51 protein-coding genes, 3 pseudogenes and 2 riboswitches are annotated in these 57,292 nt (G+C 57.7%); of the genes and pseudogenes, 24 read left to right on the plus strand and 30 right to left on the minus strand.

The features are described 5' to 3' along the window. A partial coding sequence (locus BM395_RS19180; protein WP_141124104.1) for a transposase occupies nt 1-207 on the plus strand: 207 nt, incomplete at its 5' end. 135 nt (nt 208-342) lie between these two features. Here the strand turns inward: BM395_RS19180 and BM395_RS19185 are convergent. The 7 genes and pseudogenes from BM395_RS19185 to BM395_RS19215 form a co-directional block, all read right to left on the minus strand. Next, nucleotides 343-759, minus strand: a complete 417-nt coding sequence (locus BM395_RS19185) for a hypothetical protein (protein ID WP_090514962.1) — start codon at nt 757-759, stop codon at nt 343-345. 76 nt (nt 760-835) lie between these two features. After that, nucleotides 836-1,093: pseudogene (locus tag BM395_RS19190) on the minus strand (tyrosine-type recombinase/integrase); the annotation flags it as partial. Between the two features lie 342 nt (nt 1,094-1,435). Further along, a complete protein-coding gene (locus BM395_RS19195) occupies nt 1,436-2,155 on the minus strand; it encodes a hypothetical protein (RefSeq protein ID WP_090514964.1) in 720 nt (239 codons plus the stop codon). Between the two features lie 405 nt (nt 2,156-2,560). Then, complete coding sequence (locus BM395_RS23675) at nt 2,561-2,698, minus strand: YhfG family protein (protein WP_090515073.1); 138 nt, start codon at nt 2,696-2,698, stop codon at nt 2,561-2,563. A gap of 121 nt (nt 2,699-2,819) precedes the next feature. Continuing rightward, nucleotides 2,820-3,143, minus strand: coding sequence for an excalibur calcium-binding domain-containing protein (locus BM395_RS19205; RefSeq protein ID WP_090514966.1), 324 nt, complete (start codon nt 3,141-3,143; stop codon nt 2,820-2,822). Between the two features lie 204 nt (nt 3,144-3,347). Then, entirely contained in the window at nt 3,348-3,758 is a 411-nt protein-coding gene (gene uraH, locus BM395_RS19210) for a hydroxyisourate hydrolase (protein WP_090514968.1), read from the minus strand. A gap of 14 nt (nt 3,759-3,772) precedes the next feature. Further along, the gene (locus BM395_RS19215) at nt 3,773-4,273 is read right to left on the minus strand and encodes a GlcG/HbpS family heme-binding protein (RefSeq protein WP_090514970.1); all 501 of its coding nucleotides are present in this window, start codon (nt 4,271-4,273) and stop codon (nt 3,773-3,775) included. A gap of 147 nt (nt 4,274-4,420) precedes the next feature. Between BM395_RS19215 and BM395_RS19220 the strand changes: the two genes are divergently transcribed. Continuing rightward, nucleotides 4,421-5,098 carry a heavy metal response regulator transcription factor gene (locus BM395_RS19220; protein WP_090514972.1) on the plus strand — a complete coding sequence of 226 codons (678 nt, stop codon included), beginning with the start codon at nt 4,421-4,423 and terminating at the stop codon, nt 5,096-5,098. Next, a complete protein-coding gene (locus tag BM395_RS19225) occupies nt 5,089-6,486 on the plus strand; it encodes a heavy metal sensor histidine kinase (protein ID WP_090514974.1) in 1,398 nt (465 codons plus the stop codon). Before BM395_RS19220 ends, BM395_RS19225 begins: the two co-directional genes overlap by 10 nt. Here BM395_RS19225 and BM395_RS19230 read toward each other — a convergent pair. From BM395_RS19230 to ehuR, 3 genes are all read right to left on the minus strand, one after another. Beyond that, nucleotides 6,452-7,729, minus strand: a complete 1,278-nt coding sequence (locus BM395_RS19230; RefSeq protein WP_069902149.1) for a TRAP transporter large permease — start codon at nt 7,727-7,729, stop codon at nt 6,452-6,454. The genes BM395_RS19225 and BM395_RS19230 overlap by 35 nt on opposite strands. Before the next feature lie 16 nt (nt 7,730-7,745). After that, nucleotides 7,746-8,282: a TRAP transporter small permease gene (locus BM395_RS19235; protein WP_090514976.1), complete on the minus strand. Its 537-nt coding sequence runs from the start codon at nt 8,280-8,282 to the stop codon at nt 7,746-7,748. Nucleotides 8,283-8,429: 147 nt separating this feature from the next. Further along, nucleotides 8,430-9,833 carry a MocR-like ectoine utilization transcription factor EhuR gene (gene ehuR / locus BM395_RS19240; protein ID WP_090514978.1) on the minus strand — a complete coding sequence of 468 codons (1,404 nt, stop codon included), beginning with the start codon at nt 9,831-9,833 and terminating at the stop codon, nt 8,430-8,432. A gap of 269 nt (nt 9,834-10,102) precedes the next feature. On the opposite strand from ehuR, the gene doeA reads away from it, so the two are divergent. From doeA to BM395_RS19285, 9 genes are all read left to right on the plus strand, one after another. After that, nucleotides 10,103-11,290, plus strand: coding sequence for an ectoine hydrolase DoeA (gene doeA / locus BM395_RS19245; RefSeq protein WP_090514980.1), 1,188 nt, complete (start codon nt 10,103-10,105; stop codon nt 11,288-11,290). Nucleotides 11,291-11,306: 16 nt separating this feature from the next. Continuing rightward, nucleotides 11,307-12,365, plus strand: a complete 1,059-nt coding sequence (doeB, locus tag BM395_RS19250; protein WP_090514982.1) for a N(2)-acetyl-L-2,4-diaminobutanoate deacetylase DoeB — start codon at nt 11,307-11,309, stop codon at nt 12,363-12,365. A gap of 39 nt (nt 12,366-12,404) precedes the next feature. Next, nucleotides 12,405-13,439: a TRAP transporter substrate-binding protein gene (locus BM395_RS19255; protein WP_069902027.1), complete on the plus strand. Its 1,035-nt coding sequence runs from the start codon at nt 12,405-12,407 to the stop codon at nt 13,437-13,439. Nucleotides 13,440-13,518: 79 nt separating this feature from the next. Continuing rightward, complete coding sequence (locus BM395_RS19260; RefSeq protein WP_090514984.1) at nt 13,519-13,995, plus strand: Lrp/AsnC family transcriptional regulator; 477 nt, start codon at nt 13,519-13,521, stop codon at nt 13,993-13,995. Nucleotides 13,996-14,192: 197 nt separating this feature from the next. Then, the gene (locus BM395_RS19265; RefSeq protein WP_244529019.1) at nt 14,193-15,665 is read left to right on the plus strand and encodes an NAD-dependent succinate-semialdehyde dehydrogenase; all 1,473 of its coding nucleotides are present in this window, start codon (nt 14,193-14,195) and stop codon (nt 15,663-15,665) included. A 54-nt stretch (nt 15,666-15,719) separates the two neighbouring features. After that, on the plus strand, nt 15,720-17,126 hold the full coding sequence (locus BM395_RS19270) for an aspartate aminotransferase family protein (RefSeq protein ID WP_090514988.1): 1,407 nt from the start codon (nt 15,720-15,722) through the stop codon (nt 17,124-17,126). Between the two features lie 66 nt (nt 17,127-17,192). Next, complete coding sequence (gene eutB, locus BM395_RS19275; RefSeq protein WP_090514990.1) at nt 17,193-18,188, plus strand: hydroxyectoine utilization dehydratase EutB; 996 nt, start codon at nt 17,193-17,195, stop codon at nt 18,186-18,188. Next, complete coding sequence (locus BM395_RS19280; RefSeq protein WP_069902022.1) at nt 18,175-19,119, plus strand: cyclodeaminase; 945 nt, start codon at nt 18,175-18,177, stop codon at nt 19,117-19,119. The genes eutB and BM395_RS19280 overlap by 14 nt, the downstream gene beginning before the upstream one ends. A gap of 1 nt (nt 19,120) precedes the next feature. Further along, entirely contained in the window at nt 19,121-19,918 is a 798-nt protein-coding gene (locus BM395_RS19285) for a maleate cis-trans isomerase family protein (RefSeq protein WP_090514992.1), read from the plus strand. 26 nt (nt 19,919-19,944) lie between these two features. Here the strand turns inward: BM395_RS19285 and BM395_RS19290 are convergent, their stop codons facing one another. Together BM395_RS19290 and BM395_RS19295 are read right to left on the minus strand one after the other, a co-directional pair. After that, nucleotides 19,945-21,465 (minus strand): 3-hydroxyacyl-CoA dehydrogenase, encoded by a 1,521-nt coding sequence (locus tag BM395_RS19290; RefSeq protein ID WP_090515075.1) that lies wholly within the window; start codon nt 21,463-21,465, stop codon nt 19,945-19,947. A gap of 2 nt (nt 21,466-21,467) precedes the next feature. After that, entirely contained in the window at nt 21,468-22,238 is a 771-nt protein-coding gene (locus BM395_RS19295; RefSeq protein ID WP_090514994.1) for an enoyl-CoA hydratase, read from the minus strand. A 283-nt stretch (nt 22,239-22,521) separates the two neighbouring features. Between BM395_RS19295 and BM395_RS19300 the strand changes: the two genes are divergently transcribed. From BM395_RS19300 to BM395_RS19315, 4 genes are all read left to right on the plus strand, one after another. Then, nucleotides 22,522-23,340 carry an IclR family transcriptional regulator gene (locus tag BM395_RS19300; protein WP_090514996.1) on the plus strand — a complete coding sequence of 273 codons (819 nt, stop codon included), beginning with the start codon at nt 22,522-22,524 and terminating at the stop codon, nt 23,338-23,340. Nucleotides 23,341-23,350: 10 nt separating this feature from the next. Continuing rightward, nucleotides 23,351-24,508: an acyl-CoA dehydrogenase family protein gene (locus BM395_RS19305; protein WP_090514998.1), complete on the plus strand. Its 1,158-nt coding sequence runs from the start codon at nt 23,351-23,353 to the stop codon at nt 24,506-24,508. Nucleotide 24,509: 1 nt separating this feature from the next. Then, nucleotides 24,510-26,045, plus strand: a complete 1,536-nt coding sequence (locus tag BM395_RS19310; protein WP_090515000.1) for a class I adenylate-forming enzyme family protein — start codon at nt 24,510-24,512, stop codon at nt 26,043-26,045. Between the two features lie 238 nt (nt 26,046-26,283). Continuing rightward, the gene (locus BM395_RS19315; protein ID WP_090515003.1) at nt 26,284-27,126 is read left to right on the plus strand and encodes an SDR family NAD(P)-dependent oxidoreductase; all 843 of its coding nucleotides are present in this window, start codon (nt 26,284-26,286) and stop codon (nt 27,124-27,126) included. Between the two features lie 17 nt (nt 27,127-27,143). Here BM395_RS19315 and BM395_RS19320 read toward each other — a convergent pair whose 3' ends face one another. Continuing rightward, entirely contained in the window at nt 27,144-27,740 is a 597-nt protein-coding gene (locus BM395_RS19320; protein WP_090515006.1) for a TetR/AcrR family transcriptional regulator, read from the minus strand. Between the two features lie 154 nt (nt 27,741-27,894). On the opposite strand from BM395_RS19320, the gene BM395_RS19325 reads away from it, so the two are divergent. Further along, nucleotides 27,895-29,385 (plus strand): flavin-containing monooxygenase, encoded by a 1,491-nt coding sequence (locus BM395_RS19325; RefSeq protein WP_090515008.1) that lies wholly within the window; start codon nt 27,895-27,897, stop codon nt 29,383-29,385. 59 nt (nt 29,386-29,444) lie between these two features. Continuing rightward, nucleotides 29,445-30,896, plus strand: a complete 1,452-nt coding sequence (locus BM395_RS19330; protein WP_090515077.1) for an aldehyde dehydrogenase family protein — start codon at nt 29,445-29,447, stop codon at nt 30,894-30,896. 166 nt (nt 30,897-31,062) lie between these two features. On the opposite strand, the pseudogene BM395_RS23895 reads toward BM395_RS19330, so the two are convergent. The 4 genes and pseudogenes from BM395_RS23895 to BM395_RS19345 form a co-directional block, all read right to left on the minus strand. Continuing rightward, nucleotides 31,063-31,251 (minus strand): annotated as a pseudogene (locus BM395_RS23895) (response regulator transcription factor); the annotation flags it as partial. A gap of 144 nt (nt 31,252-31,395) precedes the next feature. Next, nucleotides 31,396-33,681 (minus strand): annotated as a pseudogene (locus tag BM395_RS19335) (winged helix-turn-helix domain-containing protein); the annotation flags it as partial. Between the two features lie 119 nt (nt 33,682-33,800). Next, complete coding sequence (locus tag BM395_RS19340; RefSeq protein WP_090515012.1) at nt 33,801-35,168, minus strand: DUF1329 domain-containing protein; 1,368 nt, start codon at nt 35,166-35,168, stop codon at nt 33,801-33,803. Nucleotides 35,169-35,194: 26 nt separating this feature from the next. Continuing rightward, nucleotides 35,195-37,000: a DUF1302 domain-containing protein gene (locus BM395_RS19345; RefSeq protein WP_090515014.1), complete on the minus strand. Its 1,806-nt coding sequence runs from the start codon at nt 36,998-37,000 to the stop codon at nt 35,195-35,197. A 668-nt stretch (nt 37,001-37,668) separates the two neighbouring features. On the opposite strand from BM395_RS19345, the gene BM395_RS19350 reads away from it, so the two are divergent. From BM395_RS19350 to BM395_RS19375, 6 genes are all read left to right on the plus strand, one after another. Beyond that, on the plus strand, nt 37,669-38,439 hold the full coding sequence (locus BM395_RS19350) for a sulfite exporter TauE/SafE family protein (RefSeq protein ID WP_090515016.1): 771 nt from the start codon (nt 37,669-37,671) through the stop codon (nt 38,437-38,439). Between the two features lie 95 nt (nt 38,440-38,534). Then, nucleotides 38,535-38,777 carry an exodeoxyribonuclease VII small subunit gene (locus BM395_RS19355; protein WP_069902009.1) on the plus strand — a complete coding sequence of 81 codons (243 nt, stop codon included), beginning with the start codon at nt 38,535-38,537 and terminating at the stop codon, nt 38,775-38,777. Further along, nucleotides 38,774-39,661: a (2E,6E)-farnesyl diphosphate synthase gene (gene ispA / locus BM395_RS19360; RefSeq protein ID WP_090515018.1), complete on the plus strand. Its 888-nt coding sequence runs from the start codon at nt 38,774-38,776 to the stop codon at nt 39,659-39,661. The genes BM395_RS19355 and ispA overlap by 4 nt, the downstream gene beginning before the upstream one ends. A gap of 103 nt (nt 39,662-39,764) precedes the next feature. Further along, nucleotides 39,765-43,046: an acetyl-CoA carboxylase family protein gene (locus BM395_RS19365; protein WP_090515021.1), complete on the plus strand. Its 3,282-nt coding sequence runs from the start codon at nt 39,765-39,767 to the stop codon at nt 43,044-43,046. Nucleotides 43,047-43,172: 126 nt separating this feature from the next. After that, nucleotides 43,173-45,074 (plus strand): 1-deoxy-D-xylulose-5-phosphate synthase, encoded by a 1,902-nt coding sequence (gene dxs, locus BM395_RS19370; protein ID WP_069902006.1) that lies wholly within the window; start codon nt 43,173-43,175, stop codon nt 45,072-45,074. A 48-nt stretch (nt 45,075-45,122) separates the two neighbouring features. Further along, nucleotides 45,123-45,353: riboswitch (cobalamin riboswitch) on the plus strand. A 91-nt stretch (nt 45,354-45,444) separates the two neighbouring features. Then, entirely contained in the window at nt 45,445-47,325 is a 1,881-nt protein-coding gene (locus tag BM395_RS19375) for a TonB-dependent receptor domain-containing protein (protein ID WP_090515024.1), read from the plus strand. 49 nt (nt 47,326-47,374) lie between these two features. On the opposite strand, the gene BM395_RS19380 is transcribed toward BM395_RS19375, so the two are convergent. From BM395_RS19380 to nrdR, 13 genes are all read right to left on the minus strand, one after another. Continuing rightward, nucleotides 47,375-48,175: a cobalamin-binding protein gene (locus BM395_RS19380; protein WP_090515026.1), complete on the minus strand. Its 801-nt coding sequence runs from the start codon at nt 48,173-48,175 to the stop codon at nt 47,375-47,377. Continuing rightward, nucleotides 48,175-48,591, minus strand: coding sequence for an MFS transporter (locus tag BM395_RS19385; RefSeq protein ID WP_069902003.1), 417 nt, complete (start codon nt 48,589-48,591; stop codon nt 48,175-48,177). The genes BM395_RS19380 and BM395_RS19385 overlap by 1 nt, the downstream gene beginning before the upstream one ends. Beyond that, on the minus strand, nt 48,588-49,208 hold the full coding sequence (gene ribA, locus BM395_RS19390) for a GTP cyclohydrolase II (protein WP_090515028.1): 621 nt from the start codon (nt 49,206-49,208) through the stop codon (nt 48,588-48,590). Before ribA ends, BM395_RS19385 begins: the two co-directional genes overlap by 4 nt. 148 nt (nt 49,209-49,356) lie before the next feature. Next, nucleotides 49,357-50,004: a retropepsin-like aspartic protease family protein gene (locus tag BM395_RS19395; protein ID WP_069902001.1), complete on the minus strand. Its 648-nt coding sequence runs from the start codon at nt 50,002-50,004 to the stop codon at nt 49,357-49,359. An 18-nt stretch (nt 50,005-50,022) separates the two neighbouring features. Continuing rightward, nucleotides 50,023-50,754, minus strand: a complete 732-nt coding sequence (locus BM395_RS19400) for a substrate-binding periplasmic protein (protein ID WP_239655532.1) — start codon at nt 50,752-50,754, stop codon at nt 50,023-50,025. A gap of 1 nt (nt 50,755) precedes the next feature. Continuing rightward, nucleotides 50,756-51,268 carry a phosphatidylglycerophosphatase A family protein gene (locus BM395_RS19405; protein WP_069902000.1) on the minus strand — a complete coding sequence of 171 codons (513 nt, stop codon included), beginning with the start codon at nt 51,266-51,268 and terminating at the stop codon, nt 50,756-50,758. Continuing rightward, on the minus strand, nt 51,261-52,229 hold the full coding sequence (gene thiL / locus BM395_RS19410) for a thiamine-phosphate kinase (RefSeq protein ID WP_090515031.1): 969 nt from the start codon (nt 52,227-52,229) through the stop codon (nt 51,261-51,263). The genes BM395_RS19405 and thiL overlap by 8 nt, the downstream gene beginning before the upstream one ends. Nucleotides 52,230-52,369: 140 nt before the next feature. Continuing rightward, the gene (nusB, locus tag BM395_RS19415) at nt 52,370-52,852 is read right to left on the minus strand and encodes a transcription antitermination factor NusB (protein ID WP_069901998.1); all 483 of its coding nucleotides are present in this window, start codon (nt 52,850-52,852) and stop codon (nt 52,370-52,372) included. Continuing rightward, entirely contained in the window at nt 52,849-53,325 is a 477-nt protein-coding gene (gene ribH / locus BM395_RS19420; protein ID WP_090515033.1) for a 6,7-dimethyl-8-ribityllumazine synthase, read from the minus strand. The genes nusB and ribH overlap by 4 nt, the downstream gene beginning before the upstream one ends. Nucleotides 53,326-53,417: 92 nt before the next feature. Further along, nucleotides 53,418-54,512, minus strand: coding sequence for a bifunctional 3,4-dihydroxy-2-butanone-4-phosphate synthase/GTP cyclohydrolase II (gene ribBA, locus BM395_RS19425; protein ID WP_069901996.1), 1,095 nt, complete (start codon nt 54,510-54,512; stop codon nt 53,418-53,420). A 30-nt stretch (nt 54,513-54,542) separates the two neighbouring features. Continuing rightward, entirely contained in the window at nt 54,543-55,199 is a 657-nt protein-coding gene (locus BM395_RS19430) for a riboflavin synthase (protein ID WP_069901995.1), read from the minus strand. A gap of 182 nt (nt 55,200-55,381) precedes the next feature. Further along, nucleotides 55,382-55,544: riboswitch (FMN riboswitch) on the minus strand. Between the two features lie 93 nt (nt 55,545-55,637). Further along, complete coding sequence (gene ribD, locus BM395_RS19435; RefSeq protein WP_069901994.1) at nt 55,638-56,762, minus strand: bifunctional diaminohydroxyphosphoribosylaminopyrimidine deaminase/5-amino-6-(5-phosphoribosylamino)uracil reductase RibD; 1,125 nt, start codon at nt 56,760-56,762, stop codon at nt 55,638-55,640. A 2-nt stretch (nt 56,763-56,764) separates the two neighbouring features. After that, nucleotides 56,765-57,229 carry a transcriptional regulator NrdR gene (nrdR, locus tag BM395_RS19440; RefSeq protein WP_069901993.1) on the minus strand — a complete coding sequence of 155 codons (465 nt, stop codon included), beginning with the start codon at nt 57,227-57,229 and terminating at the stop codon, nt 56,765-56,767. Between the last annotated feature and the right edge of the window lie 63 nt (nt 57,230-57,292).

Genomic DNA, 57,292 nt, shown 5'->3' on the forward strand with positions numbered 1-57,292 from the left:
AAGCGCAGGATCGAGAAAGCCAAGGCCCAGGTGCGTGCAAAGGTCGAGCATCCGTTCCGGGTGATCAAGCGCCAGTTCGGTTATGTGAAAACGCGCTTCCGTGGCCTGGCGAAGAACACCGCACAACTGGTGACTCTGTTCGCGCTGTCGAATCTGTGGATGGCACGCCGACATTTGCTGGCGAATGCAGGAGAGGTGCGCCTGTAATGTTGGAAATGGCAGCTGCGAGGTTATCGCGGCGGCCAGAAACACCCAAATGAGCGGGTGATCTGATCGTTTTTGATCGATTTGCCGCTTTTAAAATCAGCAGAGGGTGAAGTCAGCCAGAAATGCATGGCTACTTCAGACCATCCCTAGCTCAGCTTGAAGCTTCAACAATTGCAGCTTTGCTATTTCCAGCTGAACCTTCTGTGTTTCATCAATGACCTTTTGAAGCCCGGTTTGCCAAAGGTAAAAGCCGTAGAAGGCTATACACACAGCCAGCCCTATCAGTATCCCCAAGGATTTATTAAAGAAATCCTTGTTAGCCTTAGAAACCTCTAAGAGCTTACCTAGAGCTTCAATTTTCACCTGGACAGAGGGCGTAGGCTCCTTTTGCTCCTTTAAAGTCTCAACCTCAACAAGCGTTGAGAAAACCGTCTCATTAGTGGATTGGCTGACGTATATAACCGCACCACAAGAAAAAATGATAAGCAGCAAGCCAAAAAGCGCGTAAAACTTATAAATATTGTCTGTAGGCAATGGAATTCTGCTTTGCATAGCTGGCCTTAAAGTTGATCTTGGTATGAACCCAGTATGAAGCGAATAAGCCATAGATAACAATTAGCCACTTGGATCAAGCTGAGAAGCCAGTTTGGGCTAACGGAGAGAGCCTAAGCGCTGATTCAAGATGATCCGGCGAAAGATGTGCATAACGCATGGTCATGGTGATCGATGAATGCCCCAGAATTCGCTGCAGCCCGAGAATCTCCCCTCCACCCATCATGTAATGACTGGCGAACGTGTGACGCAGGATGTGGGTTAGCTGCCCTGGTGCTTGAAAGCCGCTACGCTCATAGGCACTGCGAAAAGCAGGCCTGCATGAAGGGGACAGTTTGTCATCGCCGGCATCGAAACTTGAGCGGCTTGACTTCACTTCTTTTGAGGAACTGCATGGATAGGTACTGACAACTATCAGTGCAGTGAATATGCTTGCTCTTGAAAATTAGTTCCGTGCGCGCAAAATTTCAGCACCATCTAAGCGATCACAAATTGCAGAAAGATCAGAGTATCTGGTATATCCGCTGGGATTGCTCGATGTTTATCTGCCGGATATTCGCTAGCGATTGAGTATCAGTCCGTACGACTAGCCTTGTTGACTCAGCAAATACCGTCGAGAGTTACCGCATTTCATGCACCCAGAACAGAACTACTTGTCAATCATGAAGTTCCTTAGTCACCAAGCGCCTTTAACATCATTATCAGCGACAACAACGTATGTAATCAGCCCGTCAGATGTAACATCATCAATTCGAATACGAACACCACGAATGACAAATTCCTTGCCTTTTCGGAGGTCATGAACGTATTCAATTTGCCCGGCTCTTTCCCCGTTTCTAGTTAGGTCATCAATGGTGAAGCGAAGAACTTGTGGCTGGTTTTTATCCAGACCGATGTATTGTAATTCCCATTTCCTCATACCAGCGAAAGTATACCCGGCAGTACGAATGGATTTCGCTTGACCTGGATTGGACAGGCTCCATGTACGCCCTTGTCTGCTGCCTGCAACTTGTAAGACAGCATGATCGACGCTTAGCGTTGGAACTGCAGCAGGCACTAAAACCAGTGTTAAAGCGGGATGAAACGCATCGTTTACAAGGTATTTCTCATTTGATACAGGATTGATATACCGCGCCACCCAATTTGAATTACGAGTTGCCGACCTATATCCGTCAAACTTAAGCTCCTCTGTCGTCTCGTAGTTTTCATAACAAGGACAGACAGAATTTCTCAAGAGCACCTCCCCCATGCTCTTGGTTTGGACAGCACCTACCAACGTATCGACGTCAAAAAGCGCAGCATCCTTAAGATTTAGATCTAGATGCGTACAACCCGCCGCACTTAGAAAACACATGATCGTCAAGGCACTTCGAACATTAATCCGCACGCGACGCATTCCTTTCTCTTTTTGAGTTAAAGACGACTACTTCTTATCGAGTAGACATTAGCCCACACCAAGCTGGCGAGGCAAACAGCTTCACCGACCTTGAGCGTCTTTTCGAGCACTTAAATCAGTCAGGATTGAAAGTAAAGTCTAAAACTAAACTCATCCAACCAATGGCAAGTAGCTGTTGTACAGTCTAGGAGCTAGGTAAAATAAAGCATCAATCATATGGAATCACGGGAGGGCGTTAGACAACATTGCGCCTGAATTTCTATTGATGAAATAGAGAAGCGTACCTAGGGAGCACGGATGAAGACCGGATCACATCTCAGATGCAAGTGATTGATGAGGTTTCAAAAAACGCTCGTTTTCCGAGTTATCAACAGGGCGCTTGCCCTGTCCCGTCTTTATCAGGCATTAATCTGACTTGTTGCGGTAGGTGCTTAGAACAGATTCACGGGTTGGAAGCTTTCGCACAGCATCGGCCTGCGTTACTTGAAAGCCTTCCAAGCGGAGACTGGCAACATAGTTGGACTGACGAGCTTTAAGAGGCAACTCAAGAAAGCCACAACTTCGGGCACCGGAACCGCCATCATCTGCAACCGCACGAATACACCCACTAACTTCAACGACCCATCCCTGAACAAGCATTAACTCACCTCCGCACGCCGCGTCTTTAACGACACCACTGCTGCTCACACGGCACTCCATCGTAATTGCCATCCATTTTTGTACCGGGGCAATTTTTCAGGAAGTAGGTTGCTTCTTCGCATGAGCGCATCTGTGAGCAATGCGTTCGTCCATCACAGCTGTAGGCGGACGCGTTGGAGGTTGTCGATGTGGGCAGTAGAGATGTCGAGGAGCGTGCGTTGGTTATTACAGGATTGCTCAGCACGCTGCCGTCAGCGCCGATGTTGCTGATGATCGGGCTATCCGATGGTTTCAGGTAGTAGTGCCAAACAGCGAAGCCAATAATCAGCGCAATGATCAGATTTTTCATTCCCTAGACTCGAGTATCCAATTTTTTGCCGAACTCTAACGCTGCACTATTGTTACGGCAATCAAATAACCAGCAAGCCACGGCCTGTATCCGCAGGCTCGATTCAGCAAATCACCCTAAAATTACCCTGCCCAGATGCAAAACGGCCCGCCTTGCGGCGAGCCATTTATCGTTTCTTCAGCAACCTGCTTAACAGCCTCGCGACTAGTTACCGCGATAGGTCGAGAAACCGTAAGGGCTGAGCAAGAGTGGGATGTGGTAATGCGGGACGGTGCCATCCACTTCGAAGATCACCGGCACTTCCGGGAAGAAGCTTTTGATGTTGTGTGCAGTGAACCATTCGCCGGTCTTGAAGGTAACGCGGTAGGTTCCTTTCTCCAGCGCTTTGTCTTGTGGATAAAACTCGGTGATGCGGCCTTGCTCATTGGTTTTGGCGCTGTTGAGCAAGTCCCACTGCTTGCCATCCTTCTTCTCCAGCGTAACGCTTACATCAGGCGATGGCAGGCCATCTTGCAGGTTGAGCACGTGAACGCTCAGCGGATTACTGGCAGCCAGAGCGACGGATGACAAGCCACTGAAGATGATGCCGACGGCGAGGGTTTTAAGCATTTTCATGGTGTAACTCCTGATTAGTTAGCGGAAGGTAAAACGTGGGCAATGGCCTTGAGCGCGCAGCCTTCGTCGATCTCGGCGCCGCCTGCTCCGGCAACGCCAATGGCGCCGATTACCTGATCGCCTACGCGTAGCGGCACGCCGCCGCCGAGCAACAACAGTTCGTCGAGGGTGTTGAGGTTTTCAGCTTCTGGATTGCTCCGAGCGCGCTCAGACAGAACCCGGCTTGAGGTCTTGGTCGAAAGCGAGGTGAAGGCCTTGCGCTGAGCCGCGATGGTGTTGTGCGGGCCAACATTGTCATCACGTTGCAAGGCGACCAGATTACCGCCGCGATCCACCACAGCGGCGACAGCGGTACGGTTATCGGCGTGGCAGGCAGCCATTGTGGCGCTGAGCAAATCATTGGCCAGCACCAGCGTAACGTCCTGGCGCTCGGCTACTTGGGCAGTGCCGGCAAATACACTGGCGCTGCCAATGGCAAGGCCAAGCAGGCTGAGTTGGGCGGCGCGAAGTAACATGATGAACCTCCTGAAATAAGCGATAGCGAGCGATTTCAGGCAAGTCTGCACAAGCGCCAGCAACAAACCGATTGCGCGTGCATTACCAATTTGTAATGAGCCAAGGGCGCAATTTGGCATAGCCTATGGGCACGCTCTGGAGGAAACATGCGCATCCTGATTGTTGAGGACGAAGTAAAAACGGCGGACTACCTGCACAAGGGGCTGACCGAATCCGGCTACACCGTTGAAGTTGCACGCAATGGCCTGGACGGTCAGCACCTGATCAGTGAGTACGTATTCGATCTGGTTATTCTCGACGTCATGCTGCCCGGCGTGGATGGCTGGCAACTGCTGCAGATTCTTCGCCGCAAACAGCAAACACCGGTGCTGTTCCTCACCGCACGCGACTCGGTAGAGGACCGGGTCAAAGGCCTTGAGCTGGGGGCTGATGATTATCTGGTTAAGCCCTTCTCGTATGCCGAGTTACTCGCCCGTGTGCGCACACTGCTCAGGCGCGGCCCGCCCCGCGAGGTGGAAGAGTTTCTGGTCGCGGATCTGCACCTCGACTTGCTGCGCCGCAAGGTCACCCGCCAGGGCGAGCGTATAACCCTGACCAATAAGGAGTTCGCGCTGCTGCACTTGCTGCTCAGCCGCGAAGGAGAGGTGCTGTCGCGCGCGCAGATTGCCTCGCAGGTTTGGCAGATGAATTTTGACAGCGACACCAATGTGGTGGATGTCGCTATTCGCCGTCTACGCGCCAAGATTGACGACCCCTACCCGCTCAAACTGATTCACACGGTTCGCGGCATGGGTTATTTGCTTGAGGTGCAAACATGCAGTTGATGCCACGCTCGTTGAGCCTGCGCATGGCGCTGATGTTTGCGCTGGTGAGCGCACTGTTATTGGGCGCGTTCGGCTTTTATCTGTTTCAATCGCTGCAGCGTGAAATCGTCTGGCGCGATGATCAGGCTTTGCTCGGCAGGCTGGAGCGTATGCAGGCGCTGATTGACGACAGCCAAAGCATCGAGTCATTGAGGGCGCGCCCACAACTATACGAAAACATGCTTGGCAATCGCGACAACATGCTCTGGATTATTGATGAGCAAGGCCGCTTGCAGATTGAAATAAACCCGACTGGCGTCAAGCTACCCGCGCTACAACCTGCGGCTCAGGCACAACTGCGCGACAGTCCGCTTAACTCCCATGTTCGCCTCGCCTGGCTGGACGCAGAGCGTAGCGGGCGCAAGCTGACACTGGTAGCCGGCAAGCTGTTGAACGAGCGCGAACAAATGCTCGATGCCTACAAAATGAAGCTCTGGCTGTCGCTCGGCGTCGGCTCGTTATTGGCCTTTCTGCTTGGCTGGCTAGTGAGCCAACGCGGCCTGCGCCCGGTGCGTGAACTGGCGGCCAGTGCCTCGGCGATAGACGTGCAACATCTGCATTTGCGCCTCAACGACTACCGTGACGTCAGTGAACTTGAAGCGCTCAGCGGCGCACTCAACAACATGCTCGGCCGCCTTGAAGATGGCTTCGCCCAGCTTTCGCGCTTCTCTGAAGACCTCGCCCACGAAATGCGCACACCGCTGAGTAATCTGATGGGGCAAACCCAGCAAACCCTCAGACACAGCCGTTCAGTCGAGGCCTATCAAGACCTGCTGGTGTCCAATCAGGAAGAGTACGAACGGCTGTCGAGAATGATCGACAGCATGCTGTTTCTGGCGCGTACCGAGCAGGTCAACGCGGCCATTACGCGTGAGCCAATCGACCTGTTCGAGCAAGCCGAATTACTTTGCGAATACTTTGAAGGCATGGCCGAAGAACGCGGTATGCGCTTGCTCAATCACGCGCAAGGCGCACTGTTCGCAGACACCGGCCTACTGCGCCGTGCGCTGGCAAATTTGCTGGCCAATGCGCTGCGTTACGCACCTGCCGAGAGTGACGTCACCCTAAGCAGCGAGGTTACGGCCGAACAGGTGCAGATTTCTGTGCACAACACCGGCTCCGCCATAGCCCCCGAACATTTAATCCATTTATTCGAGCGTTTTTATCGCTGCGATCCATCGCGTAACGAGCCGGGCGACTCGGGCGGTTTGGGCCTGGCCATCGTCCGCTCAATAATGCAACTGCACGGCGGCAGCGTCGCCGTCACGAGTGATGATTCGGGCACCCGCTTCAGCCTGATATTCCCCGCGTCGATCAACGGAAAGCCAAGTCACGCAGGAACAAGGTAATCGGCGGGAACATGATCAGCAGCACCGACATCAGCAGCAAAATGGCAAAGAACGGCAAGCTACCGCGTATCACCTCGAAATAAGGCCGACGGAACACGGCAATTGCGGTGAAGATATCGCAGCCGAACGGCGGTGTTGCCGACCCGATAGCGGCCTGCAACGTGATGATGGTGCCCACCAGCACCGGGTCCAAACCAGACACACGCACAGCCGGTGCAAAAATTGGCACCAGAATAAGCATGACCACGATGGGGTCGACAAACATGCAGCCGATGAAGAATGCGATGGAAATGATGATCAGCAATTCAGTCGGCGAAGCGCTCATGATGCCGATGCCACTCAGAATCTGCTGAGGGATCTGCGCGAACGAAATCACCCAGGAAAATGCAGAGCCCGCCGCCACCAGGATAAATACCACGGCGGTAATCAAACCGGTCGACAGCGCAATAGATGAAAGCTCGCTGAGTTTCACCCGGCGAAAAATTACAACTTCCAGAATCAGCGCGTACAACACCGACACCGCCGCTGCTTCTGTCGGGCTGAATACACCTGTGTAAATCCCGCCAATGGTCAGAACCGGCAGCAGCAGCGGCAAGATGGCGCGGCGACAAGTGACCAGGCGCTGCGTCCAACTGAACTTCTCACCCGATGGAATACCGGTAATGCGCGCAAAGATGTAGCAATAGCCGCACAGCAAAAACATCAGCAGCAGACCGGGGCCGATACCGGCGATAAACAACTCGGCAACCGAGGTGCCCGACACCACACCATAAATAATCATGCCGATGCTCGGCGGGATCAGCAGCGCGATGTCCGATGCGTTGATGATCAGCGCCATGGCAAAACTGTCTTTATAACCCTGCTGCAACATCTTTGGCCGCATGATGCTGCCAACCCCAACCACGGTGGCTTGGGTGGAGCCCGACAGCGCGCCAAACAGGGCGCAACTCAATGCAGTTGTGACAGCCATGCCGCCGCGTACATGCCCGACAAACGCCATGGCCACATCCAGCAAACGATTGGCTGTGGCGCCACGCGTAATAATGTCTGCCGCCAGAATGAACATCGGCACGGCGACCAAAGCAGCGGGACGAATGCCGGCAATCATCTGTTGGATGATGAACTCCGGGCCCATGGTAAAAAACATCGTGAAGCCGGCAGCCGATGCTGCGAGCAAAGTTGTCATCATGGGAAAGCCCGACAACAGCAGAACCAGCATGATGATCAATAGCGTGGTAGTCATGTCCATGGGTGCGCGCTCAGGGTTGTACGGGAATGGTGGCGTCATCAAGACGCTCAGGTGCTGCGCGCAAACCAAGTAGCACTTGCAGCTGGATGAAGGCGTGGCGAATAAACTGCAGCCCGGTCATGCCCAGACCCAGCGGAATCACCAGATAGATATAGTGCAGCGGCACCTGCAGAGCGGAGGACGAGCGACCGACTTTGGCCGCGGACTCCACGTAGCCGACGGCTGCCCAGGCGAGCCAGAGCATCAGGGCCGCAGTAACGCCATTGATTACCAGCATTGCCAGCGCCGCAGACCTGCCCTTTAGCTGCTCAGTGAGCGCGCTCATGCAAATGTGTCGGCCATGCCTGGCGGCATAGCTGCAGCCAACAAAGGTGACAAAGATGATGAGGAATTGGTTGAGCTCTTCAGAAAAGTAGATGCTCTGATTAAACAGGTAGCGTCCGAAAACATTACCAACTGAATTCAGCGCCATGAGCAGAATACCGCTCGCGAGGATGAAAGCCTCGAGCTTCTCCAGCACCCAATCCAACTTTCGCAGCCAAGACATAGCTACCTCCGGTCCACCTTCGTATGGGCGGACACTGTTCTTGTAGTGGAGGCTAGACCTTATCGCTGGCAAAAAATCATGTCAATTATTTATTTGAATCATTACATATGCACGCAAAACAGGCATATGTAATGATTCTGCCCCACTTTAGAACACAAAGTGCATGGGTGGCGGCATTTCCGCCATCAACCCACTCAACGTCGCTAAGCCTGCCTGCACCCTTGAGCGGCTTTGCTCCGCGCCCAAGCTGACTCGAACGTTTTGATTACCCCGGTCTGCGGTGGCCAGAAAAGGCTCCGCGGGGAAAATCATTACGCCTTCCTGACGCGCACGGCGGGCAAATTTTTCCGGCGTCCAATGCTCAGGCAGCTCGGCCCAGAGGTGCATGCCATTGGGGTGGGCCTTGAATCTGCAGCCGCTCAATTGCTCCCGCGCCATTAGCTGGCGAGCCGCCAGTTCCTGCTGCTGGAAGCTGATCATGCGGTCCAGCGTGCCGTCCTGCATCCACCAACTGGCGATCTCGAACGGCATCAGCGTTGCCATCCAGGTGGTACTGCGCAGCCGGCCAATCGCTTGCTGTACAAGGTGCGGCGGAGTCACCAGATAGCCTGCCCGCATGCCCGGCAGCGTGATCTTGCTCAGGCTGGTGGCGTAGAAACTGCGCTCGGGAATCAAGGCCGATAACGGCGGTAGCCGGTTTGGTTGCAACGCACCGTAAACATCGTCTTCCACCACAGTCAGATCGTACTTCCGCGCCACATCGGCAATGGCCTGACGCCGCTCAAGACTCATGGTGTCTGAGTTCGGATTGTTCATGGTCGGCGTGCAGAACAGCACGCGCGCGCCGCCCTGCTTGCAGGCCGCCTCAACGGCTTCCGGCAACAAGCCCTGATCATCCGTGGCCAGGCCTTTGAGATTGAAATGCAGGGTATGCGCCAGGGCCATCAGCAACATGCAGGTTTCACGCTCACACAGCACGGTATCGCCGGGCTTGAGCACGGTTGCCATGGCGATGGTCAGCGCATGGGCGGCGCCATTGCAGAACAGCATGTTGTCCGGATCGGCAGGCATTTTCTGTTGTTGCCCCATCCAGTTGCAGACCACTTCGCGATGCTGGGTCAGGCCTTGTGTGGGATGAAATGAGGTAATGAAATCATCACGGCCTTCACGGGCCAACCGTTCAAGGCTTTCGCGGTAGAGCTTGACGTGACGCTGGGTACACACCGGGTGCGCGGTAGACAAATCGATACCGCGACTGGGGTCTTCATGTTCATCCGTGGAGAGGTAATCCGACTCGTGACTGACATGCCGGCTGCGCACAAAAGTACCGCTGCCGACCTGCCCGTAAATGGCGCCCTGCTTCTCTGCGTGGGCATAGGCATTGCTCACGGTTTGCACACTGACACCGAGGGTTTCCGCCAGCTCGCGATGGGTCGGCAGCTTGCTGCCCGGCAGCAGCGCTCCCGTATTGATGGCCTCAGTGAGCGCATTACCGATTGCCAGGTATTTGGGCTGCCCTGTGCGCATGAACGGCTTAAGGTCAATTGTCATAGAACAATAAATTCCTTGACGATGATTGTAATGATCATAATATGAAACCCGAAACGTATTGACCTGCATTTGTCACGATCACTTTAGCAGGTTTCAGTACAATTTCTCCACCAGCCACAAATCGGCTACTCGACGATTTGCCAAGGACCGGAGGATTCGTATTCAGCCGCTCAGGGCCTTTTACGAATCGCAGCAGTGGCGTCCGCCGGGCATCACCAGCGGGCACAACGAGACCTGAACGCGAAAGCGTTCGTTATTGAGATGCTGTCATGAGTGAAGTCGTTTTGAATTTCAGCCGTGCAGAATACGCCCAGCGCCTGAGCAAGGTGCGCGCTGCGATGGCAACCCGCGGAATCACCACTCTTATCGTTCACGACCCCTCCAACATGGCCTGGCTCACCGGCTATGACGGCTGGTCGTTCTATACCCCGCAGTGCGTCGTGGTCGGCCAGGACGGAAATCCGCTGTGGTTCGGTCGCGGGATTGATGCCAACGGCGCGCGCCGCACGGTGTATATGCCGCAAGAGGACATCAGTTCTTACAGCGATAAATACGTGATGAACCCGCCGCATCACGCGCTCGACTATCTGTGCACGGAAATCCTGCCATCGCGCGGCTGGACAACCGGCAATATCGGCGTCGAGATGGACAACTATTACTACAGCGCGGCCTCTCACCAAGCGATGCAACGCGGCTTGCCGCAAGCACAACTGGTTGACACGACTGGCCTGGTGAACTGGTGCAGGGCGATAAAATCCGACCAGGAAATCGAGTACATGCAAGTCGCCGCGCGCATTGTCGAGAACATGCACCGCGCCATTTTCGAGATGATAGAACCCGGCTTGCCGAAGAATATTCTGGTGGGCGAAATCTACCGGGTGGCCTGTGTCGGGCATGACGGCAAATTTGGCGACTATCCGGCAATCGTACCGATGCTGCCTTCTGGCAAAGACGCTTCGGCACCGCATCTGACATGGGACGACCGCCCGTTCAAAAAGGGCGAAGGCACCTTCTTCGAAATCGCCGGCTGCCACAAACGCTACCACTGCCCGCTATCGCGCACGGTCTATCTCGGCGAGCCTTCAGCCGCGTTTCTCAAAGCCGAAGAGGCCATTAATGCCGGGCTTGAGGCCGGGCTTTCAGTCGCCAAACCGGGCAATACCTGCGGCGATATCGCCCGCGAACTCAACAGCACACTGCGCCGCTATGGCTACGATCGTGGCGATAACCGCTGCGGCTATCCAATCGGGCTGAGTTATCCGCCGGACTGGGGCGAGCGCACCATGAGCTTGCGTGAAAGCGACACCACGGTGTTGCAGCCCGGCATGACGTTCCACTTTATGCCGGGTCTCTGGCTCGACGACTGGGGCCTGGAAACGACTGAAAGCATTGTGATAACCGAAACCGGCGCTGACACGCTTTGTGATTATTCGCGTCAACTGTTTGTGAAGGCCTGAGATGAGTACGGCAGCGATGAATATAACCCCCGAAGCAGAACTGCAGGCCGTCAGCCATTCAGGCTTGGTTGAGGCACCGGCAACGACCATGAGCGTGACCGTCGATTTCGAACGCGACGGTGTTCAGCACGGTTTCATGAAGCTGCCCTACTCCCACGACCTGTCGGCGTGGGGCTGCATCATGATCCCGATCAGCGTGATCAAAAACGGAGATGGCCCAACCGCGCTGCTGACTGGCGGTAACCATGGCGACGAATATGAGGGCATCACCTCGCTGCTCAAACTCGCCAGTGAACTGCGCGCCGAAGATGTTCAGGGCCGGGTCATTATTGTGCCGGCCATGAATTATCCGGCGGTACAGAACGGCAGTCGCACCTCGCCAATCGACAAAGGCAACATGAACCGTTCATTCCCCGGTCATCCTTACGGCAGCATGACCGAGCGTATTGCCGATTACTTTCAGCGCCACCTGATTCCGCTGTGCGACTATGCGCTGGACATCCACTCGGGCGGCAAGACCCTCGACATATTGCCCTTTGCCGCAGCGCACCGCCTGCAAGATCCGCAACAAGAAGCCAAGTGCATTGAAGGTGCTAAGGTTTTCGGTACGGCCGCGAGCATGATCCTTTTCGAGCTTGATGCCGCCTCGTTGTACGACACCGCAGTAGAAGCCCAAGGCAAGGTCTTTGTCACGACCGAGCTTGGCGGTGGCGGCACCAGCACCCCGCAAACCATGCTGTTGGCAGACCGTGGTGTGCGCAACTTTCTCAAGTTCGCCGGCATAACCAAAGGCGAACTTGAGCCTGCGGATGAGCCCGCACTGCAACTCGATATGCCCGATGCCACGTGCTACGTACAGAGCGTGCATCACGGCATTCTCGAACTCGCATTGAGTGTCGGCGACCGGGTGCAAAAAGGTGATCTGGTGGCACGCGTGCACACCTTTGAGCGCACCGGCACCCCGGCGGTCGAGTACCTCGCCGAGCGTGATGGCTTGCTCGTTGCAAGACGCTTCCCGGCCTTAGTAGACATAGGCGACACCCTGGCGGTGATTGCCGACGTAGTGGAAAACTGACTTACCCCTGCACTTAAAAAAATAAATGGAGACTGCACCATGAAAAAGTTCAGCACACTGAAAAAGGCAGCACTGGCGGCGGCGATGGGAGTACTCCTGGCGGGACAAGCCAGCCTGGCAGCAGCAGAGGAGTGGAAGTTCGCGCTCGAAGAAATCAGCGGCAGCGTGCAAGACGCCTACGCCCAGAAGTTCAAACAACTGGTAGAAGAGAAAAGCGACGGCAAGATCAAGGTCACGGTTTATCCGTACGGCGCCTTGGGCGAGTCCGAAGACCTGACCGAACTGGTCGCCAATGGCGTCATCCAGTTCACCCATGGTTCCACCGGTATTCTGGGCTCGACCGCACCGTCGATGCAGGTGTTCTCGGTGCCTTATCTGTTGTCGCAAGACAACAAGGTCAACCTCAAGGTGCTCACTGAAAGTCCGACTATTTACGGGCCGATGGCAGACAAGCTGAAGACCCGCAATCTGCGTCTTTTGAGCATGTATCCGGAAGGCGAAATGGTCTGGACCACCAACAAGGAAGTGCATAAGCCCGCTGATTTCGACAACGTCAAAATGCGCGTAATGGCATCGCCAATGCTGGTTGAAACCTATAAGTCGTTCGGTGCCGTGCCCACGCCTCTGCCCTACTCCGAAGTGTATGGCGCGCTGCAGTTGAAGATGATTGATGGTCAGGAAAACCCGATCTTCGCGATCGAAGAAATGAAGTTCTACGAGGTCAACGATGTGCTGACCTGGTCCGGCCATCAGCAATTCACCGTCGCTGTGCTGTCGAGCGAATCCTGGTATCAGGGGCTGCCGGCAGATGAGAAGAAAATCATCGACGAGACTGTTGCTGAACTCGGCCCATATATCTTCGATACTCAGGCTGAATACAACAAAACCCGTCTTGAGAAAATCAAGCAGGCCAAGCCCGGCATCAAGATTGTTCATCTGACCGAAGAAGAACAGGCCGCCTTCCGCAAGGCCAGCCTGCCACTGCGTGACAAGCTTGTAGAGCTGGCGGGCGATGAAGCCGGCACCACCCTCAAAGCACTCGAAAAAGAAATCGCCGATCTGGAAAAGCAGTAAGGCATGACACACAGCCGGCGGGTTAGCTCGCCGGCTTTGTCACATCAGGTGCGCAGGTTTTCTGCGCCGGAGCAGATCCATGCGTCTAGACAGTTATGACCTGAAGATTCTGCAGATCCTTCAGCACAACGGCCGCATCACCAAATCAAGCTTGGCCGAGGCCATCAACCTGTCCATCAGCCCTTGCTGGGAAAGGGTCAAACGCCTGGAAGAGGCCGGCATCATTCGCGGCTACGGCGCCTTACTCAACCCAGAGATCATCACCAAGCGCGCGGCCGTCATGGTCGAGATCAGCTTGAAGCAGCACAACCGCGAAGCCTTCCAGCGCTTCGAACACGCCATGCATGAGTGCCCGCAAGTCACCGAGTGCTACGCCACCGGCGGCGGCATTGATTACATCGTCAAGGTAATGGCCGCTGATATCGACCAGTACCAACGCCTGATAGACCGCTGGTTAATGGCCGATCTGGGGATTGAGCGCTACTTCACCTACATCGTGACCAAGACCATCAAACATTGCGATCCGCCGCTCGAACTGGAAGAAAAACTGGCCTGAAGCGGTGTTCCGCAAGGCGCTAAATGCGCCACCAAAAAAACACCATGTGCAGGCCATTCAAAGCAAAAAAACCACAGGCCCAACCCCGTTCAAGAGAAAAAATCCATCGCCAATCCCCCCTAAAGTGGAAGCCGTAAACACGCACCACGCCCTGCACCAACACGCTGTGTGGCAGGCCAGTAGAGAGGATGCTTTGCATGCACAACTTCGAAGATCCACGGCTGATTCGTCAGCTCGCCTATATCAATGGCAAATGGACCGCAGGCACGTCCGGTCGCGATGAGGCCGTACTCAATCCGGCTACTGATGAAGTCATCGGCCGTTGCACCCAGCTCGATGAAACACAAATTGTTCAGGCCATTGATGCTGCACACGCCGCCTTCCCAGCGTGGCGTGCGCTGTCGCTGGATGCGCGTGGCGAGATACTCGGCAAGTGGCACGACCTGCTGCTGGAAAACAAACAAGACCTGGCCCGGCTGATGACGCTGGAGCAAGGCAAGCCATTGTTTGAGGCGCTGGGCGAAATCGACTACGCCGCCTCATTTATTCGCTGGTTTGCCGAAGAGGCGCGCCGCGCATACGGCGAAACCATCCCGAGCCACATCAACAACGCGCAACTGGGCACCGTGCGCGAGCCGATTGGCGTGGCCGCCTTGATTACACCGTGGAACTTCCCCTGCGCGATGATCACCCGTAAAGCCGCTGCAGCGCTGGCGGCTGGTTGTACGGTGCTGGTCAAGCCTGCCGGTGAAACACCGTTCTCGGCACTGGCGTTAGCTGAACTGGCAGAACGCGCAGGCTTTCCGGCGGGTGTTTTCAACATCATCACCGGTGAGCCGGAAATGGTTTCGCAAGTGCTCTGCACCAGTGACAAGGTCAAGGCATTGTCATTCACCGGCTCCACCCGCGTGGGCCGTCTGCTGCTGGAGCAATCTGCCGCCACCGTGAAGAAATGCTCAATGGAATTGGGCGGCAATGCGCCGTTTATTGTATTGCCCGATATGGATGTCGAGCAGGCTGCGCAAGCGGCGATCGACGCCAAATTCCAGACCACTGGCCAGGATTGCCTCGCGGCTAATCGGATCTTCGTGCACCGCTCGCTGTATGAGGACTTCCTGCAGGCATTTGCCCGGCGCATGGGCGAACTCACCCTGGGCAACGGCTTGATTCGTGGCGTCAATCAAGGCCCGCTGATCAATCGCAAGGCCGTAACCAAAGCCCAGGAAATCGTTGATGACGCCGTTGCCAAAGGCGCGCGCCTGCTGGTCGGCGATCAGAGCCAGGCGCCTGGCAGCAACTACTTCGTGCCGACACTGCTGGCCGACGTAACCGCCGGGATGCGCGTTTACCGCGAAGAGAATTTCTCACCAGTGGCCGGCGTTTTGGCCTGGGACAACATCGAGCAATTAATCGGCCAGGCCAATGACACCGAGTACGGCCTAGCCGCCTACGTTTACGGCTACGACATTCGCCAAATCTGGCAACTGATGCGCGGGCTGGAGTTCGGCATGGTCAGCGTCAACTCCGTGAAGATGACCGGCCCGCCCGTGCCGTTCGGTGGCGTCAAGCAATCCGGTCTCGGCCGCGAAGGCTCCAGCCACGGCCTCGATGAATACAGCCAAATCAAATACTACTGCCTGGGCAATTTGCCCAGTGTCAGCGGATGTTAATCGCGCCCGGCTCGCTGCGCGCCAATTAAATACCTATCGACAAAGGACATCATCATGACCCTCGACACCCAGAAAATTATCGAGATCGACCGCCAGAACGTGTTCCACGCCTCGACTCATCTCAAGCAGCACGCTCACGGCGAAAGCCCGGCGCGGATCATTACCGGCGCGCAAGGCATCCGCATTCAGGACTCGCTGGGCAACGAATTCATCGACGGCTTTGCCGGCCTGTATTGCGTAAACATTGGCTATGGCCGCACCGAAATGGCCGAAGCCATTTACGAGCAAGCCAAGCAGCTCGCGTACTACCACACCTATGTTGGCCACACGACCGAAGGCATGGCGCAGTTGTCTGAGCGCATCGTCAAGCTCGCAGGCCAGGGCATGAGCAAAGTCTATTACGGCATGTCCGGCTCGGATGCCAACGAGACCCAACTCAAGCTGGTTTGGTACTACAACAATATCCTTGGCCGCAAAGAGAAGAAGAAGGTCATCTCGCGTGACCGTGGCTATCACGGGTCGAGCATTGCATCCGGTTCGATGACCGGCCTGCCGGTGTTCCACGCCCACTTCGACCTGCCGCTGGAACGCATCAAACACACCGTTGCGCCGGTCTACTACCGCCGCGAAGATGACGCGATGAGCGAGCAGGAGTTCTCGGTTTACTGCGCGCAAAAACTCGAAGAAATGATTCTCGCCGAAGGTCCGGATACCGTTGCCGCGATGATCGGTGAACCAGTACTGGGCACCGGCGGTATCGTGCCACCGCCAAAAGGCTACTGGACTGAAATCCGCAAGGTGCTGGATAAGTACGACATCCTGCTGATTGCCGATGAAGTGGTCTGCGGTTTCGGCCGGTTGGGCGTGGACTTCGGTTCGCAGTACTACGAAATGAAGCCGGACCTGATCACCGTTGCCAAGGGCCTGACCTCGGCGTATCAGCCGTTGTCCGGGGTGATTGTCGGCGAGCGTGTATGGCAGGTGTTGGAGCAAGGCACCGACACCTATGGCGCCATCGGCCACGGCTACACCTACTCTGGTCACCCAATGGGCATTGCCTCGGCCATCGCCAACCTGAACATCATCGACCGCGAAAACCTCACCGGCAATGCCCGCGACACCGGCGCGTACTTGCAGCAACGGATGCAGCAAACCTTCGCCGATCACCCGCTGGTGGGCGAAGCGCGCGGCATCGGCCTGCTCGCAGCACTGGAGTTTTCCAGCGACCGCAGCAAGCGTCAGCACTTCGACCCGAACCTCAAGGTTGGCGCGCAAATCTCCGCTGCCTGCCTCGAAGAAGGACTGATCGCCCGCGCCATGCCGCACGGTGACATTCTCGGTTTTGCGCCGCCACTGGTGGTCACTCGCGACGAGGTTGATGACATCGTTGCCCGCGCCGAGCGTGCGGTAAACAAGGTGACCGACAAGCTGATCACCAGCGGTGACTGGCAAGCCAAGTAAAAACCCGCGACGCACCAAGACTGGCCTCTCATATGAGTCGCCGGTCTTTGCGTGATGAGGATAAACATGCAAGCCGAATTGACCCTCAAAGACATTCATCTGGCGCGCCAACGGATCGCCACACTGGCCGAGCGCACGCCTTTGTTGCGCAGTGAAAGCCTGTCACGTCGCTGGGGCTGCGAGGTCTGGCTGAAGCTCGACAACCTGCAACCCACCGGCGCGTTCAAATTGCGCGGCGCAGTCAATGCACTGTCGGGGCTTGAAGCTGAGCAGCGCGAACGCGGCGTGGTAACCATGTCGACCGGCAACTTTGGCCGGGCACTGGCCTACGCCGGGCAGCATCTCGGCATTCCCGTGAAGGTGTGCATTTCTCATCTGGTGCCAGACAACAAAGTCGAAGCGTTGCGCCTTGCCGGTGCCGACGTGGTGATTCACGGCGCCACGCAGGATGATGCCGACACTCAAGCGAGGCGCCTGCAACACGAGGACGGTCTGGCCTATATCTCGCCCTTCGATGACCCGCTGGTGATCGCCGGACAAGGTACCTGCGGCCTTGAGATCATGGAGCAACAGCCCGAGATCGACACCGTGTTTGCCGGTCTCTCCGGTGGCGGCTTGATTGCCGGTATTGGCTTGGCGGTAAAGACCATCAACCCACAGGCTCAGGTCATCGGCGTGAGCATGAATGAAGGGGCCGCGATGCTCGAAAGCCTCAGCGCCGGCCATCCGGTGCAGGTTGGCGAGGTCGCCTCGCTGGCTGACAGTCTGGGCGGTGGCATTGGCCTTGATAACGCCTGGAGCTTCGCCATGACCCAACGCTACATGGACCGTGGCTACCGGGTTGATGAGGCGCAAATCGCCCGCGCCATGCTGCACCTGTTCAATCAGGAAAAGCTCATCGTCGAAGGCGCTGCGGCCGTGGGTATTGCCGCCGTTGAACAACATCAAATCGACCTGCGTGGGCGGCGCGTGGCGCTGGTTATCAGCGGCCAGAACGTATCCCAAAAGACCTTTGCTCAAGCCTGTCGGCTGGCCGGAGAGAATGACCATGCACATTTATAATCGCCAGCAAATTGCCGATCAGGTCAAGCTGGATGCTGCTGCGCTCGAAGCGGTTGAAGCCGGGTTTGCAGCACTCGGCCGTGGTGAAGTCGAGATGCCACCGATTCTCAGCATGAACATTGCCGAGAGCAATGGCGAGGTCGACGTGAAGACGGCGCATATCCGTGGCTGGCCGCGCTTCGCGATCAAGATCAGCCCCGGTTTCTTCGACAACCCAGCGCTTGGCCTGCCCAGCCTTAACGGTTTGATGCTGCTGTTCTCAGCCAAGACTGGCCTGGTTGATGCCGTGCTGTTCGATGAAGGCTACCTGACAGATATCCGCACCGCATTGGCAGGCGCAATTGCGGCCAAGCACTTGTCGCGCAGCAATGCGCAATCGGTTGCGGTAATCGGTGCGGGACTGCAAGCAGAGTTGCAAGTTGCGGCCTTACGCCTGGTTCGCGATATCCGCGAGGTACATGTGTACAGCCGCGATCGTCACAAGGCTGAAACCTACGCGGCGCATATGCAAACGTCCTACGGCCTTTCAGTGAGCGTTCACGACAGCGCTGCCAGCGCCTGCAAAGAAGCCGATATTGTGGTCACCACCACACCGGCGCGCGAGCCGGTTTTGCATTGGGCTGATTTACCCGAAGGCGTCCATGTGACGGCAATGGGCTCGGATAACCCGCATAAAAACGAGTTGCAGGCGAGCATTCTGGCCAACGCCGATGTGCTGGTAGTCGATCGCCTCAGCCAGTCACGCGCACTGGGTGAACTGCACCACTCGCCCGACTTGCAGCGCGAGGTATTCGAACTCGGTAACTTGATCTGCAATCAGCAGATCGCCCGCAGCAATGATCAGCAAATTACCGTGTGCGACCTCACCGGCACCGGTGTGCAAGACACAGCCATTGCCAACTACGCAGCACGCTTGCTTGAGGGCGCCTGAAATGATCGAAACCTTTGCCGAGTTTCAGGCATTGCAGCAACACTTTGAACACCAGAGTAATCAGGACGATGACCGCGTAAGAGTCGGTCTGGTCCAGCTTGCCAGCGACTTCACTCTGGAAAATGAGTGGCGCCAACTGCTTGGCGAGCGCGTGGAGTTGTACAGCACTCGCACGCCCTGCAGCCCAACCGTCACGCCCGGTGGCTTACGCGCCATGAGCCAGGGTTTAAGCCAATCAACCAGCCTTCTGGTGCCCGGTATGCCACTGGATGTGATCGCCTTTGGCTGCACATCGGGGAGCATGTTGATTGGCGAACAGGAAGTCGGCGCGCTGATCAACAGCGTCCGCCCGGGCGTCCCCGTGACCAATCCGTGGAGTGCTGTCAAAGCGGCGTTACGCGCGCTTGGCGCGCGCAAAGTTGCCGTGCTCACGCCTTACATCAGCGAGGTGAACTACCCGATTTTTCAGGGGCTGCGCCAAGCCGGTTTAACCATCAGCGCCTTTGGCACCTTTGGCGTGCTTGAAGACGCGCAAATCCCGCGCATACCAGCACCCGCTATTGAGCGTGCGGCAGAGCAACTGCTGCGCAATAACCCAGCCGATGCCTTGTTTTTATCGTGCACCAACTTACACACTCTGGAGATTCTCGAGCGACTGGAGCGGCGCCTGGGCATACCGGTTATTTCAAGCAATCAGGCCTTGTTCTGGCACGTGTTGCAACTGAGTAACTGCGTGCACCGGCCGAATGGTTTCGGCGCACTGCTCACCGATAACCCTTCGGCAACGCTCGCCAGCTAACCATTGCATCGCCGCCAACAAAGCACTTACGCCTCGCGGCTTAACAGAGACAACTTAAGCTTTGCCCGGCGTTTAAGCCACGGGCTGGGGCGGTAGCGCGGATCGAGGTAGAAGCTATGCAGCTGCTCGAGGATCTGCAAAATTGTCTGCGCGCCGATGGCGTCGCCCCAGCTAAGCGGCCCTTGTGGATAACCCAGCCCAAGACGAATGGCCTGATCGATATCAGTCGGCGTGGCCACGCGTTGCTGGGCCATGTCACAGGCCACATTAATCACCTGCGCCAACACCCGCTGCGAGACGAAACCAGCACTGTCGCGGATCACGCTCACAGCCATACCATCGCTGCTGAACAGCGCATGTGCGCAGTCGCGCCAGTGTGGCAAAGTCACGACAGTGGTCATCAACACGCGCCGACGCGCCAGCGGCAACAGGGTGTCGAGCGCCACGCTGCGCTGCGGATCGAGCCCTTCGTTTAGCGCGCTGGAGGTCGCATCGTCGCCCAGCGGCAGCACAACTATCAGCGCATCGGCGCTGGGTTGGACGCCATGTTCAAGGGTTGCGCCCAGCACAGTAAGCAGTTGCACCACGGCATCACGTGCATCCGCCCGGGCATGGCTGACCCACACTGGCGGCATGCATTCGACCTGCGGGGCCGGTGCCTCGTCAGGGATTTGCGCGACGCCGTCGACATAGCCATAGAAACCCTGCGCGGTTTTACGCCCGAGCAGACCGGCATCGTAAAGCTGCTTGGTGATCACCGTTGGCCGATAACGCGGCTCCTGGTAATACTGCGCATAGAGCGACTCGGTGACCGGATGCGAAACATCCAGACCGGTAAGGTCGAATAGCGCGCACGGGCCCATGCGAAAACCGGCGTGCTCACAGAGGATTCGGTCGAGGTCTGCGGGTTCGAGTACAGACTCACTGAGAATGCGCATGCCCTCGGTGCCGTAGCCGCGACCACCATGATTGACGATAAAACCAGGGGTATCTTTGGCGCGCACGGCCACGTGGCCAAAGCGTTGGCCCAGCGCCAGCAGTGTTTCGCCAACCCACGCCGCGCTTTGCAGGCCGTCGATAACCTCGACCACTTTCATCAGCGGCACCGGGTTGAAGAAGTGGAAACCGCCCACGCGTGCCGGCACCCGGCATTTGGCCGCGATGGCAGTAACGGACAGCGATGAGGTATTCGTCGCCAGCAAACAATCCTCCGCAACGACCTCTTCAAGCTCTGCAAACAGCGCACGCTTGGCCTCGAGGTTTTCAACAATGGCTTCGACCACCAACTGGCAATCACTCAGCTCAGAGATGTGGCTAACACTGCGTAATCGCTGAGCCGCCAAATGTGCGCTGGCAGCGTCGAGCTTGCCTTTGCCGACGAGCCGATCCAGCGTGGCGATAATGCTTTGCTTGGCGGATTGCGCCACGCCTTCACGCACATCAAACAGCAACACCTCGACGCCTGCGAGCGCAGCGATTTGCGCAATGCCGGCGCCCATCACGCCAGCACCCACCACGGCCATTTGCCGAACATCTCGATTGGCCATGCTCATGCTCCCACATACACAGGTTTGCGCTTCTCCAGAAAGGCCTGCATGCCCTCTTTCTGGTCGGCCGAGTCGAACAGCAGTTGGAAGGACTTGCGCTCCAGCATCATCGCCGCCTCCAGCGAGGCATCCTGCCCTGCCAGCAGCACCTCTTTGATTTGCATCACCGCCAGCGGCGGCATGCTGGCGATCAATTCAGCCAAGGCCAGCGCCCGCGCCTGCACTTCGTCATCCGCCACCACTTCACTGGCCAGCCCCATGCGCAGGGCGTCGGCCGCCTTCACCGGCAAACCGGTCAGCAGCATGTGCATCGCCTGAAACTTGCCGACTGCGCGCGTCAACCGCTGGGTTCCACCCGCTCCCGGCATGATCCCAACTCGCACCTCCGGCTGGCCGAAACTGGCGCCCTCGCCCGCGACAATAATGTCGGCATGCATCGCCAGTTCACAGCCGCCGCCCAAGGCGTAGCCATTCACCGCCGCCACCACAGGTTTAGGGCATTGGGCGATGGCAGCCCAGAGCCGATGGGTATTGCGCAGCAGCATTTCCACCGCGCCGCGCTCGGCCATATCGCGGATGTCGGCACCCGCAGCGAATACTTCCTCGCCTCCGGTCAGCACGATGCAACGCACATCGGCAGCATTGCTGAGCACAGTGAAGTGCGCCGCCAGTTGTTCACGCACGGATTGGCTCAGGGCGTTACGCGCCTCGGGCCGATTGAGTCGGATCAGGGCCACGCCTGGTGATGGGCGCTCGAGAAGTACCTCACTCATAATCGACCTCTTGGCTTGATTATTATTGTTTCGCATAGCGGAATATAGTTTTGCTTTATAGGTTTAGCCTACGCAACTCGTTGCAGGTTGGCTGGCGGATTGATCGCCAATAAACGCTATGAATACCGCGTATTCAGTCACGCGATATGCGCCTGCCAACTTATGATTGAACTCATAAATTCCGCTATGCGAAACTGAGTTTTAATTTATTGACTCACTTTCTCAGCCTGTGCCAGCATCAAAGCCAGCGCCAGAAAGCTCACCTGACGCCCAAGGAACGACAATGGATAACCGCCAGCAGATCGACAACGAACTCGATAACCAAAGCCTTGAGCAGGACCGTCAGTTCGTCACGGCATTAGCACGAGGCCTGGAATTGTTGCGCTGCTTCCGCCCCGGCGAGCATCTGCTGGGCAATCAGGAACTGGCCAAACGCAGCGGCTTACCCAAGGCCACCGTGTCGCGGCTGACCTACACCCTGTCGCGTCTGGGTTATTTGCAGCACGTCGCCAGCTTGGGTAAATACGCACTCGACACCGGCGTACTGGCGCTTGGTTACGCCCATCTCAACGGGCTGGATATTCGCCGTCAGGCGCGCCCACTGATGCAGGAACTGGCAGAGCAATCGCAGAGCTCGGTATCGCTTGGCGCCCGTGACCGCCTCAGCATGGTTTATACCGAAAACTGCCAAGGCCAGGGGCCGCTGACGCTGAGACTGGACATTGGCTCGCGCATTCCCATGACCAGCACCGCGATGGGCCGCGCCTACCTCGCCGCCCTGCCGGATGCAGAACGGGACTTGTTGCTCGATCAATTGCGCCAGCGCGCAGGCGAGCAATGGCCAGAGATTCGCGATCAGTTAGAGAAAGCCTTCCGCCATTATCAGGATTTTGGCTTCTGCCTTGCCTGCGGAGATTGGCAAAAAGACATCAACGCCGCCGGAGTCCCCCTGATCAAGCCAGACGGCTCCGGCGTCGTTGCGTTCAGCGTGGGCGGCCCGGCATTTGTGCTGCGCCAGCACATGCTGGAGGACGATTTAGGGCCACGCTTGGTTCATCTGGCTCGTAACGTCGAGGCCACTATAGGCCGACAATTCCAATAAGAGGTCGACAATGATCAACGATCAGGAAACGCTCAATCTGCTGCTCGATAACCTGTCTCGCTTTGTCCGCGAACGCCTGATGCCGAATGAGGCTGAGGTCGCTGAAAACGATCACATCCCTGCCGACATCATCGCGGACATGCGCGAGATGGGCTTGTTTGGCATGTGCCTGCCGCAAGAATACGGCGGCATGAGCCTGACCATGGAAGAGGAAGTGATGGTGGCCTTTGAGCTGGGACGCACCTCGCCAGCATTCCGCTCGTTGATCGGCACCAACAATGGCATCGGCTCGCAGGGCTTGATCATTGACGGCACCCCCGCACAAAAACAGCGCTATTTGCCGCGCATGGCCACGGGCGAATTGGTCGGCTCGTTTGCCTTGACCGAGCCGGGGTCTGGCTCAGACGCGGCCTCGCTGCGCACAACCGCCGTGCGCGACGGCGACCATTACGTGCTCAATGGCACCAAACGTTTCATCACCAATGCGCCGCAAGCGGGCATTTTCACCGTGATGGCGCGCACCAACTCAGAGATCAAAGGCGCGGGCGGAATTTCAGCGTTTATCGTCGAGGCCGGAACGCCAGGCTTATCGCTGGGCAAGATTGATCGGAAGATGGGCCAGAAAGGCGCGCATACCTGCGATGTGATCTTCGAAGATTGCCGCGTGCCAGCCGAAAATCTGATTGGCGGCGTCGAAGGCGTTGGCTTCAAAACCGCGATGAAAGTGCTCGATAAAGGCCGCCTGCACATTGCTGCCGTGTGCGTTGCCGCTGCGGAGCGCATGCTGAAAGACGCGCTGGATTACGCACTGGAGCGCAAACAGTTTGGCCAACCACTGGCTGAGTTCCAGTTGATTCAGGCAATGCTCGCCGACAGCCAGGCCGATATTTACGCGGCGCGCTGCATGGTGCTCGACGCGGCGCGCAAACGTGACCTCAAGCAAGATGTTTCGATGGAAGCCTCGTGCTGCAAGATGTTCGCCTCAGAGATGTGTGGCCGTGTAGCCGACCGCGCCGTGCAGATATTTGGCGGTGCCGGTTACGTCAGTGAATATGGCATTGAGCGTTTCTACCGCGACGTACGCCTGTTCCGCATTTACGAGGGCACTACGCAAATCCAGCAATTGGTGATTGCGCGAAATTTAATCCGCCGCGTGGAGCAACACTGAAATGATGTCGCTCAGCGCCAGGCTAGCGGCATTACCCAAACGACTGCACCACATAATCGCAACCCATCCGCACGCCGCACCCGCCTTGTATGAGCACGGCGAAGTGATGACTTTTGCGATGTTGCGCGACGCCGTCGAGGAACTCGCCAAGACCTTGCGCGATGAAGGTGTGCGCGCTGGCGACCGCGTCATGCTGGTAGCGGAAAACAGCCGCTTGCTGGTCGCCGCCATTCTCGCGGCGAGCCAGCTCGACGCGTGGGCAGTCATCATCAATGCGCGCCTGTCTGCCGGGGAAATAGAAACAATTCGCCAGCACTGCGCGGCGCGGCGCGTGTTGTTCAGCAGCGCTGTCTCAACGGACGCAGCAGCCCATGCCGAACGTGCAGGCGCACAAATTCGCCATTCGGCCCTGCTCGGCAGCTATCACCTTGGGCCGCTGAATGAAGCATGTGCGCCGGAACCGGTTCACGAAGATCCCGCAATGCAGGTGGCGGCGATGATTTACACCACCGGCACCACCGGCGACCCGAAAGGTGTGATGCTGACCCATCGTAATCTGATGTTTGTCGCCGATACCGCGCGCACCATGCGCAAACTCACCGAGGCCGACAGCGTGTTTGCGGTGTTGCCGTTCTCGCACGTATTCGGCTTGTCGTCGGTGTGTCTGGCCAGTTTGTACGCTGGCTGTTCGCAGCATCTGGAAGCGCGCTTTGATCCCGCCAAGATGATCCGCGCGCTGGCGAACGACAACATCAGCATGATGCTCGGCGTGCCTGCCATGTTTGCCAAGGCGTTAGAGTTGGCAGACACGCAGCGCATCGAGCTGCGCGCCCCCACACTGCGCTTTATGTATGCAGGAGGATCGCCGCTCGACCAGACGCTGAAAGACACGGTCGAGCAACGTTTCGGCTGCGCACTGCACAACGGTTATGGATTGACCGAAAGCTCGCCGACCATCAGCCATACCCGCGTCGATCAACCGCGCCGGGATACCTCTGTCGGCCCGCCGATAGACGGCGTTGAGGTGCGCCTGCTGAATAGCCAGCGCAGCGCACCCGTTGCGCCAGGTGAAGTGGGCGAATTATGGGTACGCGGGCCGAACGTGATGAAAGGCTATTACCGCGCAGAACAGCAAACGGCCGCCGTTATCGATGCTGAGGGCTGGTTCAATACCGGCGATTTAGCCCGTGCGGACGCCGACGGTGCGCTGTTTATTGTCGGGCGCAGCAAGGAGCTGATCATCCGCTCGGGCTTCAATGTTTACCCGCCGGAAGTCGAAGCGGCGCTCAATGCCTACCCCGGCGTGGTCATGTCGGCGGTGGTCGGCCGCGCAGTGGACGGCAACGAAGAAGTGGTGGCATTCATTCAGGTGCTGGCACCAGAAACCTTCGATTTGGCGGCACTACAGGCGTTTCTCGCCGCACAATTGGCGCCGTACAAACGGCCCGGCGAGGTGCGCATTCTCAGCTCTCTGCCAGCGGCGGCGAGCGGCAAAGTACTCAAGCACCAGCTGCAAAAAATGGCGATGCACGCCTAACCCGCCTCAGATAAACCGCCGCTGGCTGCAATGGCCAGCGGCGGCTGTGTTGATCTTGCCGCCACTCATTCCCTGCTGATCATTCATCGCACGCATAGCGCTATATGCGCGTGAGCGGGACTATTGGCAGAGGAAATCCGTATAGGCTAATCTCATTATAAATAAGGTAAACACCTTAAATAATAAAAACCCGGATAGCTGCGTATTTGCGCGCTTATAACCGCTCAGGAGATAGCCAATGTCGAAGCTGACGCACTATTACAACAATAAGATCGCGGTGGTCACCGGCGCAGGTTCAGGTATTGGCCGGGCCATCGCAGAGCAGCTCAGCGCCAACGGCAGCCGGGTGTATTGCACCGACATCAACCTCAGCGCCGCCGAGCAAACCGCCGCATCACTGACAGACGCCGTGGCGTATGCACTGGATGTAACCGATGCGGATGCAGTGGGCGCATTTGCCAATGAAGTATTCGGGCGCGAAGGCCGGGTCGATCTGCTGTTCAATAACGCCGGCGTTGGCCATGCCGGCGCGGTTATCGACACTGAGCTGGCCGACTGGAAGTGGGTAATGGAGGTAAACGTGATGGGCGTCGTGCACGGCTTGCATGCCTTTTTGCCGCGCATGCTCAGCCAAACCTCGCCCGCGCATATCATTAACACCGCATCCGGCGCCGGCATTATTCCCATGCCGCGCACCGCGCCCTACTGCGCCACCAAGCATGCAATCGTTGGTCTCTCGCAATCACTCGCAGGTGAGCTGCATGGCAGCAACGTGGGCATCACCATTCTGTGCCCGGGCACGATCAACACTGCCATTATCAAGAACACCAAAATGCGTGGCAGCAGCGCACAACAACGCCAGGCGCAGGCGGTGAATCATTACGCAGAGAAAGGCGCGTCGCCCACACAAGTGGCGCAAGACGTATTGCGCGATGTGGTCAAAGGCAAACTGTTCTGCCTGACACCAATGAAAGAAGTCGGCCTCGGCTGGATTCTGCAACGCCTGTCACCTGGCTTGATGCAACGCATCATGCGCGCCCGGATGGATCAGGTAGAAGGCGTTAATGCCACCCAGAACTGAGCGCTGCGTAAGGTGCTTTACTCAGCGGACAGAAAGGTATCTTGCGGGGCTGCATCTGCACGAATCAGGTAAGGCTCAAACAATGCAGCCATCTGTTTATAACCCCAGCTCAGGTGCTTTTTAGTCACGCGGGTAATGCCGTGGCGGGAGTGCAGGTACTCTATCCAGTAGGTCGAGATGATCCAGCTATTTTCCAGCAGCACATCAAGCTCCGCCTCAGTGGCCCGTAACTGGCCGAGGCTGATCATCTCCTGCAACTTGCGGCGGCTGCGGGCTTGAACTTGATCGGACATGTCCTGCAATTGCAGGCGCATCGCCGGCTCCATGCTGAAAATGATCATGCTGTCGCGGTAAAAAAAGCGCCACTCCCACATCAGTTCAAACCAGTGGCGCAGGTGTTGGTCCTGAGAAGCCAGCTTGAGTTGCTCGGCGGCGAACTGTTCGAACAGGGCGTTAAGAATGTCGGTTTTTTTCTTGAAGTAGTAATACAGGTTGCCTTCATTGATACCCACCGCTTCAGCAATACCTGCGGTGGTAACAGCTGCAACGCTCTTGCCATTAAACAGTTTTCGGCAGGTCGCCAGTATTTGCTCACGGGTGCTTTGACGCTTCATGGATCGGCCTTGAATCGACTACCAGACATAAGGTATGCACCTTAGCTTAAACAGTCAGAACAATGCAGCGCAACGATGCTTAAATTCATCGTAGCAATCCAGAAATGTAAGTGCCGGCAAGGTGCTTACGCATAACAAGAATGGAAGAGAGCGTATGACAGTCAAACACTTTGATGTTCTAGTTTTGGGCGCAGGGTTATCGGGAATTGGCGCGGGTTACCACCTGCAAAAAAACTGCCCGAGCAAAACCTACGCGATTCTCGAAGCACGTGAAGACCTCGGTGGCACTTGGGATTTGTTTCGCTACCCGGGCATCCGCTCTGACTCGGACATGTTCACGCTGGGCTATTCATTTCGTCCGTGGACCTCTAACAAGAGCATCGTCGATGGCAGCGAAATTCTCCAGTACCTGCGTGACACCAGCCGGGAATTTGGCATCGACAGCAATATTCGCTACGGCCACCGCGTAATCGCGGCCGCGTGGTCATCGGGAGAGGCTCGCTGGACACTGGATATCGAGGTCGGCGAGCAGCGCTCACCTGTCCGATACAGCTGTAACTTCTTCTATGTCTGCAGCGGCTATTACAGTTACGAGGGCGGTTATCAACCGGATTTCCCCGGGCTCGAAAACTACACCGGGCAACTGATCCATCCGCAGCAATGGCCTGAGGGCCTCGACTACAGCGGCAAGCGCATTGTGGTGATTGGCAGTGGTGCTACTGCCGTAACGTTGGTGCCTGCGCTGGCGAAAAAGGCCGCGCATGTGACCATGTTGCAGCGCTCGCCCAGCTACGTGATGTCCCTGCCGGATGACGACGTGATAGCCAAAGCGATGCGCAAGGTTTTACCCAGCAGTTGGGTGCATAAAACCGTCCGTTTCAAGAACGTAATGCTCAGCACCGCGATCTACCGCTTGTTTCGCTTCAAGCCTGAATTTGCCAAGCGCCTGTTACGCAAAGGCATCGCCGCACACCTGCCGCAAGACTTTCCCATCGACACCCACTTCAAGCCCAGCTACAACCCGTGGGATCAGCGCTTGTGCCTGGTGCCTAATGGCGACTTGTTCACGGCGCTGCGCGAACAGAGTGCCTCTATCGTCACCGACCGCATCAGCAGTTTCACCCCAACCGGTATCACGCTTGAGTCGGGGCAGAGTCTGGACGCCGATATTGTCGTCAGCGCCACCGGTTTGAAGCTGGTCGCCTGCGGCGGCGTGCAACTGACGGTGGACGGCGCACCGGTAACCATTGGCCAGACTTACTCTTACAAAGGTTTGATGCTCTCCGGTATTCCCAACGCCGCCGTGTGTGTGGGTTACACCAACGCCTCGTGGACCCTGCGTGCGGACTTGTCGTCTGAGTTTGTATGCCGCCTGATCAATTACATGAGCCGCAAAAATTACGACCAATGCCGGCCACAAATTGACCCGAGTGAAATGGATCAGCGGCCGTTACTGGACATGACGTCCGGCTACATTCTGCGCGCCGTGGAGCAGTTTCCAAAACAGGGCAAGCAGCAGCCGTGGCAACAGAACCAGAACTACCTGCAAGACCTGCTCAGCATGAAGTTCACCACGCTCGACGACAAAGCGCTGAAGTTTTCCCGCGCTCACGCAGCTTCCAATTCACTCAAGCAGAGCGCCTGAGCTCTTTTGCCATAACGCATGGGCGCAGCGCCGCGCCCGCTAAACAGCGGAGAATGCAGATGACTTTTATCGAGCGTGAACAATCATTGACCTCGGATGAGGACGCGATCACTGAGTTGCAGCGCGTGTTTGCGCTGCAGAAGAAAGCCTTTGTCGAACAGCCGCAGCCTGATCTTGATCAGCGCTTGGAATTGCTCGGTGCACTGGCGCATATGATGATCAGCAACCGTCTGAAAATTCAGCAGGCGCTGGTGGCAGACTTTGGCTCGCACCCGAGCCAATTTGCCGATTTGGTTGAATGCCTGGGCGTTGCCGGTCGCGTGCAATATGTGGCGAGCAACCTTGGCGAATGGATGAAACCGCAACAACGGCCCATTGAGCCGGCACTTTACGGCACGGCTAAGGCGTATGTGTTGGCGCAACCCAAGGGCGTGGTCGGCAACATGGCGCCGTGGAATTTTCCCTTCGATATTGGCATTGGTCCTGTGGTTGAAATGCTCGCAGCAGGCAACCGGGCCATTATCAAACCGTCGGACCTGACGCCGGCCTGCAGCGAGTTGACGCTTGAGATGATCAGGTCAGCGTTTGATATTGATCAGGTCGCGGCCATCTCCGGCGGCCTGCAATTGGCCAAGTTTTTCCCGACTCTCAACTGGGACCATTTGATGTACACCGGCAGCACGGAAGTCGGCCGTTCAGTGGCAATCAGCGCTGCACAAAACCTCGTGCCAGTCACCCTGGAACTTGGTGGCAAATGCCCTGCCTTAGTGGCTGCCGACGGCTTGAACAGCCGAAATATCGAACAAATTGTGGGCTGCAAAACCATCAAAAGCGGACAGATGTGCGTGACAGTGGATTACGCCCTGGTGCCGGAAAACCAGCAGGACGATTTCGTTCGTCTGGTGCAACAACACATGGATGCAACATTTACCCACGGAGCCAGCGAGGCCGACACCACCGGCATTATCAATGCCCGCCACCTGGCTCGCCTGCAAGGTTATCTGGACGATGCGCAGGCCAAAGGTGCCACCCTGATTCCCATTGGCGATGCCACGGACAAAGCGGCGCGCAAGATGCCGCTGACCTTGGTGCTCAACGTCACGGACGACATGGCGCTGATGCAAAACGAGATTTTCGGCCCGATCTTGCCGGTTAAAACCTACCGCGACATTGATCAGGCCATTGCCACAATCAACGCCGGTGAGCGCCCGCTGGGCATTTATGTGTTCACCGACACCCCGGCAATTGCCCAGCGGGTGCTGGCGCGGACAGTGTCCGGCGGTGCGTGTGTCAATTCTGCCGCACTGCATGCCGCGATGCCTTCCCTGCCCTTCGGCGGCATCGGCAAAAGTGGCAGCGGTCGCCATCATGGCGTTGAGGGCTTCAACGAGTTCTCGAATCAACGGGCCATTTTCGAGCGCGGCGAGAATGACAACATCCGCGCCATGTTCGCCCCGTACGGTGATCTGGCCAATGGTTTGATCGAAGGCGCCCTGACAGGTGAAAGTTAATTTGAGCTTGGTAGTAAACAGGACCGCGGATAGCCCTGCGGGGCTATCCGCAATGGCTAGCTGAATACCTGATCGAGCGCCGGTCAACTCCTCAAGCGCCCCAGCAGCACATCTTTGCCCCCTCTTTCGCCCGGCAAGCAGATTCATACCGGGCACTGAGGATTATCTAACCAATCAATCCTTCAGCTTTGGCCAGCGCCACCGCTTGCGTGCGACGCTGCACGCCGAGCTTGGTATTGATACGCCGGGCATGCGATTTAACCGTGTGCAGCGAGATGAACAAGGCCTCGGCTATCTGCTGATTGGAGCAGCCCTTGGCGATCAGATCGAGCACGGCTATTTCGCGTTTACTCAGCACCGGCACACTTGATGGCAGGGTTGTATCCACCGCCTCACTGGCGCTGATCAGGTGCTGGCGCAAGGGTTGTAACTGACTATTGAGTAGCAGCACATCTTCCAGCCATTGGGGCTGCGATTGCATGAGTTCAAGCACAGGCCGGAAGTGCTCCTGACGCTGCGCCTCAAGCAAGGCTGCGGACAACTCCTGATCCGCGCGCTGCGGCTCGCCGAGCTGTTCCAGCGCCTGTGCACAGTGCATTTGCGCCTGAGTGGCCAGGCTCAAATGCCCGGATTCAGTGAACTCGTGCATCATCTGCTGCAAGTCGGCCAATGCTTGCGCCGTCTGGCCGGTGGCAATCCTGCCTCGCGCCTCCAGCAATCGCGACATCGGCAATAAGTTGCAGAACCCGGAAGGCGCCAAAAACTTGTGCTCCTGCAGGTGCTCGCGCACTTCTGTAAACACACTCAGGGCTTTCTCGGCGTCGCCCAGATGCAACCAGAGTTGGCCCTTGGCCAGGCTCAACGCTTCGTGATAACGCATGCGCGGCACCCGATACGCCTGCATCTTCTGCTCGGCGTTACGCAGATGCTGCTGCGCGGCCTCAAAGTGCCCCTCCTGCAAACACAACTCGGCCAGGCCGATATGGCCATGCAACGAGTAGGCATCTTCACAGGTTTCAGCCTCTTGTATGCCTGCTTCAAAGGCCTCGCGCGCCAACATCCGCTCGCCCCGTCCGGCATGCAAAAGACCGCGCAAGAGCAACAACCTCGCATAGACCGGGCCGCGCATACCGCCGTCCTTCAAGAGGCTCACGGCATATTCAGTGCGTTCTTTGGCAACCTGGCGCTGGCCACGCATGATCAGCAAATGCACTTGATCAATGGTAAGCAGCGCATCAAACAGGATGTTGCGGTGCTCACGCGCCAGTTTCAGGCCCTGATTGCAATGCTCTTCAGCCAGCGTCAGATTTTGCTCTGCGCCCGCCTGCTGGGTGAGCGCCTGATGACACAGAACCTGCTGCGACCAGCCACGTTCGTCCAGTTTGCTCAGCGCTTCAAGGCAATGCTGTCGCGCACTGGCAAGGCCGCGCTGACGGTGTAACACGCCCATGATGACTTGATAATTGGCCAGCAGCAGTTGTTGCCGCTTGGCCGATGGCTGCGGCATGTAGCGCGCCAGCTCATCAATGCAGTCCTCGACTTCATCGAGGCGGGTACAAATGATCAGCGCCCAGGCTTGCAGAATAATCAGGTGCGGAGTGCTGGCAAACAAGCTCGCCGGCAGTTCTTCACGCCAGTGCAACAGCTGAGAAACACTCTGACCAATCAACAGCTGATCTTCACCGTAGCGCTGCAAATAGCTGGCAGCCGTTTCCGGCTGATCCGCACACAAGGCATGCTCCACGGCATCACGCACTTCACCGCGCTGGGCAAACCACTGGCACGCCAGAATGTGCTGATGCAACGGCGGCAGACATTGCGGGAGTAGCTTGAGCTGTTTGGCAAAGGCTGGCGACAGGCAATACCACTCACCTTGCTCATCCAGCTGGGACAAGAACAGCTGGTGCTGACGCAATTGCTCGATAACCTGAGCGCCGTCGTGGACTTCAAGCATGTGCTGGCAAAGTGCGGCCGAGAATCGCGGTATATGCGCAAGGATCAGCACCACTTCGCGCAATTCGTCGGACAACTCATCGAGCACTTCGCGCTGGATGTATTCGAGTAACAGTGCAGAGCCGGCCTCAAGGCGCTGGCCCAGCTCGGACATATTGCCCTCGATCAGGTGCAGGCAAATGCCCGCGAGCCAACCCTCGGTGGACTGATGCAACTGGGCAGCCAACGGGCCCGGCAATGGGGCTTTGAGCTGCTGCAAGTAACCCGACAATTCATCAATACTCAGCGCCAGTGCCTGCGCATTACGCTCTTGGATTGCGCCCTGCAACAGCAGCCGCGGCAGATGCCATTCAGGCCTTCTGCGCCCGGCAATCCACCAGCGCAGTGTGTGCGGTGAGCGCTCAAGCAAATGATCGAGGCAGGCGTCCAGCTCAGCACAAGGCTGACGCGGGTAATCATCGAGAATGATCCACACCGGCTGCTGCACCAGCCGGCCAATCAGCAAGCTCAGCTCTGTCGCCGCATCACCCTCGCCGACCGGCAGATGCAATGAGGCCGCCAGACGGGCAAGCAAATCTTCAGGTGTAAGGGTGTGGCCGAGTAAATCAAGCCAGACAATACGCGTGGCCATACTGGCTTGGCGTACACATTCATTGAGCAGCACGCTCTTGCCATAACCGGCCGGCGCGCAGATAAGAGTGACGCGGCTGTCTTCGCCTACAAGGCTTTCAACCAGACGAGGACGCGCAACATGATTGGCGGGTAGTCGCGGCAAGCTGACATCCAGCGCTCGCACACGCGATCCGGGTAACGCACGAACATTGTCGTGCATGGTCTGGCCTCTCTCTTATTAGTATAAGGCCTGCACCCATCCCCTCAGGTACAGGCTGATATTCGTGGAAAGGCGGCTCTGAGGCCGCCTTTCGTTGTGCTACTGGTAACTCACTACGATCAACGTACCCCGGCGTTACGCAATGCGGCTGGGGTGAAGTCAGCAGCGCTGGCTTTAACACCAAACTGCACGAACTCTTTCTCTTCGTTGCTCATGCCAGTGACAATGTAGCGGCCAGCGATGAGATCGTACAAGCCCTCAAATGCAAAAGCCGGAACCTCGCGCTGATAATACTGCATCATCATCGCCTGACCGACGCGCCACAACTGGCCGCGACCGTCGTACAAGTCAGAGAGTACGATGGTCCAGGAGTCCTCATCCATGAAGAAGGTGCGCTTGGCGTAGATATTCCGCTCACCGGACTTCAACGTCGCCTGCACTTCCCATACACGGTGCAACTCATAGCGCGCCAGATCCTGATTGGAGTGGCCTGCCAAGAGCAGATCCTTGTACTTCAGCGACGGGCTGGCAATGCGGTAGTTGTTGTACGGGATGTACATTTCGCGCTTGCCCACCAGTTTCCAGTCGTAACGATCTGGCGCACCGTTGTACATGTCGAAGTTATCCGAAGTGCGCAAGCCGTCAGCCGCAGTACCCGGACCGTCATACGCTACCTGTGGAGCACGGCGAACGCGGCGCTGACCGGCGTTATAGATCCACGCAGAGCGCGGGTCCTTAACCTGATCAAGCGAGTCATGCACCAGCAACACGTTACCGGCCAGACGCGACGGTGCAGTGATGCGCTGCTTGAAGAACGGCAAGGCGTTGGATGCGCGCTCTGGCGCCAGGTCCGGCATGAAGTCCGGGAAAGCCACTTCATCCTCGAAATTTACCGCTGTGAACGAGCCGTTAGTTTGTGGCGCAGCCTGGATGTACAGACGCTTGAGGTTGCCCCCGCGATAACGGGTGGTGTGGTTCCAGACAGCTTCAACCCCGCTTTGCGGAATCGGGAACGGATAATAACGGCTTTCGGTAAAGTTCTTCAGGCCGTTGCCACCCTCGACCAGCGTGGTTTTGGCAGCACTGATCTTGGCCCTTTCCTGAATATCCTTGGGCACCGTGGCAGTACGATGGGTCTCGAAAACCGGCATTTTGAACGTATCAGGATAACGCTTGAGCATCGCAATCATGCCCGGAGAAAGCTTGTCCTTATACTGGTCCATGTTTTGCGCAGTGATAATGAACTTGGGCTTTTCGTTCGGGAACGGATCACCCAAAAAGCCGTTACTGGTCACTGGCGCCGCGTCTACCGGCAGGCCGCCAGTCCAGGCAGGAATGGTGCCATCGGCGTTACCGGCCATTTCGCCACCCAACGGGGTCAGGCTGGTGCCCAGCTTTGCGACTTCCGACGCAGGTACTGCGGCCATGACGCTGCTGGCTAGCAACGAGAAGGTGAGCGCAGTAATCAGTTTACTTGTTGTTTTCATATGACTGATTCTCCGTACTGACATTATTAGAAGTTCACGCCAAAGCTGAGCGCGACGAAGTCACGGTCAGTTGCAACGTTGTAAGAGCCGCCGAAGAATTCGGTCACGTTCAGGCTCGCCGTGTAGGTGTTCTGGTACTCAGCATCCAATCCGAAACTGACAGCCTTGGACCCTTCGTTGAAGGTCGGGCCATAGCCTTGCACGTCATGCGAGAAGGCCATGTTCGGCTTCAGGTTGATCCCGGCGAATACGTCGTTGTAGTCAAGCACACCGCGGGCGCGATAGCCCCATGACGAACTGGTGAAGAAGCCGTGGGAACCATAGCGCTCATCAGCCAGCGCATTTTCCGGCACGCCGAAGGTCGCATCACGGCCGAAGCGGTTACCCACCTCATTGGTCATGCCGCCTACGCGGGTATAGCCAACTTCACCCACCAGGGTTAAGCGACTGGCGCCGAGAATCTGGTCGAAGAAGTGCACGAAGGTGGTTTGCGCCTGAGTCACCTCTTTGCGCTGATAACCATGGGTTTCCAGCCCGGCTGTTGCCAAAGCGCCAGCTACGCCACCGGTGGTAAGCCCGCCAACGACCGTAGTCGCAAGGTTTGGCGTCAGGTCAGTGGTGTTGGTTTGCAGCGGCATGTTCGGCCGGTAGCTCACCTCACCCGACCATGAGGTCCCTGTCGGCAGGGTTGTGGCGAAGCTCAAACCGTAAAGACGAATGTCTTCCGGATATTCCAAGAAGTAGGTACCCCGACCAATCAGCAGTGCCTGCGCACCCAGAGCGCCCGCAGGCCCCTGCAGCGATTGCAAGGCGGCGCCAATACCGGCGCGGTCAGTATTCTGCATGCTGACGATTGGCGTGCGGCTGTGGTAGTTCATGAAGTAGGCACCGTACTCGGTGTCATCCCCCAGCCAGCGCAATGCCATACCCCACTGGCCATCATCGCGTGCGTCACGATCCCCACCGCGCGGCAGCAGCAAGCCTTCATTTTCAACCGTTACGCCAGGCAATAAACCTGCGCCGGAAGCACCTTGCAACGCAGCGATAGAGTTTGGATCGAGAATGTTGTAGTTGGTGTTACAGCCATCGGCCGCTACGTCGGTAGTCGCGAAGAAGGTTCCGCAGTTATCGAGAATCGTCTGATCCCACTCCAACTGATAAAACGCTTCAGCCGAGAGATTTTCCGTGATGCTCTGTGACAGGTAGAACATGTTGACCGGGATCAGACCTTCCTTGATTTCGGCCCCCGGACGACGAAATGCGGAGACGTCGATCGGGTTGATCGAGTTGATGCTGTTACCGATGAAGGTACTTTCACCCCAGCTGACAACCTGCTTACCCAGACGCACACTGCCCGGCACATCGCCAATCGAGTAGTTGTGGTAAACGAAGGCATCGAGAATCTCTGCGCCAGAAGATTGCGCGCTGACTTTACGGTTGTGATCGTCGATATCCTTGAACTCGCGCCCTTCATCCTTGAGCTCGAAGTCGTACCAGTACTTGCCGCGAACAAACACCCCGGTGTCGCCGTATCTCAGCTCCAGGTCGTGAATACCCTTGAAAATTTTCGAGAAGGTTTTGTTCTTTTTGAAGTTCAGACGACCGTCATCGTTTGTCTGAGTAAATGCAGTACCGCCATTGGCCATACCGATCAGCTCATTGTCCGGATCTTCTGTCGACCAACTGGCCCCTACCGACAGCGAGGAGTCAAACTGCCCCTCAAGCTCACCGATATTGAAGTTGAGTGCGTGGGCTGGAGCGGCAACACTCATTGCGATAGCGACTGCGAGGGCGTGCGGACTTAATACCCCGGGCCATGTTGTTTTTGTCATACGGCTCTCCTTGGATGTGGGTGTAGCTGGCAACGACATTAGCACGCAGAACTAGTCGTTTCGGCCCACAAAAGGAGGAATTTGCAGCTTTAGCTCGAAAGTATGAATACCCTTCTAGAACGAACTTCATAGCGCATTAACACGCAAATGAATGATCCATCATTAGCCATAAATACATGCCATGGCCACGCGCAAATCAAGGGATTAGTTTTTAAGGTGAACACCTGAATTTAGGCGCTGAAAATGGCGTGTTTAAGCGGTTCAGGCAATGCCGCTCATACAACTCGAGTTGCCTGCTGGCGATGCTGTTAAAACAGCTGTCCAAGTGCCATTAATCCGTTATCACTGCTACTCATAAAAAACGCTGGAGATGGACAGCTACTCACACTGATCGGGCAGCGAAACTTTGAAACAGCAACCGCCCCGCTGCCCGCAATATCGCCCCAACAGCGCCTGCAAAAAACCTGATCCAGCACGACAAAGTCAAGAATATCGCGGCCTCCAGCGAATCCGAGATACTGAAAAAAACTGTTACTTTTTTTCCTGTTGTGGTTTTTAAACGAAACAACTGCATGGCAATTAGCGCCCCTGAGCTGCCTCAAATAGCCATTGGCGGCGCCCTTTACAGGGCTTAAGCTGCGCACTTTTAACTGCCCAGAGCCGAAAAAATGGAGTTCACCGAGATCGCTTTGCTGATTGCAGCGGGTTTTGCTGCTGGCGGTATGAATGCGCTGGCGGGCGGCGGCACATTTTTCTCTTTCCCGGCCCTGCTCGCCACAGGTTTACCACCCGTGACGGCCAACGCAACGAATGCAGTGGCGCTGTGGCCGGCAAGCGTGGCCGCTGCGTGGGCAGCTCGAAGCACGTTGCGGCCACTGGGCAAGTATCTATTGCCATTACTGCTGGCAGGATTCGCCGGAGGCTTGCTCGGCGGCCTGTTGCTGTTACTTGGCGGTGATGAGATTTTCCGTGGGCTGATTCCGTGGCTGTTACTCGCCGCTACGGCATTGTTTGCGGCCAGCCCAAGCCTGAGTCGCGCACTCGCGGCCAGGCGTAAAGAAGCAGCACAACCGCCGCATTCACCGCTGTCTCTGGCCGCGCATGGATTGGTGTCGGTTTATGGCGGTTACTTCGGTGCGGGCATGGGCATTTTGCAGTTGGCGGCATTCTCGATTGAGGGCCATCCGCTGGCTCGCAGTAATGCCCTGAAAAACCTGATCTCGGCGGTCATTTACAGCGTTGCCACTGCAACGTTCATTGTGGCGGGCCGCGTGAGCTGGACTGAACTGCTGATACTCCTCACCGGCGCCACGCTCGGTGGCTATGCTGGCGGCGCCTTGGGCCAGCGCCTGCCGCCCAAATTTTTACGCTTGCTGGTGTTGGCGGTCGGCGCGGGCATGACGGTTTATTATTCCTGGGCGACTTACTTCAAGCACTGAGGTCGCGGCTGGCGCGCCGATTTGCCCGAAAGCCTCGGCTCTGCTAGTGTCGCGAGCGATATTCGCCCGTTGATTTCCCGCCGAGAATGCCCTAAATGGCCCGCAAAAAAGCATCACTCGACTTCGAGCAGTCGCTAACCGACCTGCAAACGCTGGTAGAACGCCTGGAAAATGGCGAGCTGAGCCTCGAAGATTCGCTTACCGCATTCGAGCAGGGCATTCGCCTGACTCGCGATTGCCAGGCCGCGCTGGCTTCGGCCGAGCAGAAAGTAAAGATCCTGCTTGAGCGCGACGGCGAGTTGGAGGAAGCCCCTTTCGACGCGGACCAACAAGCATGATTGCGGCCTATCAGGCCACGTGCCAACAGCGTGTCGACCAAGCACTTGAGCAATTATTCCAGGCCCCGCAGGCCGATCTGCAGCGGTTGTATCAGGCCATGCGCTACAGCGTAACCAATGGCGGCAAACGCGTGCGCCCGCTGCTGGTTTACGCCGCGTGTGAAGCGCTCGGTGGCGACCCGGCTAAAGCCAATGGCGCAGCGTGTGCGGTAGAGTTGATTCACGCCTATTCACTGGTGCATGACGACTTGCCGGCAATGGACGATGACGACCTGCGTCGCGGCCAGCCAACCACCCACATCGCCTTTGACGAAGCCTGCGCAATTCTCGCCGGCGATGGCCTGCAAAGCCTGGCCTTTGATGTTATCAGCGACCCGGAACTTAACCCGCACAGCGCTGAGCTGCGCCTGCAGATGCTCAACCGTCTGGCCAAAGCGGCCGGGCCGGCGGGCATGGTTGGCGGGCAGGCGATTGATCTCGGCTCGGTCGGGCGCAAGCTCGATCAGGCAGCGCTTGAGAATATGCACCGGCACAAGACCGGCGCCCTGATCGAGGCCAGCGTGGCCCTTGGCGCACTCGCCAGCGGCGTTGCCAGCAGCCAGAATTTAAGCGCATTGCAGCAATACGCCCAAGCCATCGGCCTGGCGTTTCAGGTGCAGGACGACATTCTCGATGTCGAGAGCGATACCGCCACCCTGGGTAAAACCCAGGGCAAGGATCAGGCTCACGACAAGCCAACATATCCGGCGCTGCTGGGCATGCAAGCGGCTAAAGCCTACGCGTTAGAGTTGCGCGATCAGGCGCTGGCGGCGCTGCAGGATTTTGGCGCAACGGCGCAACCACTGCGTGAGCTGGCCGAGTTCATCGTCGCCCGCCGCAGCTGATCATCACTCAAACTGATAGCAATAAGTACGTCGAGGTAAACCTTGGTTTACCTCAAAGGGTGAGCGCCTAAGATATCTGCAGAATAAAAACTGCGGAGCTTCCATGCCTTTCACCTCACTGCTGATTGCCAACCGTGGCGAAATCGCCATCCGTATCGCCAGAGCTGCCGCCGAGCTGGGCATCCGCACAGTCGCGGTGTATGCCGAGGATGACGCCGACTCATTGCATGCGCGCCGCGCCGATCACGCAGTGGCACTTAAAGGCCGTGGCGTAAGCGCGTATCTCGACATCCCCCAGCTTTTGCAAATCGCCCGCGCAGAAGGCTGCGATGCGGTTCATCCCGGCTACGGTTTTTTAGCCGAGAACGCGCAGTTTGCCCGCGCCTGCAGCGAGGCAGGCGTGCTGATGATCGGCCCCGGCGCTGAGATTCTCGAGCGTTTTGGCGACAAGGCTCAGGCCCGCCAACTCGCCGAACGTTGCGCGGTGCCATTGGTACGAGGCAGCGCCGCAGGGATTAGCCTTGAGCAGGCGCGTGAGTTCATGCACAGCCTCGGGGCTGGCGCGGCAATCATGCTCAAAGCCGTCGCCGGCGGCGGTGGTCGCGGCATGCGCGTGGTGCTCGACGCCGCACAGTTGCCCGCCAGTTTCGAGCAATGTCAGGGCGAGGCGCGCAATGCATTCGGCAACGGCGAGCTGTACGCCGAACAGTTGATTAGCAATGCCCGGCATATCGAAGTGCAGATCATCGGTGACCAGCAGGGCAACGTCAGCCACTTGTGGGAACGCGACTGCAGCCTGCAACGCCGCCAGCAAAAACTCATTGAAATTGCGCCCAGCCCAAACCTGCCAGAGACCGCGCGTAGCGCCATTATCGAGGCCGCTCTCACCCTCGCCCGCGCAGTGGATTATCAGGGTGTTGGCACCTTCGAATTCTTACTGGATAACGATAATCCTCAGCGCTTCTACTTCATGGAAGCCAACCCGCGCATTCAGGTCGAACACACCGTCACCGAGCAAATAACCGGCATCGACCTGCTGCAAATCCAACTGCAATTGGCGGCCGGCGCCAGCCTTGCGCAACTGGGCCTGAGCACGCCACCGCCAATCAACGGTTGCGCCGTGCAACTGCGAATCAACCTTGAGCGCCAACAGGCCGATGGCAGCACCCAACCGGCCAGCGGCACTATCACAGCTTACGAACCCGCAAGCGGGCTGGGTTTGCGGGTGGACGGTTATGGCTACAGCGGTTATCGGGTCAATGCCAGTTATGACTCGTTACTGGCAAAACTGATTGTCCATGCGGGCGACTACGCCACGGCCTTGAATCGCGCCTATCGTGCGCTTTGCGAATTCCGCCTGGAAGGTGTGAGCCACAACATCGCACTGCTGCAAAGCCTGATCCGCATGCCGGAGGTCGCAGCCAATCAGCTCGATACCCGATTCGTCGAGCGGCACATGGCGCCTCTGCTCGAGGCCAGCCATGCCCACCGCAATATGAGTTTCAGCCTGGCCGACTCCAGCGAGAGCCACGTGAAAGCAACAGCCGAGATACCCGCTGGCTGCGTCTCGATTAACGCCAGCAGCGCGGGCGTGCTGGTCAGCCTCGATGTGCACGAAGGCGATGCCATCGCTCAAGGCCAGGAGATTGGCGTGCTTGAGGCGATGAAAATGCAGTTTGTGATCAAGGCCGAGCACAGCGGAATCGTGATCAGGCAGCTAGCCGATCAGGGCGACTTTATCGACAGTGGCCAGCCGTTGCTGTTTATCGAGCCGGCCGAGATTGCCGGCGCAGCAAACCACAGCGAAGAAAGCGTCGACCTCGAGCATATTCGCGCCGACCTTGCCGAAGTACTCGAGCGCCACGCAATCACCACCGACGCAAGACGCCCCAACGCGGTCGCCAAGCGGCGCAAGACAGGGCAACGCACCGCCCGCGAGAACCTCGACGATCTGCTCGACGCCAACAGTTTCATTGAGTACGGCGCACTGGCAATTGCCGCGCAGCGTCGTCGTCGCTCGCTTGATGAGTTGATCGAACAAAGCCCTGCCGATGGCCTGATAGCCGGCTTGGGCACGGTCAATGCGCAGCTGTTCGACGAGCAGGCGGCGCGCTGCATGGCCATCGCTTACGACTACACGGTATTTGCCGGTACGCAGGGGGTAATGAATCACAAGAAGACTGACCGCATGCTGCAACTGGCCGAGCAATGGCGCGTGCCGCTGGTGTTATTTGCCGAAGGTGGCGGTGGGCGGCCCGGCGACACCGATTTTGTGGGCGTTGCCGGCCTCGACTGTCACACCTTTGTCGGCATGGCCAAACTCTCCGGTTTGGTGCCGCTGGTGGGCGTGGTGGCCGGGCGCTGCTTTGCCGGTAACGCCGCCCTGCTCGGCTGCTGCGATGTGATTATCGCCACCCGCGATGCCAGTATCGGCATGGCCGGTCCGGCGATGATCGAAGGTGGCGGTCTGGGCAGCTTTACCCCCGAACAAGTCGGCCCGAGCTCAGTGCAAGCGCCTAACGGGGTGATTGATGTACTGGTCGCCGATGAGGCTGCCGCAGTGGCCGCAGCCAAACAATACCTGAGTTACTTCCAGGGCCCGGTGGCAGACTGGCAATGTGCGGATCAACGCCAACTGCGCAGCTTGATTCCGGAAAATCGCCTGCGCGTTTATGAAATTCACCGGGTTATCAGCACCCTGGCTGATACCGACTCGGTACTCGAACTGCGCAGCCAGTTTGCGCCGGGCATGATTACCGCTTTTGTGCGCATCGAAGGCAAGCCATTCGGTTTGCTGGCCAATAACCCGGCGCATCTGGGCGGCGCGATTGACGCGGCGGCAGGCGATAAAGCCGCACGTTTCATGCAACTCTGCGACGCCTTCGACATCCCGCTGGTTTCGTTGTGCGACACCCCAGGCTTCATGGTTGGCCCGCAGGCCGAGAAGCAAGCCACGGTGCGCCATGTTTCGCGCATGTTTGTTGCCGCCGCAAGCCTCAGCGTGCCGTTCTTCACGGTGGTTCTGCGCAAGGGCTACGGCCTCGGCGCGCAAGCAATGGCAGCCGGCAGCTTCCATTCACCGCTGTTCACCATCGCCTGGCCCAGCGGCGAATTCGGCGCCATGGGTCTGGAGGGCGCGGTAAGGCTAGGATTCAGCAAGGAGCTGGCAGCACTGCAAGATCCGGCAGAGCGCCAGCAACTGTTCGATAAACTGGTGGCCAAGGCCTACGAGAATGGCAAAGGCATCAACATGGCCAGTTTTCTTGAAATTGATGCCGTGATCGACCCGCAAGAAACCCGGCATTGGTTAATCCGCGGCCTCAACTCAACAGCACCAGCACCGGTACGGGCAGGCAAAAAACGCGGATTTATCGACACTTGGTAGCCGCTGTGCGCGGCATTTGGTCGCTGATTTACTGCTTTAACCGACGCGGGCAACGTTACTGCTTAAAGCTTTGCCCGTGTTTCGGGTAAACTGGTGCATCTTTATGCATTTGAACTGATTCGCCTGATGCCGACGACTTTTCATGAGATTCCCCGCGAGCGTCCGCTGACGCCGTTACTAGACCGTGCGAGCACGCCAGATCAACTGCGCCGCTTAGGTGAAGCTGAGCTGGAAACGCTGGCGGACGAACTGCGCCAGTACCTGCTGTACACCGTCGGCCAGACTGGCGGACACTTTGGTGCCGGCCTCGGCGTGATCGAACTGACTGTCGCTCTGCATTACGTTTTCGACACCCCCGATGACCGGCTGGTCTGGGACGTGGGCCATCAGGCGTATCCGCATAAAATTCTCACCGGGCGTCGTGAGCAGATGTCGACCTTGCGCCAGAAAGACGGAGTTGCCGCCTTTCCACGTCGCAGTGAAAGCCCGTACGACACCTTCGGCGTCGGCCATTCCAGCACCTCGATCAGCGCGGCAATGGGCATGGCGCTCGGTGCCAAACTGCAAGGCAGCAAGCGCAAGAGTGTTGCGGTCATCGGCGACGGCGCATTGACCGCGGGCATGGCGTTCGAAGCGCTCAACCACGCGTCCGATCTGAAGACCGACATGCTGGTTATCCTCAACGATAACGACATGTCGATCTCGCGCAATGTCGGCGGCCTGTCCAACTATCTGGCCAAACTGCTTTCCAGCCGCACTTACGCGAGCATGCGTGAAGGCAGCAAGAAAGTGCTGTCACGTCTGCCCGGCGCTTGGGAAATTGCTCGCAAAACCGAAGAGCACGCCAAAGGCATGCTGGTTCCCGGTACGTTGTTTGAAGAGCTGGGCTGGAACTATATCGGCCCGATTGATGGCCACGATTTGCCGACACTGCTGGCAACCCTGCGCAACATGCGCGATCTGGAAGGCCCGCAGTTTCTCCACGTCATCACTAAAAAGGGCAAAGGTTTCTCGCCTGCCGAAGCCGACCCGATTGGCTACCACGCGATTACCAAGCTCGACCCGATCAACGCGCCCGTGGTGCCAAAGAAGCCATCCGGTCCCAAATACTCCAGTGTATTTGGCCAGTGGTTGTGTGACATGGCCGAGGCCGATCCGTTGCTGGTGGGAATTACCCCGGCAATGAAAGAAGGCTCCGACCTGATCGCGTTTAGCGAGCGCTTCCCCGAGCGTTACATGGACGTGGCAATTGCCGAACAGCACGCGGTAACGCTGGCTGCCGGCCTTGCCTGCGAAGGTGCCAAGCCGGTTGTGGCGATTTACTCGACCTTCCTGCAGCGCGCCTACGACCAACTGATTCACGATGTCGCGGTACAGCACCTCGACGTGCTGTTCGCCATCGACCGTGCCGGATTGGTCGGTGAAGACGGCCCGACTCACGCGGGCAGCTTTGATATCTCGTTCCTGCGCTGCATTCCCGGCATGTTGATCATGACCCCGAGCGATGAGAACGAGATGCGCCGCATGCTCACCACCGGCTACCGTTTCAACGGTCCGGCTACTGTGCGCTACCCACGTGGCACCGGCCCGAATGCAACGATTGAAGCCGGCCTTGAGCCGCTCGAAATCGGCAAGGGCATCGTCCGCCGCAAAGGCCGGAAAGTAGCGATGCTGGTGTTCGGCGTGCAACTGGCCGACGCCCTGCAAGCGGCTGAAAAACTCGATGCAACAGTCGTCGACATGCGCTTCGTGAAGCCACTGGACGAAGCATTGGTGCGCGAAATGGCCAGCCAGCATGAGCTACTGGTAAGCATCGAAGAAAACACCATTATGGGCGGTGCCGGCAGCGCGGTCAGCGAGTTCCTCGCCGACGCCAATCTGCGCACACCCATACTGCATCTGGGCTTGCCCGACTATTACGTCGAGCACGCCAAGCCTGCACAAATGCTCGCCGAGTGCGGGCTGGACAGCGCAGGAATCGAGGCGTCGATCACTCAGCGCCTGAACCTGCTCAATCCGCAAGACTGAAGATTACTGCTTGAATTTCACCACTGCTGAATAAACCCGGCAGTGGTTTTTTATTGATTGGCCGAGGTCGCTGCACGCCGCAAGGCTCAGCGTGAAAAGGGAATCAGGTGCGTCTTTGACAATGCCTGTGCTGCCCCCGCAACGGTAACCGACAGTGCGATGCGAACGCTTCATAGCGCCGCGTTGCACAGCGTTTTTCGAGAGACCACTGGGCATTGCCCGGGAAGGTGAAAAACTCATGTCGGCAGCCCGGAGACCTGCCTCGGGACAATTTCTGACTGGTGTTGCGGAGGGCATCACCGTCAAGTGCGTGCTTGCGTGTGCACTTGCCCCTGCCCTCCTCAAAAGCATTCTACTTTTGAGGATTTACATGAAACTTTCCCGCCTTACTCTGGCTATCGCACTGGCGCCTTGCCTGGCCAATGCCGCCGACTCAACAGATGTCTATCAAGCCTCGCCGCTGGTTGTCACTTCGGGCCGCCAGGCTGAACCTGTGGCCAAAGCCACGGCGGCAACCAGCGTATTCGAGCGCAAGGACATCGAGCGCCTGCAAGTGCGCAGCGTCGCCGAGTTGCTGGAGCGCGTGCCCGGCGTCAACTTCAGCCACACAGGTGGAGCCGGCAGCCAGACCGGGCTGTTCCTGCGCGGCACCTCGACCGCGCAAACCCTGATTCTGGTGGATGGCCAGCGCATCGCATCAGCCTCCAGCGGCACCAGCAGCCTGGAGTTTTTAAGTCCGGACCAGATCGAGCGCATTGAAGTGGTACGTGGCGCCCGCTCGGCGTTGTATGGCAGCGACGCAATCGGCGGCGTCATTCAGATTTTCACCCGCAAAGGCGACGGTCAGGGCCTTAAGCCAACCATGCGCTTTGGCATCGGCAGCGACAGTACTTACGAGCGCACCCTCGGGCTGTCCGGTGGCGATGGCCAGACTCAATTCAACCTTGGCGCGGCACTGGACGAAACCCAGGGCATTGATGCAACCCGAGATGCTTACGGGGCCAACGGTGATGAAGACGCTTACCGCAATCGCTCACTGAGCCTGAACCTGTCGCACCAGTTCAACGATCAGATCAAAGCCGGTTTCAGCGTGCTTGATCAGCGCGGCCAGTCCGAGTTCGATGATGTATTCGGCACCTCGTTGCCGACCGTGGATTTTCAGGTCAGCAGCATTTCGGGCTACCTCGATGCCACGGTTAATGACGTCTGGAGTAACCGCCTCGAAGTCGGCCACAGCGAGGACAAGCGCGACACCAGCAACGACCTGACAAACTTCGGTGACAGCCAGTTCTTCACCTACCGGGACTCGGCAAACTGGGTCAACACCCTGCAACTGACCAGCAATCAGCAGGTGTTGGTAGGCCTGGACTGGTACGAAGACCGCCTGCATACCGACGACAGTGTCGATTTTGTCGAGGACTCACGCTGGAACCGCGCCGCCTTTATCCAGCATCGTTACACCGCCGAAAAGTTCTCGACCGAGCTTGGCCTGCGCCACGACGACAACCAGCAGTTCGGCAGCGAGAACACCTGGAACGCCGCGCTGACGGTGCCGATGAATGAGCGCAACGAGGTAATTCTGAGCTACAGCGAAGGCTTCCGCGCGCCCACCTTCAACGACCTGTATTACCCGGACTTCTGCTCCGGCGGTTTCTGTTTCGCCAGCGCCAACCCGGATCTCAAGCCGGAAACCTCGAAGAGCTACGAAGTGCAATGGCGCAGCCGTTTCGGCACCAGCAGCGAACTGCAAATGTCGCTGTACCGTACCGACCTGAAAGACGCGATTGTGCTGGATCAGAACTTTATTCCGCAGAACACCCAACGCGCGCGCATCAACGGATTCGAGACGTCACTCAAGCAAGAGTGGTTTGGCTGGCAGAGCAATCTGGCATTGTCATTGATTGACCCGCGTGACCGTGAAACCGGGCACACCTTGCCGCGACGCGCTAAACGCACTCTGAGCCTGGACCTTGATCGCCAGTTTGGTGATTTCAGCGTCGGAACAAATCTGCGCGCCGTGAGCGGGCGTTTCGATGATGCAGCCAACACCATCGAGTTGGGCGGCTACGGGCTGGTGGATTTACGCGGAAGCTGGCAAGCCAGTCAGGAGGTGAGTTTCGATCTCAAGCTCAACAACCTGTTCGACAAAGACTACAGCGACGCCACTTACAGCACGCCCAACGGTCGTTACGGCTACAACACCGAAGGCCGCACGGCCTTGTTTGCTGTGACCTGGACGCCGGAAATCTAAGGGTTGTAAACCTGCGTGGGGCGCATTCCGCCCTCACGCAGGTTGTTTTTCAGCGGGCTTGCGCCAGCACCTTGCAGAGTTTCCCGGTTGCGCCGAGCATCTGAAAACTCGGACGTTCCAGACCTTTATCCGGCACCTGCCAAAGTTGTTGCTGCGCCACCGCAGTCAGGCTCGGCCAGTCTTTCCAGCCCTCCAATTCTGCGCCGCTGCCAGCCAGAATCACCTCAGGATTGCGCGCAATAACCGACTCGATGCTGACCTGCGGCGCCGGTTGCGGCAGATCTGCAAACACATTCACCGCGCCGCAAACACGTAAGGCATCGCTGATAATCTGCTGGCCGCCGAGCGTATACAGCGGTTTGTCCCAGACCTGATAAAACACCCGCAACGGTTGCTCGCGCCGATATTGCTGCTGTAGAGCCTGCATGCCATCGTTGAACCGTTGGCGCAGTTGCCGCCCTTGTTCGGGGCGACCGATACGCGTGCCTATCTCGGCAAACTGGTCGGCCAGCGTGGCCAGCTTATGCGGCTCAGCCACCAGCAGCTCGATACCGAAGTTTTCCAGTTGTTTGCGCTGCCCGGCACTGATGCTGTCGGGCCAAAGCAGAATCAAATCAGGCTTGAGCTGGAGCAGGGTTTCCAGTTCGAGCTGGCCGTAACGACCAACCGATGGCAGCCCTGCCAACGCCGCCGGGCGCTCACCGCCATCGAGCACACCGACCAACTGCTTGGCGGCGCCGAGTTCGATAACAATTTCACTGAGCGAAGGCGCCAGGCTCACAATGCGCTCGGCGGCAAAGGCCGGCGCGCTCAGCAACAGCGTCAGCAATAGCCAGACGCAGCGCTGCATTAGCCGAGCTGACGCGGAATGCGATAGAGGTACAACAGCACCACGCTGGCGAGCGCCAGAAGAATCTGCGGGATGGCTTCAAGCCCGGCGAATACCGCAACGGCAGCAATCCAGGCCGGCAAACCGGCAGCGAGAAACGCCAAGCGCCGCGACTTGGCCAGAGCCAGCCAGGCTTGCGGTTCGGCGTCGGTATCGAGGGCTTTCTGGGTGGCAATCAGTTGATGCTTGAAGCGCCGAAACAACGGCAAGCTGACAAACATCGACAGCAGCCCGGCAATGAACAATGGCATTGCCAGAGCGCTTGCCTCACGTGAGCCGGCCAGCATCCAGTCGATGATAATCAGCGGTGCCAGCGTCAAGCCGAGCTGCCACCACCAGATGAAACCGAGACCGCGCTTGATTTGCTCGCGGGTCACAGTTTTTCCTCAATCTCAGCCTGATGCAGGCTGCCGAGCATGTGCCCAAGCTTGCCGGCTTTGGTCGCCAGGTATTTCTTGTTGTGCGGGTTGTGGGTGATTTGCAGCGGTACGCGCTGCGCCACTACCACGCCCATGTCGGTCATGGCTTTGACCTTGCGCGGGTTGTTGGTCATCAGCTTGAGCGACTCGATGCCCAGATGCTTGAGCATTGGCCGGCAGATTTCGTAGTCACGCTGATCGGCGCCAAAACCCAAACGCTCATTGGCTTCGACGGTGTCGGCACCGCCATCTTGCAGCTCATAAGCACGGATTTTATTGAGCAGGCCAATACCACGGCCTTCCTGACGCAAGTACAGCAAAACGCCACGGCCTTCTTTGGCAATGGCGCTTAGCGCAGCTTCTAACTGAAAACCACAATCGCAGCGCAGGCTGAACAGTGCGTCCCCAGTCAGGCATTCGGAATGCAGGCGACCCAGCACTGGCTCACCATCGGCAACATCACCAAAGGTCAGCGCGACGTGTTCCTTGCCGGTGGCTTTTTCAAGGAAGCCATGCATGGTGAACTCGCCAAACGGCGTGGGTAACTTGGAGGCGGCGACGAAAACGACGGGCACCGGATACTCCTGATCATATAAAGGAGAAAGAAAAGGGTTAACTCAGCCTGCCATTGTAACAGCAGGCCATGCTGGCGGGTCAGTCTGAATTTTTGATCATAACCATCAAGCCAGCCGTATCTGACCGGCGTATTGGGGTGCACAGGCCTTAATGTTTGGCCTCAAGCACCAGCACATCCTGCTCGACCCGCCACCCCACGCGACTGAGAAAGCTCATGCCCAGCAGCGCTTCGGCAGGCGAAGAACCTTCCAGCACCACCGCCTCGACACCCAGCACTTCGATGGTGCCGACCTTGACGCTGTTGAGCGTCACCTTCCAACCGCGCACGTTGCCACTCGCGGTGCTGATCTGCAGCGGCCGCCCTTCAACGCGATAGTCGATTCCCAGCCGCCGGGCCTGCGCATCATTGAGGGCGATTGAAGTGGCGCCGGTATCAACCAGAAAAGGCATCGACTGGCCGTTAACCGAACCGGAGATCCAGTAATGCCCACCGAGGCCTTTGGCCACGCTTAACTGCTGCTTCTCGGGCGCGACAAAACCATTGCTGTATTCGCGGCTGAGGCTGTAGGCACGCTCGACGCCATCCACGCGCAACACTGCACCTTTGCTGTCGGCCTTGAGAACCACAACGCCGCCGGGACCGGTCTGGCCGACCTTGACCATTTTGCGCTGGCCATTGACGTTGATGACTGCCGCACCAGGAAACAATCCGACCACTTGCACCTGCGTGGCCGCATTGGCCCAGCAAGAGCTGATCAGAAGGAATGCTGCGCCAATCAGTTTCACACGCTGCATACCCGCCTCGCTGTGGGATTAATCAAATGGATAAGGCCAGTCCCAGCGTTTGAATATGGATTGCAAGGTGCCATTTTTTCGCAATTCATCAATACGCTGGTCGTAAAACTCAGCCAACGCCCTGCCCCGCGGGCTGTCGGTGAAGCCCGGATAGTTGGGCAGTTTTTGCAGACAAGTCATCGTGTACTTTTCTGGATGATCGGTGTCTGACAGCACTTGCTCAATTTCAGGCTGAGCATCAAGAAATGCATCGGCGTGGTTATAGTCGAGCATCCCCAGAATACCGCCACGCTTCAGAATTTCCCGGTAGTGCTGCACATTTGGCAGATAACGGTCGTATTTGTAGTCGCGCATCCAGACCAGACGGAAATTGCCCAAGGTCTCCAGGGTTGGCGCGACTCTGCCCGCCAGCGTCAAGGCGCAAATCTGGTCTTGGTCGTAGTGGTTTTTCGGGTAGATCACACCTTGTACGACCTCATTGCGGTAAGCGCCCATCCAGGCGTCGGCTTCACCGCGCTGCACCAGCCCGACCGAACGGGTGTAGGGCACAATACTGAATTTGACTTCGCCTGCGAGCGGCTTGAACACTTCACGCATGATGTCCCAGGCCAACCCGCTGCCATCGGCATTGGTGTAGTCGAGCCACTCCTCGCTCACCAACCGCACATCACCCTTTATCGGTTCTTGGGCCTGCGCCACGCAAGCGACGGAGAATGCCAGCACACACACCAGCAACCTGACAAACATCATTCTAGAACCCCAGTGCCGCAGCCAAGCCGTTTGCCCAACCCCACACCACCAACTGCATTGCCAGCCAGGCAAATACACCGGCCAGAACGTCGTCGAGCATGATACCGACGCCGCCATGCACATGGCGGTCGATCCAGCGAATCGGCCAGGGTTTGAGAATGTCGAAGAAGCGGAACATCAAAAAGCCCACCAGCAGCCAGCCCCAACCTTCCGGTACCAGCCAGAGGGTGATCCACATGCCGACCATTTCATCCCAGACGATGCCTTCGTGGTCATGCACGCGCAGGTCGGTTGCCACTTTGCCGCACAGCCAGAAGCCGAACAGCATGGTCACACCCAGCATCAGCCAGTAGCCCCAGTCGGGCAGCATTTGCCACAGCGGAATGAAAGGCAGCGCGACCAGCGAACCCCAAGTTCCAGGCGCCTTGGGCAGCGTGCCCGAGCCAAAGCCGAAGGCAAGAAAATGCCATGGATTACGCCATACCGAAGGCGGCACTGCTAGCGGTTCAGTCACCAGTACTCCCAAAATGTTGATAACCCTGAGCGGGCAGCGCCACTTGTGCGCCATGTTTATCGAGTAATTGTACGCCCTGGCCACTTACAACACGGCCGATCACATGCACCGAATGGCCAGCCTCACGCAACGCCGGAAGATGCTGCTCGGCCATAGTGAACGCCAGAACATAGTCATCGCCACCGCTCAGGGCGCAGCGCAACGCGCCAACCTCACCCGACAGTTGCAACAACGCAGTGGACAACGGCAGCCGCTGTTGCTCGATAAGCAGCGACACACCGGACGCTTTGGCGATGTGTCCGCAATCGGCCAGCAAGCCATCGGAGATATCCAGTGCGGCACTCGCCTTGCCGCGCAGCGCCTGGCCTAACGCCAGTTGTGGCTGCGGCGACCAATAATGCTCCAGCAATGGCTGGCTTACCGCAGGTTCGGCCTGTTGTTGCTCAAGCACCAGCGCCAGAGCGCCAGCGGCATTGCCGAGATTGCCACCCACGCAGAGTAAATCCCCCGCCTGCGCGCCACTGCGCAGCAATGCCTGACCACTCGGGACACGCCCAAACACGGTAAGCGTCAGGCTTAACGGGCCGCGCGTGGTGTCACCGCCAATCAAGCTGAGCGCACACTGCGCAGCCATTTTGTCGAGGCCACGGGCAAAGGCTTGCAGCCATTCGGGTTGGGCGTCAGGGAGGGTCAGTGCAAGGGTGAAACCAATAGGCGTCGCGCCCATTGCAGCAAGATCGCTGGCCGAGACAGCCAATGCGCGCTGGCCCAGAAGATAAGGATCGGCAGCGTGCGGAAAGTGCACACCGACCACCAGCGTATCGGTGGATACCGCCAATTGCTCGCCCGCAGGGAGCTGCAATAAGGCGCAATCATCGCCGATACCCAGTGCCACACCTTCGCCGCCACGCGCACAAGCGGCAGCAGCAAAGTAGTGATGAATCAGCTCAAACTCACCCACGACATCCCTCACACAAGCAGCAAAATGCGCGGCGAACGAGGGTGGGAAAAACTGTAATCAGGCTTGAGGGCTGTGTAATCATCTGCATTTCACGCCTGACTTCAGTGAACCGGGCCAGCACCGAAATGCCGGCCAGGAATTTAACGCTTGTGCGCGCGCACTTCATCTGCGCGAACACGTGGGGCCAACTTGTCGAGCACACCGTTGACGAACTTGTGTCCGTCGGTGGCGCCAAACACCTTGGCCAACTCGATGCCTTCGTTGATCACGACGCGGTATGGAATATCTACACGGTTGCGCAATTCATACGTCGACAGACGCAGAATCGACAGCTCAACCGGATCGATTTCATCCAGCGGGCGATCCAGCAGCGGCTCGAACAGCGCATCGATTTCAGCTTTCTCACGGGGTACGCCATGCAGAATCTCATGGAAGTACGAACCGTCGACGGTCGCGAAATCGTTGTCTACGCGAAACTGTGCTTCGATCTCATGCAGCGGTTGCCCGGCAATATGCCAGGAGTACAGAGCCTGCATGGCCAAGGTACGCGCTTCACGACGCGCCAAAGTTTTTGGGCTAGGGCCCTTCGGCTTTGGCTTCTGGCTGTTATCGTTCTGGCTCACTTGGCCTCCAACTGCGCCAGCAGGCTTACCATCTCAAGAGCAGAAAGCGCAGCTTCTGCACCTTTGTTACCGGCCTTGGTACCGGAACGTTCGATCGCTTGTTCGATAGAGTCTACAGTCAGCACGCCGAAGGCAACCGGTACGCCGAACTCCATGGAAACCTGAGCCAGGCCTTTGGTGCACTCGCCTGCAACGTATTCAAAGTGCGGAGTACCGCCACGAATCACCGCGCCAAGGGCGATGATTGCGTCGAAATCGCCACTCTGAGCAACTTTCTGGGCAACCAGTGGAATTTCGAAGGCGCCTGGCGCGCGAATGATGGTGATGTCGCTTTCGCTCACACCGTGGCGAACCAGAGCATCAATGGCGCCACTTACCAGGCTTTCAACCACAAAGCTGTTAAAGCGGCCAACAACCAGAGCAAATTTACCCTTGGGTGCGATGAAAGTCCCTTCGATGGTCTTCAGTGTCATAGCGAGTCTCGTCAATTAAAGAGCCAGGCCGCCATTGGCGGCCTTTGGATAGTCAAATATCTGATTAATACTAGATGGTTTTCAGCCGGCATTTATTCAGAGGGCAGGTATTCTACAACTTCCAGGTCGAACCCGGATATCGCATTGAACTTCATTGGTGAGCTCATCAGGCGCATTTTGCGCACCCCGAGGTCACGCAGAATCTGCGAACCGGCACCTACAGTGCTGTAAGTACCGGCTGTCGGAGCTTTGTGCTCGTTGCCCAGTTGGCGCTCAAGGTGGGCCAACAGGTCCGGACCGGTCAGCGGATTGCCCAGCAACAGCACCACGCCGCTGCCTGCCTTGGCCACTTCAGCCATGGCCGCACGCAAACTCCAGCGACCTTCCTGCTTGACCATGAACAGATCACGCAACGGGTCCATGTTGTGCACGCGCACCAGCGTCGGCTCGTCAGCGCAGATTTTGCCGAGCGTGAGCGCCATGTGCACATCGCCTTCGACCGAATCACGGTAGGTCACCAGATTGAACTGGCCTAACTCACTGTCAATCTGCTGTTCGCTGATACGCTCGACAGTGCGCTCGTGGATCATGCGGTAGTGAATCAGGTCGGCGATGGTGCCGATCTTGATGCCGTGCTGCGCAGCGAACTCTTCAAGCTCAGGACGACGCGACATGGTGCCGTCATCGTTCATGATTTCGCAGATAACCCCGCTCGGCTCAAAACCACCCATCCGCGCCAGATCACAGGCGGCTTCGGTGTGGCCGGCACGCGCCAGAACACCACCGGGCTGCGCCATCAACGGGAAGATATGGCCGGGGCTGACAATGTCTTCAGCTTTGGCGTTTCTTGCGGCTGCGGCTTGCACAGTGCGCGCGCGGTCAGCGGCGGAGATACCGGTGGTCACGCCTTCTGCGGCTTCGATGGAAACGGTGAATTTGGTGCCAAAACCGGAACCGTTACGCGGCGCCATCAATGGCAGCTTGAGCAGTTCGCAGCGCTCGCGGCTCATCGGCATGCAGATCAGGCCACGGGCAAAGCGCGCCATGAAGTTGATGTGCTCGGCGGTCACGCACTCGGAGGCGATAATCAGATCGCCTTCGTTCTCGCGGTCTTCGTCATCCATGAGGATGACCATCTTGCCCTGGCGGATGTCTTCAACAAGTTCTTCGATGCTATTGAGAGCCATGGGCCCTCCTTATAAAAAGTGGGCGGCAGGTTACAGGTAGCCGTTTTCGGCCAGGAAACCCTGAGTAATTCCGGAAGCAGTTGGCTCTGCTGCACGGTCACCGAGCAGCAAACGCTCGAGGTAACGGGCAAGCAAGTCGACTTCAAGATTGACCTTACGGCCCGGGCGATAGTCGACCATGATGGTTTCCGCCAGCGTGTGCGGAACAATGGTCAGCTCGAACTCGGCGCCATCCACGGCATTCACCGTGAGGCTGGTGCCATCGACCGTAATCGAACCCTTGTGGGCAATATATTTGGCCAACTCTTTCGGCGCGCGAATACGAAATTGCACGGCGCGGGCATTGTCTTCACGCGAGACAACCTCGCCAACACCATCAACGTGGCCGCTGACCAGATGACCGCCAAGACGGCTGGTCGGGGTCAGGGCTTTTTCGAGATTGACCGCACTGCCGCTCTTAAGGTCGACAAAACCGGTGCGCGCCAGGGTTTCACGGCTCACGTCGGCCCAGAAACCATCACCCGGCAATTCGACTGCCGTCAGGCAAACACCGTTTACCGCGATGCTGTCGCCGAGTTTGACGTCGCCCAGATCAAGCTTGCCGGTTTCGACATAAACCCGCACATCGCCGCCTTTTGGGGTGAGCGCGCGAATGCGCCCAACTGACTCAATTATGCCGGTGAACATGCGGCCTCCCGTCGTTTAAGCGCAGCGCTTCGATCACACACAGCACTAGGCTGACAGCGGGAACTGTGCAGCTGGCGTGAGCAATAAACATATGACATTTACAGACTCCTGTTTATAAAAAACAGGGCACGTTTGATCGATAGGGATCTTTCAGGCACGCCGCAACGCGCCTTGGCAGATTATCCCGCTCTCTCTTTATCCGGACTTTAACCGTCGGCTCCGGAATCTCACCGGCTCTGCTGACCTTGCCGCACAGTCTGCAACAGACCGGCAAGCGCTCGCGGGCTAGACGCTTTGCGCGCCATTACCGCCGGTGGGGAATTACACCCCGCCCTGAGAACGTACGGTCACTTCTGCAACCGTGGCAGGCTTTTTACCATATTTGGGCCGCGCACGCACCGCCGAGTGTGGGCCACTCAACGGTTGCAGTGCCTGCACTTACTCGGCGGCAGGGGCGATTTGAGGGCGCGCGATGATGCGCCAGTCGTCACCGACAGCACGCATGTCGATAATTTCCAGCGCCTGCGCCTCGGCCATGCGCGCCAGCGGCAGGTCCAGTAAAGGCCGGGCACCGGAGCCCAGGAACTTGGGTGCCATGAATATCTGGTACTCATCGACCAAACCCTGTCGGGCAAACGCGCCGGCGAGTTTTGGACCGGCTTCTACCAACACTTCATTGGCGCCGCGAGACGCCAGTTCCAGCAACAGCTTGCGTAAATCGACATGCCCGCTGCTGCCCGGAACGGCCAACAACTCGTGGCCTTCGGATAAATAATTGTCGCGCGCCGAGGCCGCCGCACAGGTTGCCACCAGCGCAGGCCCGGCCTGAAAAAACGCTGCAGTCAGCGGCACGCGCAAACGTCCATCAACCAGCACGCGCAAGGGCGGACGCCGCTCAGCCAGTGCAGACAACTCGCCATTTAGGCCCAGTTCATCAGGGCGAACGGTAAGCCGCGCATCATCGGCCAGCACCGTATCGGCGCCTGTAAGAACAACGCTGGCCTGGGCCCGCAAGCGTTGCACCGCAGAACGTGCATGCGGGCCGGTAATCCATTTGCTCTCGCCGCTGGCCATTGCCGTCCGGCCATCCAGACTCATCGCCATTTTGACCCGCACCAACGGCAAGCCATGCTCCATGCGTTTGATAAACCCCTCATTCAGCGCCCGGGCTTCGGCTTCGAGCATGCCGCTCTGCACACTGATGCCTGCATTCATCAAGCGCAGCAGCCCGCTACCGGAGACTGCCGGGTTAGGGTCTTGCATGGCCGCAACCACACGGCTGACACCCGCCTCAATCAGCGCATCAGCACACGGCGGCGTGCGGCCATGATGACTGCACGGTTCGAGCGTGACGTAAGCCGTAGCCCCGCGCGCCAACTCGCCAGCCTGGCGCAATGCATAAACCTCGGCATGGGGTTCGCCGGCGCGCGCATGCCAGCCTTCGCCGACAATCTTGTTGTCACGCACAATCACGCAGCCAACACGAGGGTTGGGGTGAGTCGAGTACAGGCCTTTACGGGCCAGCTCCAATGCGCGAGCCATAAAGGCCTGATCAGTGTGCATGTTCAATCCTTTGAGGGTTCGCGAGACAGCCGTTCAATCTCTTCACGAAATTCGTTCAAATCCTGGAAGCGGCGATAGACCGAGGCGAAACGGATATAGGCGACTTCATCGAGCTTTTGCAGCTCGGTCATCACCAACTCGCCCAGCACCAGCGACTTGATCTCGCGCTCGCCAGTGGCCCGCAGCTTATGCTTGATATGGGCAATTGCCGCCTCGACACGTTCTATACTGACGGGACGTTTTTCCAGTGCACGCAGCATGCCGGCGCGCAGTTTTTCTTCATCGAATGGCTGGCGGCTGCCGTCCTGCTTGATCAGCCGTGGCATGACCAATTCGGCCGTCTCGAAGGTGGTAAAACGCTCACCACAGGCCAGGCACTCACGCCGACGACGAACTTGCTCGCCTTCGGCAACCAAACGTGAATCAATGACCTTTGTGTCGTTGGCGCCGCAGAATGGACAGTGCATAGCGAGCATCAGCCTAAAACGTAAAACGCCATGTTAGCGCATCCGCCGGGCAAGACAAGCCGA

The sequence above is a fragment of the Pseudomonas marincola genome (assembly GCF_900116605.1).
GTDB classification, from domain to species: domain Bacteria; phylum Pseudomonadota; class Gammaproteobacteria; order Pseudomonadales; family Pseudomonadaceae; genus Aquipseudomonas; species Aquipseudomonas marincola.

What these genes read in the sequence shown, in the direction of transcription:
- BM395_RS19185 (WP_090514962.1), bottom strand. Translation starts at nt 759, where the DNA reads ATGCAAAGCAGAATTCCATTGCCTACAGACAATATTTATAAGTTTTAC.
- BM395_RS19195 (WP_090514964.1), bottom strand. Translation starts at nt 2,155, where the DNA reads ATGCGTCGCGTGCGGATTAATGTTCGAAGTGCCTTGACGATCATGTGT.
- BM395_RS19205 (WP_090514966.1), bottom strand. Translation starts at nt 3,143, where the DNA reads ATGAAAAATCTGATCATTGCGCTGATTATTGGCTTCGCTGTTTGGCAC.
- uraH (WP_090514968.1), bottom strand. Translation starts at nt 3,758, where the DNA reads ATGAAAATGCTTAAAACCCTCGCCGTCGGCATCATCTTCAGTGGCTTG.
- BM395_RS19215 (WP_090514970.1), bottom strand. Translation starts at nt 4,273, where the DNA reads ATGTTACTTCGCGCCGCCCAACTCAGCCTGCTTGGCCTTGCCATTGGC.
- BM395_RS19220 (WP_090514972.1), top strand. Translation starts at nt 4,421, where the DNA reads ATGCGCATCCTGATTGTTGAGGACGAAGTAAAAACGGCGGACTACCTG.
- BM395_RS19225 (WP_090514974.1), top strand. Translation starts at nt 5,089, where the DNA reads ATGCAGTTGATGCCACGCTCGTTGAGCCTGCGCATGGCGCTGATGTTT.
- BM395_RS19230 (WP_069902149.1), bottom strand. Translation starts at nt 7,729, where the DNA reads ATGACTACCACGCTATTGATCATCATGCTGGTTCTGCTGTTGTCGGGC.
- BM395_RS19235 (WP_090514976.1), bottom strand. Translation starts at nt 8,282, where the DNA reads ATGTCTTGGCTGCGAAAGTTGGATTGGGTGCTGGAGAAGCTCGAGGCT.
- ehuR (WP_090514978.1), bottom strand. Translation starts at nt 9,833, where the DNA reads ATGACAATTGACCTTAAGCCGTTCATGCGCACAGGGCAGCCCAAATAC.
- doeA (WP_090514980.1), top strand. Translation starts at nt 10,103, where the DNA reads ATGAGTGAAGTCGTTTTGAATTTCAGCCGTGCAGAATACGCCCAGCGC.
- doeB (WP_090514982.1), top strand. Translation starts at nt 11,307, where the DNA reads ATGAATATAACCCCCGAAGCAGAACTGCAGGCCGTCAGCCATTCAGGC.
- BM395_RS19255 (WP_069902027.1), top strand. Translation starts at nt 12,405, where the DNA reads ATGAAAAAGTTCAGCACACTGAAAAAGGCAGCACTGGCGGCGGCGATG.
- BM395_RS19260 (WP_090514984.1), top strand. Translation starts at nt 13,519, where the DNA reads ATGCGTCTAGACAGTTATGACCTGAAGATTCTGCAGATCCTTCAGCAC.
- BM395_RS19265 (WP_244529019.1), top strand. Translation starts at nt 14,193, where the DNA reads ATGCACAACTTCGAAGATCCACGGCTGATTCGTCAGCTCGCCTATATC.
- BM395_RS19270 (WP_090514988.1), top strand. Translation starts at nt 15,720, where the DNA reads ATGACCCTCGACACCCAGAAAATTATCGAGATCGACCGCCAGAACGTG.
- eutB (WP_090514990.1), top strand. Translation starts at nt 17,193, where the DNA reads ATGCAAGCCGAATTGACCCTCAAAGACATTCATCTGGCGCGCCAACGG.
- BM395_RS19280 (WP_069902022.1), top strand. Translation starts at nt 18,175, where the DNA reads ATGCACATTTATAATCGCCAGCAAATTGCCGATCAGGTCAAGCTGGAT.
- BM395_RS19285 (WP_090514992.1), top strand. Translation starts at nt 19,121, where the DNA reads ATGATCGAAACCTTTGCCGAGTTTCAGGCATTGCAGCAACACTTTGAA.
- BM395_RS19290 (WP_090515075.1), bottom strand. Translation starts at nt 21,465, where the DNA reads ATGGCCAATCGAGATGTTCGGCAAATGGCCGTGGTGGGTGCTGGCGTG.
- BM395_RS19295 (WP_090514994.1), bottom strand. Translation starts at nt 22,238, where the DNA reads ATGAGTGAGGTACTTCTCGAGCGCCCATCACCAGGCGTGGCCCTGATC.
- BM395_RS19300 (WP_090514996.1), top strand. Translation starts at nt 22,522, where the DNA reads ATGGATAACCGCCAGCAGATCGACAACGAACTCGATAACCAAAGCCTT.
- BM395_RS19305 (WP_090514998.1), top strand. Translation starts at nt 23,351, where the DNA reads ATGATCAACGATCAGGAAACGCTCAATCTGCTGCTCGATAACCTGTCT.
- BM395_RS19310 (WP_090515000.1), top strand. Translation starts at nt 24,510, where the DNA reads ATGATGTCGCTCAGCGCCAGGCTAGCGGCATTACCCAAACGACTGCAC.
- BM395_RS19315 (WP_090515003.1), top strand. Translation starts at nt 26,284, where the DNA reads ATGTCGAAGCTGACGCACTATTACAACAATAAGATCGCGGTGGTCACC.
- BM395_RS19320 (WP_090515006.1), bottom strand. Translation starts at nt 27,740, where the DNA reads ATGAAGCGTCAAAGCACCCGTGAGCAAATACTGGCGACCTGCCGAAAA.
- BM395_RS19325 (WP_090515008.1), top strand. Translation starts at nt 27,895, where the DNA reads ATGACAGTCAAACACTTTGATGTTCTAGTTTTGGGCGCAGGGTTATCG.
- BM395_RS19330 (WP_090515077.1), top strand. Translation starts at nt 29,445, where the DNA reads ATGACTTTTATCGAGCGTGAACAATCATTGACCTCGGATGAGGACGCG.
- BM395_RS19340 (WP_090515012.1), bottom strand. Translation starts at nt 35,168, where the DNA reads ATGAAAACAACAAGTAAACTGATTACTGCGCTCACCTTCTCGTTGCTA.
- BM395_RS19345 (WP_090515014.1), bottom strand. Translation starts at nt 37,000, where the DNA reads ATGACAAAAACAACATGGCCCGGGGTATTAAGTCCGCACGCCCTCGCA.
- BM395_RS19350 (WP_090515016.1), top strand. Translation starts at nt 37,669, where the DNA reads ATGGAGTTCACCGAGATCGCTTTGCTGATTGCAGCGGGTTTTGCTGCT.
- BM395_RS19355 (WP_069902009.1), top strand. Translation starts at nt 38,535, where the DNA reads ATGGCCCGCAAAAAAGCATCACTCGACTTCGAGCAGTCGCTAACCGAC.
- ispA (WP_090515018.1), top strand. Translation starts at nt 38,774, where the DNA reads ATGATTGCGGCCTATCAGGCCACGTGCCAACAGCGTGTCGACCAAGCA.
- BM395_RS19365 (WP_090515021.1), top strand. Translation starts at nt 39,765, where the DNA reads ATGCCTTTCACCTCACTGCTGATTGCCAACCGTGGCGAAATCGCCATC.
- dxs (WP_069902006.1), top strand. Translation starts at nt 43,173, where the DNA reads ATGCCGACGACTTTTCATGAGATTCCCCGCGAGCGTCCGCTGACGCCG.
- BM395_RS19375 (WP_090515024.1), top strand. Translation starts at nt 45,445, where the DNA reads ATGAAACTTTCCCGCCTTACTCTGGCTATCGCACTGGCGCCTTGCCTG.
- BM395_RS19380 (WP_090515026.1), bottom strand. Translation starts at nt 48,175, where the DNA reads ATGCAGCGCTGCGTCTGGCTATTGCTGACGCTGTTGCTGAGCGCGCCG.
- BM395_RS19395 (WP_069902001.1), bottom strand. Translation starts at nt 50,004, where the DNA reads ATGCAGCGTGTGAAACTGATTGGCGCAGCATTCCTTCTGATCAGCTCT.
- BM395_RS19400 (WP_239655532.1), bottom strand. Translation starts at nt 50,754, where the DNA reads ATGATGTTTGTCAGGTTGCTGGTGTGTGTGCTGGCATTCTCCGTCGCT.
- ribH (WP_090515033.1), bottom strand. Translation starts at nt 53,325, where the DNA reads ATGACACTGAAGACCATCGAAGGGACTTTCATCGCACCCAAGGGTAAA.
- ribBA (WP_069901996.1), bottom strand. Translation starts at nt 54,512, where the DNA reads ATGGCTCTCAATAGCATCGAAGAACTTGTTGAAGACATCCGCCAGGGC.
- BM395_RS19430 (WP_069901995.1), bottom strand. Translation starts at nt 55,199, where the DNA reads ATGTTCACCGGCATAATTGAGTCAGTTGGGCGCATTCGCGCGCTCACC.
- ribD (WP_069901994.1), bottom strand. Translation starts at nt 56,762, where the DNA reads ATGCACACTGATCAGGCCTTTATGGCTCGCGCATTGGAGCTGGCCCGT.
- nrdR (WP_069901993.1), bottom strand. Translation starts at nt 57,229, where the DNA reads ATGCACTGTCCATTCTGCGGCGCCAACGACACAAAGGTCATTGATTCA.